Here is a 57,671-nt window from a genome sequence, read left to right on the forward strand (position 1 = left end):
CGCGACGAGGACAGGTCGAACGTGCCGCCGCGGTCGACCTCGATCCCGGTCCGCGTGGCGAGGACGTCGACTCCCTGCGCGGTGATCCTGCCGCGTTCACCGACCCAGATCCCGCGTGCCACGCCGGAGATCCGCAAGCCGGCCACGTGCCCGGCGCCGGGCAGGGCCGCGCCGACGGCCGCGTCGCGCACCGTGCCGGACCGCACGGTGAGCCCGGTGGACGCGAGCCGCAGGCCGGTGCCGCTGACGCCGGTCACGGTCGGGCCGGTCACCGTCAGCCCACGGGTGCCGTCGGTGGCGACGATGCCGTCCCGGCCGCCGGTCACCGTCACCTGGTCGAGCAACGCGCCGGCGGCCTGCCCGTAGACGCGGACGCCGACGCCGGCCTGGCTGACCTGGACACCGTGCAACGCGGCCCCGGAGCCACCGATCTCGACGCCGACCCGGGTCGCGCCGTTGACGGTCAGGCCGGTCAGCGTGACCTGGCCGGCCGTGGGCGCCAGCTGGACGCCGAACGCCGCCCCCCGCACCACGCCGCCGGTGACCCGGACCGGGCCGCTGGCGGCACCGATCCGCAGGCCGACCCGGCCGCCCTGGACGCCAGGATCGTCGAGGACGCAGGACCGGCACCCCACCAGCAGGAGCGCCCCCTCGGCGTCGTCGACCGAGCGCAGGCCGGTCAGCGCCAGGTCGCGCAGCCGGGCCGCGCGCACTCCGAACCGCTGGTTGCGCTCGGTGCGCAGGCCGCCGATCCGGCGGCCGTCGCCACCGAGGATGACGACGCCGTCGCGACCGTTGTCGGTGCTGGTCACCGAGGCCAGCGTCGTTCCGGCGTCGCCACGCAGCAGCAGTCCGTCGGTCGCCGAGCCGGTCACCGTGACCCCACTCAGGCTGACCGCCTGGGTCTGCGCCAGCGCCAGGCCGATCCCGTTGCCGGCGAAGGTCGACCGCAGCACCGATCCGGTCGCGCCCGGGCCGAGGAACAGCCCGGCCGACCGCGCCCCCGTCGTCCCGTCGCCCAGGCCGGTCACCCGGCTGTCGCGCAGGTCGACCCGGCCGCCGGCGCCGGCGGACAGCCACGGCCGGCCGGGCTGGCCAGCCGGAACCGGGCGGCCGGTCCGGGGGTCGACCGAGGCCACGGTCGTCCCCAGCAGTTGCAGGTTTCCGCCCTGGACGGAGATCCCGGAGCTGGCCCGCGGGTCGGCGCCACCGACCAGCTCGAGCCGGCTCGTGCGCGGCCCGACCTCGAGCGCGGCTCCCCGGCCGAGGCTGAGCTCGCCCTTCAGCCGGACCGTCCCGTCGCCGGCACCGGCGACCCAGTCGGCCGGCACCCGGCCGACCAGCCAGCTGATCTCCACGACTCCCGGCGGCCGCTCCACCCGGCCCACCAGCCGGCCGCCGAGCAGGACGTCCACCCGGCTCGCCCCGAGGATCAGCCGATGGTCCGGCGGGACGCGCGCCGGCGGGACATGCGGCGGCGCCCCCAGTGCCGCGGCCGCGGGGGCCAGCGCCAGGCCTGCCACGACGGCGGCGACGACCAGCGATCGGGCTTGGCCCGACGGGGACCGCCGGGTGCGGCGCACCCGTGGCCGTCGGGCCGGCGTCACGAGAGCGCCTCGACGGCCGCCCCGGCCGTGCGCACCACCACCCCGTTCTCGACCGCCACCTGCCGGGTGAGCCACTGCTGGCGTCGCACCGTCACCAGCGCGCCTATCTTGATCACTGACATCGCGAAGGAGACGAGAATCCAGCCGGGGATGAGGAAGAAGGACGACGGCTGCCGACGCAGGTGCGGCAGCGCCTTCGCGGCCCGGCTCAGCCACCACCAGCAGGCCAGGCAGCCGCAGAAGAACCAGTGGTGGCGCACGAGCGCGAGAGTCATGAACGTCGGCGAGACCAGCAGGGTGAAGCCGCTGACCGCCTTCTCGATCATCGAGAGCGCCAGGAACGGCCGGCGCCACACCCAGCGCCGCGACAGCGCGCGCAGGTCGGACCGCCAGGTGTTGCGGGCCCAACGCAGCCGTTGCCGGCAGAAGAGCCGCCAGGTGTCCGGGAAGCTGGACCAGACCCTGGCCGAGCGCTGGAGCACGGTCGCGTGGCCCCGCTCCAGCAGCAGCGTGGTCAGCCGCTTGTCGTCGCCGGACATGCACTGGACCCCGAGGAACTTCTCGGTCATGAACTCGTGGGTGACCTCGACGAGCAGCGCGCGCCGGTAGATCGCCGTGCGCCCCGACAGGCAGGACAGCGCGCGGCCCATCACCGACTGGGCCGCGTTCTCGTCGAAGTACCGGCAGTCGAGGAACAGGTCGGTGATCCGCTGCAGGAAACCCCGCGGGTTGTAGACGTTCTGCCGGGTGGCCACCCCACCGACGGCCGGGTCGGCGAACGGTTTGCAGACCTCGGCGGCGACGTCGTCCGCCCAGACCGTGTCGGAGTCGACGAGCGCGACCAGCTCGGTGCTCGCCGCCTCCCAGCCGCGGCGCAGCGCGTCACGTTTCCCCGGGACGTCGGTGACGAGAACGGTCACCGGGAAGTCGGCCGCGATCCGGCGGCACGCGGTGTCGGTGACGTCGATGACGAGGATGACCTCGTCGACGTCGTTCGCCAGCCAGGACGCGAGCGCCCGGGTGAAGACCTCCGGGTCCTCCTGGTAGACGGGCACGACGACGGTCAGCGGTAGCCGCAGGTCGCCGCCCACCGGTCGGTACAGCGCGGCCGGGATGCGGCGGGCCAGCCAGCACAGCCAACGCACGAGACCGATCGTCCCGAGCGGCAGATAGACGAGGTAGTAACCGATTTCACCCGGCATGATTCCTTGTCCGGAATATGGCCCGGTGATGCCGGGCACCCTGGGGGCGCCCTGATACTGCCATTTCTTCAGGCGTTTCCCAACTACCGGCGAGCCTGTTTTCCGCCGATAGTTGGAATCTTGCCGGTTATATACATCGCATTCGGCCGTGGCCTCCCGTCAGGGCCGGCCGGAAATAGACCGAAATCAGCTGGCCGGTCCGGGGGCCGGTTCCGGTTCCGTCGGCTCGGCGCCCTTCGTGCCGCGCATGGACGGGAAGAGGACGACGTCGCGCAATGTCGGAGCATCCGTGATCAGCGCGATGAACCGGTCGATACCGAGCCCCAGGCCGGACATGGGCGGCATGCCGTACTCCATCGCCTCGATGAAGTCCTCTTCGAGCATCATCGTCTCGTCGTCGCCGGCCGCGCGCAGGTCGGCCTGCTCCTCCAGCCGTTCGCGCTGGTCAACCGGGTCGACCAGCTCCGAGTACGCCTTGACGAGCTCCCAGCCGTTCGCGACGACCTGGAACATGTCGAGCCGGGTCGGGTCGTCGTCGCTGCGCCGCGCCAGCGGCACCAGCTCCACCGGGTGCCCGACCAGGAAGCACGGCTGGACCAGCTCGGGCCGCACTGTCTTCTTGTAGAGCAGGTCGACGAGCGCCGCGTACGAGGGCGCCTTGCTGACATCCAGGCCGAACTCGACGCACTTCGTCTTCAACGTCTCGAAGTCGCGCACGACCCGCAGGTCGATCTTGGTACGACTTTCGACGGCTTCCCGGTAGTCGATGACCGGCCAGTCCGTGCCGAAGTCGAGCTTGGTCCCTTCGTAGGTGACCGTCCGGGACCCGACCACGTCATCGAGGATCGCCAGGATCAGCTCACGGACGAAGCGCATGTTGTCGTGGTAGTCCCAGTACGCCGCGTACCACTCCAGCATCGTGAACTCCTGCAGATGCGAGGGGTCGATGCCCTCGTTGCGGAAGTTCCGGCCGATCTCGTAGACGCGGTCGAACGAGCCGGCGACGACCCGCTTGAGGTAGGTCTCCGGCGAGATGCGCAGGTAGAAGTCCTCGCCCAGCGCGTTGTGCCGGGTGATGAACGGGCGCGCCGCGGCGCCGGAGGCCGCCTCGGTGAGGACGGGCGTCTCGACCTCGAGGAAGTCGGCGTCGTCGAGGAAGCGCCGGATACGGCTGATCACCCGGGACCTGGTCTGGAACCGCTCCCGTGACACGGGGTTCGCCAGCAGGTCCAGGTAGCGGCGCCGGTAGCGGGTCTCCACGTCGGCGATGCCGTGCCACTTGTCCGGAAGCGCGCGCACTGCCTTGTTGAGCACCGCGAAGTCGGTGGCGCCGACGGTCCGCTCGCCCTTGCGCGTGGTGAAGACGATGCCGGTGACGCCGACGAAGTCGCCGACCTTCACCGAGCTGTGCCACTGCTTGAAGGTTTCCTCGCCGAGGTCGTTCTTCGCCAGCGAGATCTGCACCCGGCCGGCCCGGTCCTGGATGGTCCCGAAGACGAGGCCGCCGAACTTGCGCCACAGCATGAGGCGCCCGGCGACCCGGGCCGGCGTCCCGTCCGGCGCCGCCTGGACGTCCGCCGACGTCAGGTCCGTCTGATACCCGGACCTGGGCAGCCGTGCCGCCCCGTCGACCGTCGGCTCGTCGGCTGTCATCGAACCCGCACCTTCTTCACACCGCGCGACCGTCACTCACCGCGCCACCGTCGGAAGCCGGCCGGCGCCGAGATGGCACGGACGGGCAGCCCCTGGGTCGCGGCCTGGCGACTCCCGGGCGCACCGATGCGCCACGAGGCAACACCCAGCGTACCGATCTGTGGCTCGGGGCCCGTGCGCCGCCGGGCGGCGCGGAGGGATGCGGAAGCTGGCACCGCCTCGGCACCTGCAAGATCGCCGTTTCCGCCCTCGCATGGCTGTAATCGCCCGGCGTCTACGACCACTTGAGGGCCAAAACGGCGATCAAGTCACGGACCGACGATGATCACCAGGTCCCCGGCGATCATCGCTGCGTGCGGGGGCGTCAGTTCCTCGGGCCGGTCGGGTAGGTAGCCGCACGGGCGGGTAGGCCAGCCAGGTGAGCCTGGACCTTTCCGCTCTCGGCGGAACGCCATGCCGGAATCATGTCTGCTCGGTCACCGTTGCGATGGGCGTCGAGGAAGACGTCTGGACCCATCGGGGCACGACGGCGCTGTCGGCCCTGTCCGCGCCGAGGTGGCCGGGTTCTGACGGGTAGGTTTCTGTTCGATGCGTGAGGACATGCCTCGGCGGAGCTAGCATGCGGATACCGGCTGTCGTGTGGTCGGTCGCAGCTCGAAGGAGCGCACATGTTCGAGAGATTCACCGACCGGGCACGTCGGGTCGTCGTCCTGGCTCAAGAAGAAGCCAGGATGCTCAACCACAACTACATCGGCACCGAGCACATCCTTCTCGGCCTGATCCACGAGGGCGAGGGTGTCGCGGCGAAGGCGCTGGAGTCGCTGGGGATCTCGCTCGAGGGTGTGCGGTCGCAGGTTGAAGAGATCATCGGTCAGGGCCAGCAGGCCCCGAGCGGGCACATCCCCTTCACCCCGCGCGCGAAGAAGGTCCTCGAGCTCTCCCTGCGCGAGGCGCTGCAGCTCGGTCACAACTACATCGGCACCGAGCACATCCTCCTCGGCCTGATCCGCGAGGGTGAGGGCGTCGCCGCCCAGGTGCTGGTCAAGCTCGGCGCCGACCTCAACCGGGTCCGCCAGCAGGTCATCCAGCTGCTCTCCGGCTACCAGGGCAAGGGCGACCCGGCGACCGCCGGCGCTCCGTCCGAGGGCACGCCGTCGACGTCGCTGGTGCTCGACCAGTTCGGCCGCAACCTGACCGCGGCCGCCCGCGAGGCCAAACTCGACCCCGTCATCGGGCGCGAGAAGGAAATCGAGCGGGTCATGCAGGTCCTGTCCCGCCGGACCAAGAACAACCCGGTCCTGATCGGCGAGCCCGGCGTCGGCAAGACCGCCGTCGTCGAGGGCCTGGCGCAGGCGATCGTCAAGGGCGAGGTGCCCGAGACGCTCAAGGACAAGCAGCTCTACACGCTGGACCTGGGCGCTCTGGTCGCCGGCTCCCGCTACCGCGGTGACTTCGAGGAGCGCCTGAAGAAGGTCCTCAAGGAGATCCGCACCCGCGGCGACATCATCCTGTTCATCGACGAGCTGCACACGCTCGTCGGCGCGGGTGCCGCCGAGGGCGCGATCGACGCCGCGTCGATCCTCAAGCCGATGCTGGCCCGCGGCGAGCTGCAGACGATCGGTGCGACCACGCTCGACGAGTACCGCAAGCACCTGGAGAAGGACGCCGCGCTGGAGCGCCGCTTCCAGCCGATCCAGGTCGCGGAGCCGTCGGTGGCGCACACCATCGAGATCCTCAAGGGCCTGCGCGACCGGTACGAGGCACACCACCGTGTCTCGATCACCGACGCCGCCCTGGTCGCCGCCGCGTCGCTGGCCGACCGGTACATCTCGGACCGCTTCCTGCCGGACAAGGCGATCGACCTGATCGACGAGGCCGGCTCCCGGATGCGCATCCGCCGGATGACCGCGCCGCCGGACCTGCGCGAGTTCGACGAGCGCATCGCGAACGTCCGCCGGGACAAGGAGTCCGCGATCGACGCGCAGGACTTCGAGAAGGCGGCCTCGCTGCGCGACAAGGAAAAGAACCTGATCGCGGACAAGGCCAAGCGCGAGAAGGAGTGGAAGGCCGGCGACATGGACGTCGTCGCCGAGGTGGGCGACGAGGAGATCGCCGAGGTGCTCGCCATCTGGACGGGCATCCCGGTCTTCAAGCTCACCGAGGAGGAGACGGCCCGCCTCCTGCGCATGGAGGACGAGCTGCACCGGCGCGTCATCGGCCAGCAGCAGGCCATCAAGGCCGTCTCCCAGGCGATCCGGCGTACCCGTGCCGGCCTGAAGGACCCGAAGCGCCCAGGCGGCTCGTTCATCTTCGCCGGCCCGTCCGGTGTCGGTAAGACCGAGCTGTCCAAGACGCTGGCCGAGTTCCTGTTCGGGGACGAGGACGCGCTCATCCAGCTCGACATGTCCGAGTACATGGAGAAGCACACCGTCTCGCGGCTGGTGGGCTCCCCGCCCGGCTACGTCGGCTACGAGGAGGGCGGCCAGCTCACCGAGCGGGTGCGCCGCAAGCCGTTCTCCGTGGTCCTCTTCGACGAGGTCGAGAAGGCCCACCCGGACGTCTTCAACACGCTCCTGCAGATCCTGGAGGACGGTCGCCTGACCGACTCCCAGGGCCGGCTGGTCGACTTCAAGAACACCGTCCTGATCATGACGTCGAACCTGGGCACCCGCGACATCTCCAAGGGCCCGGGCATCGGCTTCGCGACCGGTCAGGGCGCGGTCGACTACGAGCGCATGAAGGCCAAGGTCCAGGACGAGCTCAAGCAGCACTTCCGGCCTGAGTTCCTGAACCGCATCGACGACATCATCGTCTTCCACCAGCTGTCCCAGGACGAGATCATCCAGATCGTCGACCTGATGCTGGCGCGGGTCGACTCGCAGCTGAAGAACAAGGACATGGCGCTGGAGCTCACGCCGGCCGCCAAGCAGCTGCTCGCCGTCCGTGGCTACGACCCCGTGCTGGGCGCCCGGCCGCTGCGCCGGACGATCCAGCGGGAGATCGAGGACGTGCTGTCCGAGAAGATCCTGTACGGCACCCTGAAGCCGGGCGAGATCGTGATCGGCGACGTCGAGGGCGACCCCACCGCCGAGGACGCGAAGTTCGTCTTCCGCGGCGAGACCAAGCCCAGCTCGGTCCCGGACACCCCCCCGATCGACCTCGCCAAGTCCGGCGAATAAGGGCAACTAGCACGACATAAACTGAACAGCAGGGCTCGGGAGGGGCGGTCACGGATTCGTGACCGCCCTTCCGCACGTCAGCGCACGAGCACTCGGACACGAACGGGGGGCAAACCGCGATGGCACGACAACCGTCGATGGGTAGCGGAGTTCATCTGACGTTCGGTCCCGATCCCGCCACGTCGATGGTCGTCTCCTGGCTGGCCGACGGCGAGCCGGCCGCCAAGGGAGCCGCCGCGGGTCCGGCCGGAGCCCTGTCGGCGCTGCGCCAGGGGCTGCGGCCACAGCGGCCGGCGGTCCGGTTCGCGCCGGCCGCGCCGGACAGCGCCCCGCTCGACCCGGTCCCCGACGACGACACGACCGAGCGGGCGCACGCGACGACGAGCACGTTCCGGGACGCGGCCCGCCGGCGCCACCACGTCCACCACGCCCGGCTCGACGGCCTGCGGCCCGGGACGCGCTACCGGTACACGATCGAGCCGGCGCCGTCGAACGAGCCCGCCACCGGCGAGTTCCGCACCGCCGCGGCGCCTGGTGACCCGGACGAGGCCTTCACCTTCACCTGTTTCGGTGACCACGGCACCGACGAGCCGGACGACCCGTACGGCACCGCCGCGTCCCGCGCGGTCGTCGGCGAGCTCGACCGGCACGACCCGTTGTTCAACCTGGTCATCGGCGACCTCACCTACGCGAGCCTGCGCCAGGACCCGGCCCAGGCCTGGGCCGACTGGTTCCGGATGATCGCGCCGTCGGCCCGGCGCCGCCCGTGGATGCCGGTCGCGGGCAACCACGAGAGCGAGCGCGGGATGGGCCGGTTCGGCCTGACGCCGTACCAGGCGTACTTCGCCTCACCGCCCAACGACGCCGGGCCCGACTACGAGGGCCTCTGGTACGCCTTCACCGTCGGCCGGGCCCGGTTCGTCATGCTCTTCGGCGAGGACGTCTGCTACCAGGACCACGGCGAGGTGTACCTGCACGGCTTCAGCGAGGGCCGGCAGACCGCCTGGCTGGAGCGCACCCTGCGCGACGCCCGCGCCGACGACGCGATCGACTGGGTGATCGTCGGCGTTCACCAGGTCGCGATGTCCACCGCCGCCTACCACAACGGCGGCGATCTCGGCCTGCGCGCGGCGTGGCTGCCGCTTTTCGACCGCTACCAGGTCGACCTGGTGCTCTGCGGCCACGAGCACCACTACGAGCGCACCCAGCCGGTTCGGGGTGTCGTGCCCGGTTCGACCGAGCTGACCCCGCTGCCGGCGGTGACGACCGAGCCCGCCATCGTGAGCGCCGCTCCCCTGGCGACCGCCCGGCCCGTCGTCGGGTCGCTCGCCGCACGGCCAGCTGGTGGCGAGCTGGAGCGCGCCGAGCTGGAGCGGATCGACGCGACCACCGGCACGGTGCACGTCACGATCGGGACGGGCGGCTCGTCGACGCCCAGCACCGAGGCGCTGTTCGACCCGCCCGCGGGCCGGGTGGTCGTCGAGGCGGAGAAGCGCCCCGGCGCCGGCCGGCGGCGCACCATCTACCGGCTTGAGGCCGCGCCGTGGCTAGCGGCCCGCTCGACCGAGCACCCGTACGCGTTCGCCGCCCTGCGCGTCGACCCGGGGGAGCCCGGCGGTACCACGACGATCCGCGTAACGGTCCACGACTCGCTCGCGCCCGACGAGCCACCGTTCGACGAGTTCATGCTGACCCGCCCGCGCGGGGAAGAGGCCGGCTCGGCCTGACGCCAGGGCGCCCGGAGATCGGCCGGCCACCGGCGTCAGTCGCCTGGTTCGGCCTCGGAATGGCTCCGGGTGGCGATGTGGTGGGCGGCGCGGTAGATCCGCCACGGAGTCCGGGTCCGACGCCGTAGCTGCATCACCGGGCTGTCCTGGCCTTCGGTGACGAGGCGGCGCATGTCGGCCGGCCGCGTGTCGCCGGTGACGATGAGCCTGCGCACCGCGAACGCATCGCCCGCTCGGGGATGCAGGCCGTAGCCCACCTCGCAGGCGGAAGCGAAGCCCGCCGCCGCGACCGCCGAGCGGACCGTCCGGGTGTGGTAGCCGAACGGGTAGCAGAAGCTGCGGACCGGGCGGCCCAGCCGATCCGACAGCAGCCGGCGACTCAACAGGATGTCCGCACGCATGAGATGCGCGGGCATGAGGTCCAGCTCCGCGTGCGCGTGCCCGTGCGACCCCACCTCGATCCCCGCCGCCGCGACCTCGGAGATCTCCGGCCAGTCCATGATCCGTAGCTCGGCCTCGCGGTAGCCCGCCATCCACCGAGCACGACGCGCGACGTGCGCGGTCGGCACATACAGCGTGGCACCGCAGCCGGCCGCCACCAGCAGCTCGGTCGCGCCGAGGAAGTCGACGAACCCGTCATCGAACGTGACGGCAATCGTGCGGTCGTCCGGCTCGTCCAAGGCCGCGGACAGCCCGACCAGCCGGTAGCCCGCGTCCACCAGCGCGCCAAGCTGCTCGGCGAACAGCCCCGGGTCGACCTGCCAGCGGCGAAACGCGCTGCTCGCCCCCCGCCCGACGCTGTGGTACATCAGCACCGGCAGGTGACCACGGTCAGGCCACGCGGTCACGGCCGGGCCAGCCACGGCTGGCCAGTCACGGCTGGGCCAGTCACGAGGGCTCCGGCTCCGGCACAATCGCTCCGCCACGACGGATGGACAGGAGAGCCGCCCCCGCGAAGCTGACCACGGTCGTCGCGGAACCCACGAGCAGCAGCAGCGCTCGGCCGGCCGCGGCCGGCCGGCCACGCACCGCCGCCCGAAGACCGCCGAACACGCCGGACGGGAGGACCCGCAGGAGAAAGTCCCGCTCAGGACCGAGCGACGACTTCCGCCGCTCCGGCTGCCCCACTCCGCGAGCGATCACCCTGAGGAGCGCCTTCGACCGCCCTTCCTCCCAGCAACGGCGCAGCACATAGCGGGGCGAGCTCCGTCCGCGTGGCACCCGGTGATGGATGACAGCGGCCGGCTCGTACAGGAAGGTGCCACCCGCGTGCAGACGCTGCGCGCGGATACAGAACTCGGTCTCCTCACACCCCGCGGCGCCCTTCGCCTTGCGGCCCAGCCGGTCGTCGAAACCACCGACCTCGTCGAAAAGCGGCCGTCGGAACAGGGCACACCCGCCGAACACGTTGCGGACCGGCTGGCGCGACGACGGCAGGCCCAGATGGCTGCACCCGACCGTCCACAACAGCTCGTCCGGAAACCAGGCCGGCTGTTTACTCTCCCACGCGGGCAGCGTTCGGCCGCCAACCCCGAGCACGTCCGCGGAACTCGACAAGGCCGCCACCAGCGACTCAAGCCAGCCGGGCTCCGCGGTCGCGTCATCGTCCAGGAACGCGACGAAATCCGTCGTCACCGCTCGCAACCCGGTATTGCGGGCATTGGACAGGCCCGTCCGGCCGCCGGTCGACAGAACCAGCTCGTCACCACCACGGTCGTGCAGCTTCTTCAGCAGCTCGTCATCACCGTCGACGACCACGACGACCTGGTCGGGCATCCGGGTCTGTGCGCGCAACGACTCGAGCGCGGCTACCAACAGCGTGAACCGCGCCACCAGATGACTACAGACGACGACACTCACCGTGCTCACGGCGTCTCCCCCGCAAGCCCGCGACGGCGCGTCGCCGCCGGCTCCCATCGCGCCAGGCCTGTTCCCGCACGTGCAGTCATGGCGCTGCCTACGCCCCCGTCGTGAATCCCCCGAGCCAGCTCCTCGCCACGACCCCGCGGACACCCAGCGGGGCATCTACGGCGTACGGCGGCGGTACCTGGCATTCCCGAGATGACCCTAGCAGCCGATCGCCGCAGCTCCGGGGCGACCGCGCCACCTGACGGCACCGATGAGCGCAGCCGCCGCGCGGCTTCCGGCGGCCGGAATCCCGCCGCCGGATGGGCGTCCGTGGTCGATTCCCCGGCCGCGCGGCCGGAGGCCGCTAACGCGGGGCGGGCTCCGGGACGAGGTCGGCGACGACGACCGTGGTGTCGTCACGGGCACCGGCGAGCAGGGCCGCCTCGACGAGCGCGTCGGCTGCGCGCTCCGGGGGGTCGTTCGCCAGCTGGTGCAGCAGGCCGTAGAGCTGCTCGGGCTTCATGACCTTGGTCATGCCGTCACTGGAGAGCACCACCCGGTCGCCGGCCTGGACCGCGACCTGGAAGAGGTCCATCTCGACCTCGTCGGCCAGGCCGATCGCGTTCAGCAACGGGCCTCCGGTGATCGCGTGCGGGGTGGTGAGCTGGCGCGGCTCACCCTTGCCCGCCTGCAGCCAGACGGTGCTGTCACCGACATGGGCGACGGTGATGGTCCTGCCCGTCTGCTCCTGTCGGCCGAGCACGACGACGTCGAGCGTGCAGGCCATGCCCCGCCAGCTCGGCTCGGCCTTCGGCCGCTCCCGGACCATCTTGTTCGCGCGCACGACCGCGGCGCGCAGGCCCTCGCTCGGGTCGTCCGCGTACTGCGGCCGGAAGCCGGCGACCGTGGTCACGGCCAGCGTGGAGGCGATCTGCCCGGCGGCCTCGCCACCGACTCCGTCGGCGACCGCGAGCAGCCCGTCCACGACCACGAAGGCGTCCTCGTTCGGGCCGCCGCGCTTTCCCCGCCGGGTCCGCCCGGCCGCGGCCAGCCGCAGCGGTGACGAGGAGAAGTGCTCGGGCTCGTCGGCGACGTAGGGGCCGGCCGTCGCGGTGACCGTCGCCGCGTCCGCCGGAGCGCTCGGTGCCGCGGCGGGCGCCAAGGGCGCGGCGGGCGGCGGCGCGGCATCCAGCCAGCTGGCCGGGGCGGCGGGCTGCTGGTGGCTGTCGCGGCCCGCGGGCAGGTTCCAGGCGTCGTCCTCGACCGTCGGCGCCGCGTCCTGGCCGCCGACCGGCGTCGGGCCGGTCCCGGCCGCCCGGGGGTGTGGCGCGCCGCTGGGCGGCGGAGCCCAGCCGGTGGCGTCCGGGTCACGGTCGTCGGCCGGCCAGCCGCCGTCCGTCGGAACCTGCGTCGTCACGTCATCTCTCCAGGCTTGGCCGAGGGCAGGGTCGACGCGGCGGGCGTCGACGTCGGGGGCAGGCGCGGCGGCCGGTCGCTGGCCGAGTCCGGGGACGAGGTCGCCCGGATCGGAGTACGCGACGTCCGGCGGGCCGAACGTGCTCCCGCCACCGCGTCGGATCGGTCGGCCGATGTCCCGCCGACTCCCGTCGTTGCGCCCACGGCGGCGGGCGCGCGACCCGTCCTGGGTGGGAGGTGGCTGCGCGCCGGGGCCGTACGTCGTCCGGCCTGCGCGGCTGGACAGCACGACGAAGACCGTGGCGCCCACAACCAGGACGACGATCAGCATGATCGGTAGCAGTGAGCTTTTCATGGCCTCCGTACCCCACCGCCGCGACGCGATCAGACCGACTTGGGAACCTTGCGTAGACGGCACTGATCGTGCCGGCCATGCTGCCAGATCACCGACCTGTCCGGCCGCCGGCACCTGCCCCCGCCAGTCCGAACAGCCCCGGCCATCCTTATCTCGATGTCCGTCCAAACAACGACATCAGCCCCGGGCCGAATGGCGAATTGTCGGAACGCCGACACGGTAGATCGGCGACACCCTGGACCCCCGACACCCCCATCCAGCCACGAGACAGACCTCCCGTCTGGCCAGATCATCCCGCGAGATGGCCGCGGGACGGGCCTGAAAGGCTATCTTCCACCCGAATCCCGCTGTCCTAGGCGCAACCCCGGGTTCCCAACCCGGTTTACGCCGTCGCGGCCAGTCCCCGACCGGGCGGATGGCCCGTCAGGGGGGCCCGCGGGCCGCGCCGCGAGAGACTCAGTGGACCCGTTGATCGGTGGGACAGTCCAGCTCGCTGGCATGAGTGAGGCCGTCGACCGACAGATGGGTTCCAAGGCGCACCGGGCCGGCCTCGCTCGCGAGGATCCCCGTCCAGTTGCCGGCTGCCTTGAAAACGCAGGCATTGCCCTCGGTGATCGACCAGAACGACGTGTAGTGCACCAGGACCGTGGCCAGGCCCGGTTTGTCGAAGTTGACCGCCATCGAGCTGACGCCCAGCTCGGTCAGCTGCGCCGGCCCCTGCACGAGGCCGGACGCGTCGGTCACGATCCAGATCTTCCAGTGCGCGTTGGACCAGCCGAGCTGGAGATACGGCAGGCCGGACCGCAACAGCGCCGCCTCCGCCTGCGCCGACGGATCCAGCGGGACGTCAGGCAGCGCCACGTAGGTGACCCCGCGCGCCAGCAGCCAGTCGTGGTAGGTCTTCGCGTTCAGCGTCCCGTCGTAGAACAGCGAGTTGTACTTGCTGTCCAGCTGACGCAGCCAGCCGCGGGCCATCGGCACCTTCGGCGCGACGTAGCGGGCCTCCCAGTGCGCCTGGGTGAACGGCACCTCCACCCGGCCGACCGGCACCGGGCCGCCTCGGTCCAGGTAGTCCAACATCCCGCTGTAGTAGCTGGACGCGGCAGAGGGATCACCCTGGGTGGCAAGTGCGCCCTGGACCGGCCCGATCGACCAGCCGATCAGCGGCACCGCCACGATCAGCAGGATCTTCGGCCGTTTGGAGAGCAGCACGGCGGCCATCGGCCCGGCGAGCAGCGTCGCCGGCCGAGTGATGTTCCCGCCGACCGTCGTCGGCAGCACGAAGAACACCGTGGCCGCCATGGCCCAGAGCAGCAGGCCACGGCGCACCGCCCGCTCCCGGCGCGGCACCACCAGCAGACCCGCGACGATCAGCGTCAGCAGCGACAGGTAGGTCAGCGCTGGAAAGGGCTGCGTGCCTTCCTCGGGGAAGATCAGCGAGACCAGGATCCCGCAGATCGCGCCTACCAGCGGCCAGATGCGCCGCCACGACAGGCTGCCGATGAGGGCGACGCCGACGAGCAGCACGAACGCGCCGGCCAGCGGCGAGGCGAGCGACGAGCAGACCGCGCCGGCCAGGGCGACCCACCAGCGGCGTTCCCGCACCCCGACCACGGCCAGCGCGCCGAACGCCAGTCCGAGCGCGAACGGCCCGCGGCCGACGATGAGGTCGGCGACCGTGACGACGGCGAACCAGATGACCGGGAGGTCGTGGCCCCGCCGGGCGCGCGGCCCGCGCAGCAGCCGCGCCACCAGCACCGTCGAGGCCACGCAGGACAGCGCGGCCAGCAGCTGGGCGCCGAACAGCGCCCCGAGCGGCGGGAACAGGACGCTGTAGCCCGGGATGGTGTGCCCGCCGTACCACTGGTCGTCCCACAGCCGGGCGCCCCCGTGCTCGAAGAGCCAGACGCGGTACTCCTGGGCCGGCGTGTCGGGGCCGGTCAGCCCGAGGCTCAGCGAGAGCGCGCACAGCGCCGCGGTCAGCAGCCAGGGCCGCGCCCGGACGAGGTGGCCAACCCTGCCCGCGACCAGCCACGGGAGTCGCCAGCGACCGCCGGCACGTCCGGCTCGCCCGGCAGGCAGGGCCCGATCATCGGCTGGCCCGACGGTTTCGCCCGCCCGCGTAGGGTCCTGGGGGGCGTGAGCGGTTCCGGCCGGTGGGCCGGGGACGATCCCCTGGATCGGGGGGTCGGCCACGACCTCGTCCGCGGGCGCGCCGGCCGGCCGAGGCAGCTCGATGGTCGAGGGACCGGTCGCGGCAGACGGCGCCGTGTCGACGAACGAGGAGGACGACGGGAGTGACCGACCCGGCTCATCGCCCAGAGCGGGACGGCTCGGCGCCGGGACCACCTCCGTGGCCGCGACCTGCGCCGGATCCGCCGGAGCCCCTGGTGCGCGCGGCCCCGGCGGCGGATCGCCCGGCCGTGGCACTGCCGGCGCGGGAACAGCCCCCGGGCGCGGGCCAGTCGGCGATCCGGGCACGGCCAGAGGTCCTGCCACCCGGTAATACCTCCCAGACATCTCCGACTCGTCGCCCACGCAGGGGCGCCGGCCGGTTGGTCATGGGCGAAGCCCGTGCGGCCAGCGGTCTGCCGGGCGTCTCGCGGTCGACCCAACGGGCAGGTTCAGCGACGGTGTGGCTGGTCGCGGCGGGCCTGATCGCCGCCGTCGCCGCCGTCACCGCCGAAGGCCGGCTCGGCCCCCGTGATCCGCGCGCAACCGATCCGACATCCTGGTGGGGCATTCTTCCACCAGTCCCGCCCACCAGCATCACACGGGGCACGCTCGCCGGGATCAGCGCGCTGTCCGTGATCGGGCTGTGCGTGTGCTGGATGGTGCTGGTCCGGCTGGCGCTGACCGACCGGCTCCGGCCCCGGGAGGCCCTGGCCGCGACGGTCGCCTGGGCCACCCCGTTCGCGTTCGGACCGCCGCTGTTCAGCCGGGACGCCTATGCCTACGCCGCCCAGGGCGAGCTGGCCAGGCGCGGCATCGACCCGGCCACCCACGGCGTCGCGGCCCTGGCCGGCGACTCGCGCGGGGCCGCGTTCATGGCCGCCGTCGACCCGCGCTGGCGCGACACCCACACCCCGTACGGCGGCGGCGCGGTCGCCGTCGAACGCCTCGCGGCGACGGTCGCCCAGCTGTTCGGCGCCGGCCCGACCCTCGCGCTGGTCACCCTGCGTATCCTCGCGGTCCTTGCCGTCGCGGCGCTGGTCGCCTGCACGTACCGCCTCGCGGCCGACCTGCCCGGCGCCGCTTCGGCCGGCGAGCCGTCGTCCCGCGGCGCGGCGGGCGAGGACGACAGGTCGCCCGGCCGGGCGGTCGCCGTCGCGGTCGCGCTCGTCGGCGCCAACCCGGTCACCGTGATCCACCTGATCGGCGGCATGCACCTCGACGCCCTGGTCACCGCGGCATTGGCAGGGGCCCTGCTGCTGGAACAGCGCCGGTTCGCCGCGCGGCCAGCGGACGCCCCCGGTGCCGTCCGGGCGACCGGTTCGGGTGTCTTCGGGGGCGGCGTCTCCCTCGCCGGGCTCGGGGCGGTCGCGCTGGCCTGCTTCGCCGGCACCGTCAAGGCGACGGCCTTCCTTGGGCTGGTCTGGCTGCTAGTGGCCCATGCCAGGGACGCCAGGGCCGCCGCCGGCCGGGGGGCGATGGCGCGTGCCCTCGTCGTCGACCTCGCCGCGGCGGTCGCCGTGCTCGGGCTGAGCATGCTCGGCAGCGGCTTCGGCCTGACCTGGCTGCACGCGTTGAGCACCTCCGGCGCGCTGACCACGGGGGTCGCGCCGGCGTCGGTGCTGGCCAGCCTCATCGCGGCGTTCGCCCGGCTCGGCGGGGTGCACGCGTCGACCGGGAGCGGGTCGGTCCTGCTGACGGGCGCCCGCGCCGCGGCCCTGGCCGTCGCCGGGCTGGTCTGTGCCCGCCTGCTGTGGCTGGCCTGGCGGCGGCCGCCCCGAACCGCGCGGGCCGCCGCGGGCGCCGCGGGGCCAGCCGGGAGCGCCTACTACGACGGGCTTCTGGTGCTCGGGATCGGCGGGCTCGCGGTGGCGCTCGGCAGCCCCGTGCTCTACCCGTGGTATCTCGCGCCGACGCTGCCGATGCTGGGCGTACTCGCCGCGGGCTGGCACCTCCAGCACCTGGCCGCCCGCTCGCCGGCCGCCGCGTTGCTCCCGCGCCGGCGCTGCCGCACCGTCGTCGGGGTGACCGTCGCCGGTTCGATCTGGCTGTGCGGGGCGACGCTGTCCCCGTTGGCACAGACCTGGCGGCTGCTGGCTCCGGACGGGCCGGCGGGGGTGCTGCCGCTGGTGGTCACAGCCGTCGCCTGCGCCGGCCTGCTGATCATCGCGGCGACCGTCGCCACCCGGACAGTCAGCTCGGCGGATCGCTCGGGGCGGCCGCGTCGGTCCGTGGCCGGCCCCGACGACGACGACCGGCAGGCCGCCACGCGATGACCCGGACCGCCCGCCAGCACGCCGCCAGCAGCAGCACGTTGCGCGCGACCAGCACCAGGCTGGTGACCGGCCGGCCCTCGATGATGTCGTTGTACCGCCACGGGTAGATCACCTGGCTGACGGCGGCCACCGCGAGCAGCAGGGCCAGGACGGCCCGCCGGTCCGCCGCGCGCCGCGCCTCGGCCGGGTCGGCGGCGAGATCACCGTCGGGCGGCTCGGTGGCGCCGAGGGCGACGACGGCCGCGACCACGGCCAGCACCCAGACCAGGTACTGCGGGCTGAGGACCCGCGAGGTGACCAGCACGACCAGCAGCAGGGCAAGCAGCCGGTCTCCCGTGGTCACCTCCGCGCCTCGGGCCGGCGCCGGGTCCGGGCGGGCGAGCCACCAGCGCAGCGCCACGACGGCGACGACCGCGATCTCCACGAGCGAGCAGGCGGTCGCGACGGTGCGCGCGGCCGGGTCGCCGAACTGCAGCGACCCGTACTCGTAGTGCGCGGTCTCGCCCACGCCGAACATCCGGATGACGACGAACACCGTCGCGGGTACGGCCTCCAGCTGTAGCCCTCTGGCCCGCTGCGCGCCGAGGAACCCGAACAGGTCCCCTCCGGCGCCGGCCGCCACCAGCAGCAGCCCGACCACCAGCGCCGCGCCGACGGCTCCCGCGCCGGCCCGGACCAGGGGCCGGCCCCACAGCCGTCGCCAGATCGACGACCCGACCGGCGCCCCGGGCGAGACCTGGGGGACGAGCGCGGCCCGGCCGAGCGCGATCAGCAGGAACGCCGGCCAGGCCTTGACCAGCGCTCCCACCGCCGCGGCGAAGCCCGCTCGGCCACAGCGCGGGCCCGAGATCCCGGCCGCGCCGCGCCTGGCGGGGACGAGCAGGAGCAGGCCGGCCACGGCGCAGGCCGCCGGAACCAGGTCGAAGCGGGCCAGCGTGACCGGCCCGAGCAGAGTGGTGCCCACCAGCCACACCCGCGCCCCCGGTCCCGGGAGGGCTGGCCCGGGGGTCACGGCCGGATCGGCGGGCAGCCGGGAGCGCGGCGACCCGGCGGGCAGGCCGCCCACCTCGGGCCTGCGCGCCCGCGCCAGGGCCGCGGTGACGCCGGCGTCGACGGCAAGCATGAGCAGCGGGAAGCCGACCCGGTACGGCAGCAGGACGAGCGCCCGCGCCAGCGCCGGGACCGCGAACACCAGCACCGCCCCCGGTGGGTACTGCCATTTCTGGTCGCCGACCGGCAGGCCGTGGCCGTGGATGAACGCCGTCCCCCAGCCGTCATAGAGCCGGACGTCGCCGAGCACGCCCTGCTGGGCGCCGAGCGGATGGCCGGCCCACACCAGCGCGAGCAGCAGCAGCCGGGTGACCGCCCAGAATCCCCAGAGCCGCGTGGCCGACCAGGGCGCCCGCCAGCGGGTCGCGGCCCGGCCGAGCCGGCTGGCGCCCGGTCGCCCGGCGGGCCCGGAACGGTCTTCGGCCACGCGGGCCGGGCGAGCGGCCGTTGTTCGTGCGTGGTCCGTCGTGGACCCGACGTCGTCACCGGCCGGCCCGCGCTGATTCGCCGCGCCGGACCCGGGATCCGACCCAATCGCGGGCGCGGCGGCCATCCTCGTTGTCGTTCGAAGACGCAGGGCCAAGTCCCTTACGGTCCGCGCGTTGTCTCGGCGAGGCGATTCGGACCGCATAACGCGGACCGTACCGGCCGACCACGTCGGGCCGCGTGGAGGGGACCGGTCACTGCGGGTACCGTGCGTGACCTAGTGCATCAACGGCGATGCGCTCGCGGGGACGGGACGTCGCCCGGCGGGTGGACCGCCCGGCCCCACGTGGCCCTGCTCCGACAGGCGCCAGCACCGCCGGGTGGCCCTCGCGGCGGGCCCGCGGACCCGTGGCCCGTGGGCCACATAGGAGGGCCAGTGAGCCTCGGGTCATCACCCTGGGACACCGCGTGCGTCCAGCTGGCGGACGCGGCTCGTCACCTCGGTCTCGACGAGGGAATGCACGACCTGCTGCGGATGCCGCGGCGGTCGGTAACCGTGAGCGTCCCACTGCGGCGCGACGACGGACAGCTGCTGGTGCTGACCGGGTATCGCGTGCAGCACAACCTGGCGCGCGGGCCAGCCAAGGGCGGCATCCGCTACCACCCGTCCACCGACCTCGACGAGGTCAAGGCGCTCGCGATGTGGATGACCTGGAAGTGCGCGCTGATGGGCATCCCGTACGGCGGCGCCAAGGGCGGCATCGCCGTGGAGCCGAAGATGCTCTCCGACCAGGAGCGCGAGCGGATGACCAGGCGCTACGCCGCGGAGCTGGTCCCGCTGATCGGCCCGGAGAAGGACATCCCGGCGCCGGACGTGGGCACCGACGAGCAGACCATGGCCTGGATCATGGACACCTACTCGACGCACACGGGCCACACCAGCCACGGGGTGGTCACCGGTAAGCCACTGTCGGTCGGGGGCTCGGCCGGCCGGGCCGGCGCCACGAGCCGGGGCGTCCAGCTGGCGATGTTCGCGGCGCTGCGCGAGCGCGGCCTCGACCCGGCCGACGTCTCCGTCGCCATCCAGGGCTTCGGCAAGGTGGGGGCGCTCGCCGCGCAGTACCTGCACGACGCAGGCTGCCGGGTGGTCGCCGTGTCGGACGTGAAGGGCGGCGTCTACAACCCCCGGGGCCTGAACCCCACGGCACTGATCCGCCACCTGGCCCGGGGCGCCGACACCGTCGTCGGCTTCCCCGGCACCGACACCCTGAGCAATTCCGAGCTGCTGGAGCTGGACGTCGACGTGCTGGTCCCGGCCGCGCTCGAGGGCGTGGTCACGGCCGAGAACGCCGGCCGGATCCGGGCCAGGATGATCGTCGAGGGTGCCAACGGCCCGGTTGCAGCCGAGGCGGACCCGATCCTCGCCGAGAAGGGCGTGGTCGTCGTTCCCGACATCCTCGCCAACGGCGGCGGCGTCGCGGTCTCTTACTTCGAATGGGTGCAGGACCTGCAGGCCTACTTCTGGACCGAGGACCAGGTGAACGAGCGGCTGGCCGAACTGATGGAACGCGCCTACGCGCAGGTCTCGCAGCTCTCCGCCGAACGCGGGCTGACGCTGCGGGAGGCGGCGCACGTCATCGGGGTCGGCCGGGTCGCCGAGGCGCACCGGACCCGGGGACTGTACCCGTGACAGCCGCGGGCTGACCGGCCGGGAAACCGGCTCGCCCAGCAATACCGATGGTCAACGCCGCCGGCGCCGCGTTCTGGCGCCGGCGGCGCTCGCCTGCGCGATGCCGCCCGCGACCGCGGCGTCGGCCGCCTCGGCGGCGACCCGCAGCAGAGCCGCCTCGTCATCGGCGGGCGCGGTGCGGTTGCGTCGCCGGTGCCCACAGCTTTCACAGGCGTGGGTGAGAACCACGTCGTGCGCGCGGGCCTCGATCGCGACCGGGCGCATCAGCCCGCCGCAGCCGGCCGCCCGGTCGCCCGGCGCGACGTCGACATGCCGCGACCACAGGCAACGGGGGCAGTGGTTCGTGTACCCGTCGCCGCGCACGGCCGCACCGCAGACGAGGCAGGAGAAGTCCTCGGTCGTGCGGGTGAACTGACGGGTCACCACGTCACGGTAACGCGACGTCCGGACTCACTGTGGATCACGTCGTGAGCGGCGGCAAGGCCGGTCCAGACCCGGCCCGAGCGCCAGCCAGCACCGATGCCGCCCGACCGTTTAATCGAGTCCATTCATCAATACCGGCGCACCAAAAGAGCCGCACTGCAACCAGTCGGACATCTGGCGATTCATAACACAACGGGTTATTGTCGCGCAAATCCGACCAGGAGGTGAACAGTGCCCGCACTGCGCCCGTCGCGAGTTTCCGCCCGTGCTGCCCGGTCACGTCGCATGGTTTTGGTCGCCGCGGCCGCCGCCCTGGCGACCGCCGCGACGGCCTGCGGCACGACGACAAAACCCGGAGGCAGCGGCATCGCCTGCGACTCGCCCGGATTCACCTCGAACACCGTCAAGATCGGTTACTTATATCCGGACACCGGGCCATTCGCTCAGGCGCTGCTCGCCACTCGGTCCGGATTCATCGCCAGAGTCGAGCAGCAGAACGCCGCCGGCGGGGTGCACGGCCGTAAGATCATCACCGCGACGGGTGATGATCAGGGCGACAACGGCACGAACCTGCAGGCCGCCCGCCAGCTCGTCGACGTCGACCAGGTCTTCGGGATCGTCGAGGGGACCGTCGCGGCCTCCGGCGGCGCCGACCTGCTGCGTCAGCAGAACGTCCCGGTGGTAGGGCTGCCGGCCGAGAGCATCTGGGCGGACCACAGCTACCCCAACATGTTCGCGCACGCCTACGTCTACGCGGGCGCCAACGCCGGCTCCGTCGACACGTTCGGCCAGTTTGTGAAGGCCCAGGGCGGCAGGAAGGTCGCGGTCATCGGCACCGACGTCTCGGCGGCCTCCAACCAGCTCGACGGGGAGATCGTGGACAGCCTGCGGGCCGTCGGCGTCGAGATCTCCACCCAGACGTTCATCTACAACGCGGTGCACACCGACCCGGTCGCGCTCGGCCGCCAGCTGATGGCGGCCGGCGTGGACACGGCCGTCGGTTCGCTGTCCGCCCAGGACTTCAGCCACATCATGATGGGCGCGAAGACAGCCGGCGCGAACATCAGGATCTACCTGTCAGCCAGCGGATACGACCACAGCGTTCTCGCGCAGGACGGCCGTCAGCTCGCCGGCCTTTATACCTGGTTGAACTATCTGCCGTTCGAGGCGAACACTCCGGCGGACCAGACGTTCTTCAAGGCGATGAGCGACTACGCGCCCGAGCTTCAGCCGCCGGACCAGGAGCTCGCGCTCATCGAGTACATCCTCACCGACATGTTCATCACGGGCCTCGAACATGCACCGGCCTGCCCGACACGAGCCGACTTCATCTCGACGCTGCGGAACCTGACCGGCTACACGGCTGACGGCCTGCTGCCCGGCCCGGTCGACTTCAAGAACTGGGGCCGCCTGAGCCTGTGCTACACGTTCGTCCGGGTCAACGACGCGGGCACCGGCTACGACATCGTCAAGGACCCGGCCGGCAAGCCGGAGTGGTGCGGCAACTCGATTCGATGAGCCGTCACGGCTCGAGTCTGTCCGACCCGGGCGGCGGTGGCCCCCTCCGCTTTTCGCCGAGGCCTGGGCGACAGGTCCGCCCGGCCGCACCGTGCCCCGACGGCCGAATCCCGGCCGGCCGGGCGCTTCCGGCCCAGGGCCCACGGGTGGGGGCGGTCTGGAGTGTCGGACCCGCGGGGTGAAATAGTGGACGTCAAAGCACATAGCTGTGGTTCGCGGATATCGGTCGGCTGGCCCCCCGCCCGTCGGTGCCGGTCGCCGCCGGGCCTGCCGAGGGGGTGACGCCGTGGATGACGCGCAGCCGCACGAGCCGACGGCGCCCCAGGCGGGCCAGCCGGCTGACGCCGGAAAGCTGTCGGACCGGGACGACCGGGTGCTGCGGTTCGAGCGGCGGACCTGGCGGTATCCGGCGGCCAAGGACGAGGCGATCCGCACGGAGTTCGGCTTCTCTCCCGCGCGCTATTACCAGCTGTTGAACGCGCTGATCGAGTCCCCGGCCGCGCTGGCCGCCGAGCCCGTGCTGGTCGGTCGGCTCTCGCGGCTGCGGGCGGCGCGCCGCCAGGGCTGGTCCCCGGCCGCGAGCGTCTCCGTCGGCTCGGGTCGCGCTCCGTCCGGCGGCGCTCTTACCCCGTCCAGCCCGTCCCCCGACGGGGACCGGGCCGCGACGATCACGACTACCTCCGTCAGAGCCAGCCAGGCCGCGGCCAGCCCTGCGGCCCAGGACGACGAGCCGAACGACGACACCGGGACCGACGTCGTCGAGCCCTACCCGACGGACCCGGCATGAGCGGGCCCGGCTCCACCACCACCGCGGCCCGCTCCCCCGCCTCGCCGTCGCCTCGCCGCCCGACCGGCAACAGCAGGCTGCGGGCCCTGGGCGCCGCGCTGATCGCCGTGCTCGCCGTCGGCGTCGGCATTCTGCTGGTCAACCTGCTGCACAACCCGAAGTCGGGGGCACAGCCGCCCACCGCGAGCCGCGTCTCGACCGCCGCGCCGGTCACGTCCTCGGCGCCTCGACCCACGGCGGGCGCCCACCCAACCAGCGCGACGTCGTCGGCCCGGCCCAGCTCGCCCGCGTCCTCGCCGCGCGCGACCACCCAGCCGCCGGCCGGCGCCGGCGCCGTGGCCCCGGTCGTGATCCTCAACGACTCCAAGGTCGACGGTCTCGCTGACGCCGCCAGCGGCCCGGTGAAGGCCGCGGGCTTCACGGTCGACCGGGTCGGGGGCTACGTCAGCACCTACAACGTGCCGGTCACCACCGTCTTCTACGAGGACGACCTCAAGGCCGCGGCCCAGAACCTCCAGCAGCGGGTTACCGGCATCGTCAAGATCGAGCCGATCACCGGCACCGACATCAAGCTCTACGAACCGGGCAAGCTGATCCTCGTCGTCACCCGCGACTTCCCCACCCCGGCTCCGTAGCGCGCCTCCGGTGGATCCAGGCCGTGGCGAGTCATACCTGGCGGCCGGAAACCGCCGGGATTCCGAACCGCGGCGCAAGACGCGACGCGCGTGCCGCCAGAAGGCTCGGCATGGGCTCCGGGACAGGTCCGGCCGGGGTGGGGTGTGGGTCGGCCGCGACGCACCGTCAGCGGACCGCGCCGCGGCGCGGTCCGGTGGTCGCCGGATCCGAGGCCACCGGCACACTGGACCCATGGACGCCTGCCTGTTGGCCGCCGAGGCCGCGTCGTGACGGCCAGCCCTGCCCCCGCCCCACGAATCCCACCCGCCTCCGCGCCGGCCCTCGGCGCCACAGACCCGCCCGATTCGGCCCCCACTCCGGGATTCGGCCTGCCGGGCGGCGCAGCCCTCGCGGCGCTGATCACGGCGCCCGGGCACGCCCTCGTCGCGCTGGACTACGACGGGACGCTCGCGCCGATCATGCCCAGGCCGATGGACGCCGCGCCCGCTCCCGGCGCGGTCGACGCGCTGCGCGCGCTCGCCAGCCGGGTCGGCACCCTCGCGATCATCACCGGCCGGCCGGTGGACGCACTGCTGGAGCTGACCGGTCTCCCGACCGCCGGCGCGGGCGAGGACGGGTTGGCGAACCTCACGATCCTCGGCCAGTACGGGCTGCAACGCTGGGAAGGCGCGACCGGCGACACGGTCAGCCCCGAGCCCCTGCCCGGCGTCGCCGCGGTCCGGGCCCGGCTGCCCGAGGTGCTGCGCGACGCCCCGCCCGGCGTCACGGTCGAGGACAAGGGCCAGGCCCTGGTGATCCACGTCCGGCGCGCCGCCGACCCCGACGCGGCGCTCGGCGCGCTGGCCCCCGCGCTGCGCCGGCTCGCCGAGGAGCACGGCCTGGAGGCGGCGCCCGGCAAGAAGGTCCTGGAGCTGCGCCCGCCGAACCACGACAAGGGCCGGGCCCTGCTCGAACTGGTCGACGAGCGCTCCGCCCGGTCGGTGCTGATGGCCGGCGACGATCTCGGCGACCTGCCCGCCTTCGACGCCGTCGAGGCGCTGCGGTCCACCGGCATCGCCGGCCTCACGGTCTGCAGCGACGGCCCCGAGGTTCCCCCGGCGCTGCGGGAGCGCGCGGACCTGGTCGTCGACGGCCCAGCCGGCATCGTCGCCCTGCTCCAGGTCCTCGCCGCGCGCATCGGCTGACCACGCCGACAGCGCAGGGCCAGCCTCCGACGACGGGTGCCCCCAGCCGGGCGATCAGGACGGACCGGTCGCCCGGCGGGCGGTCCGTCAACCGTCCGCCTGGCGGGGATCGTCAGCTGTGCAGCACGACCTCGGCCGGTGGCGCGGGCAGGGCGGCGAGCTGCTCGCGAAACCAGTCGCCGGGTGGCAGCCGGCCGGCCAGCGCGGCGATCCGGTCGGCCCGCCGGCGGCGCTCGGCCGGCGGCATCCGCAGGGCCGCGTCCATCGCCTCGGCGGTCTCCGTGACGTCATACGGGTTGACGACCAGCGCGTCCGCGCCCAGCTCGGCGTAGGCGCCGGCCTCCCGGGACAGGATCAGGGCCACGTCCCGGTCGGAGACCGTCGGGCCCTCCTTGGCGATCAGGTTCATCCCGTCGCGGATCGGGTTGACCACCAGCACGTCGGCCAGCGTCAGCGCGGCCAGCGAGCGCGGGTAGTCGTCCGTCACCTCCAGGCGCAGCGGCAGCCAGCCGTCGGTGGCGAACTCGTCCTCGATCTCGGTGGCGATTCGCTGCACCGCGGCGGTGTACTCCCGGTACTCGGGCAGATCGTGCCGGGACGGGTAGGCGCAGACCAGGTGCATGACCCGGCCGCGCCAGTCCGGATGGTTGCGCAGCAGCTCCCGGTAGGCGTCCAGGCCGCGGACGATGTTCTTCGACAGCTCGGTGCGGTCGACGCGAACGATCAGGCGCCGGTCGCCGACCTCCTCGCGCAGCTCGGCGGCGCGCGCCGCCACGTCCTTCGCCGCGGCCCGCGCCCGCAGCGCCGGGGCGTCGACCCCGAGCGGGTGGACGCCGATCCGGACCCGGTGACCCTGCTGGTCCGGGTCACCGACGGGCAGCGGCCGCTCGTCAAAGGACTGGCCGAGCGCCAACCCGCCTGTCAGGGCCGTCGGCGGGGCCATCGGTCCCGGGGTGGGCACCAGGTCGAGACCGCCGTCCAGCACGCAGGTCTCGACACCGTCGATCTCGACCTCGTCGCCGAGGAGGACACGAGCACAGTCCCGGAACGCCGTCGCCCAGCGAGCGGTGAGGAAGCCGAGCCGGTCGGCCCCGAGCATGCCGCCGATCACGGCCCGGGACACCCGGTCCGGCAGGATCCGGAAGTAGTCCGGCGGCGCCCAAGGCGTGTGGGTGAAGTGCGAGATCCGCAGGTCCGGGCGCAGCTTGCGCAGCAGGCCCGGGACCAGCGTCAGGTGATAGTCCTGGATCAGGACGGCAGCGCCGTGGGCCGCGTCGAGGGCCAACGCCTCGGCGAACATCGCGTTGTAGGCCTCGTAGGCCTCCCAGTCGCGCCAGAACGCGGCCCCGAAGCTCGGCTCGCTGGCCGGGGCGAACAGCAGGTGCAGCACGAACCACAACGTGCGGTTGGCGACCCCGTTGTAGGCGCGGTCGAAGACGACCCGGTCCACGTCGAGCATCCGGATCGCGGCGCCGCCGGTGTCGAAACCGGCCCGATCGAGCCGGCCGGCCGGTGCCACCCGGACCGCCCGCCGGTCCGCGTCCGACAGCGCCGCGCACACCCAGACGATGCCGGACGGCGGATCTTCGGGGTCGGTCTCACCGCCGTCGGCGGCGTCCCCCTGCCCGGCCGCGGCCGCCGCCGCCGCGTCCCGGATCACCTCCTGCATTCCGCTCACCAGGCCGCCGCTGCCCCGCCGGGCCAGCAGCGCGCCGGAATCGGAAAGGGAGAACGCGACCGGGCCTCGGTTCGAGGCGACCAGCACCCGTGCGGTGCCGGCGGCCGCCGGATCGGGCCCCGCCAGCACGGCTCGGGTCAGGTTTGGCACACAGGGCAGAGTAGACCTGTTGACCGCGTCACATGACCAGGTCGGCGCCGATCGGCCCGGGCAAAAATCCGACTCCGGTCGCCGACCGACCGAGGCCGGTCAACCGCCGCGGGCAACATCCAGACCACGGCCCCGGCGGACCGTCAGGACGTAGCCGCCGCAGGCGCCCGGCCGGCCACGGCGGCGCGGATGGCACTGGCCCAGCCGAGGGTGACCGCCTCCTTCTCTACGACGACGTTGTCGTAGGAAGTGAGCAGGGTGGGGATGTCCGGGTGCCGCAGGGCGTTGGCGACCAGGTGCATCCGGCCGACGAAGCGGGCCATCGTCAGGTCGCTCGCCGAGTCGCCGATCGCGATCGCGTCCGCCGGGTCGATGCGGCGCCGCTTGAGGTCCCAGGCGACGGCCTCGCCCTTGCCGACCCCCTCGGGTACCAGGTGGTAGACGTGCGGGTTCACGCCCAGGTTCGGCATGTGCTGGGGAGCGATCAGCCCGTTGTCGCGCATCGAGAGCCAGTCGAAGCCGGCGTCGCGCAGCCAGGCGTCGGCGGTCGCTACGTCGATCTTGCCGCGCAGCATCACGTCGAGCTCGCGGCCGGTGTGCCACGGGGTGTGCAGTTCGAGCCGGCCGGGGTTGGCGGCGATCAGCTCGTGCAGCAGCTCCTCGGGCACCTGCGCGTAGCTCTCCGGCATCGCGCCGCGCAGGATCTCGCTGCTGCGGCCGTGGTCCCAGCCGACGATCGCGCCGAGCTCGCCGATGAAGCCGTCGGCCCCGAAGATCGCCGCCGCCTCGACCAGCTGCGGCCTGGTCCGGCCGCTGACCAGCACGAGTGTCAGGCCGGCGGCATGCAGGTCGACGAGCGCCTGCGCGGCCTCGAGGGTGTGAGAGCCGTCCTCCGCGACGAAGAACGAGCCTTTCGGGCCGACCATGGTTCCGTCGAGATCGGTGTAGACGGCACGGATGCTCACGCGCGTGGCTCCTCCTGGCGGCCGGGTGCCGCGCGATCAGCTCATCCGCCGCGCGGTGTCCGGCCTGGTCCCTGCAACGTTCCAGCGACCCCGAGTCTTTCCGAAGTCGGGTCCCGGGGGACTCCATCATCGGGTCCTGAGCCACCTCGAACGCCGCCCGGACGGGCAGTGGGACGCAAGCCGCATCACACCCTGTGCGCCCAAAAGGACGATGCGCGGGGGGGTGGCGGCGGTCTACAGTACGGACACACAACTGAACATGGCTCATCCAGAGGGGCAGAGGGAACGGCCCAGTGAAGCCCCGGCAACCGAGCGGATGAGCCTGCTCGCTGATCCCTTCGGGAATCAGCTTCGCCACAGCCGCGATGCCTGCCCGGGGGCGACCCCCGGACCCCCGGTGTCGCGCTTCGCGCGACCTAGGTGGTTCTGACCGATGTGGTCAGTTGCGTCCGACCAAGCTGGTCAGACGATCATCTCCTAGGCGCGGCCCAGTCTTTGGGGGGCGGTTGACGGCAGGCTCCCCGCGGCAGGTGCCAATTCCGACCCGAGGTGCCACCGCCGGCCCCGGGAAAGATGAGGAGATCAGCGATGACTCTTGCGCCCGAGCGCGCCGCCCAGTCGGGCTCTACGACCGATGACGCGAACCCTGCGGTCTCGCTTTCCTGTCGCCACTGCGGCGCGATCTACCCGCTTGGCCCGCAACACGTGTGTTTCGAGTGTTTCGCACCGCTGGAAATCGCCTACGACGAGGACCGGCTGCGCCGGGTGACCCGCGCGTCCATCGAGGCCGGTCCGCAGAACCTCTGGCGCTACGTCGGCCTGCTGCCCGCCGGCCACGACCCGGCCCGTCGGGTATCCCTCGGCGCCGGCTTCACCCCGCTGCGTCCGGCGCCCCGGCTGGCCGCCGAGCTGGGCATGAAGACCCTCTGGGTCAAGGATGACAGCGCGAACCCGACGCACTCGTTCAAGGACAGGGTCGTCTCCGTCGCGCTGTCCGCCGCCCGCGACCTGGGCTTCACCACCGTCGCGTGTGCTTCTACCGGCAACCTCGCGCATTCGGTCGCCGCGCACTCCGCCCACGCGGGCCTGCGCTCGATCGTCCTCGTCCCGCACGACCTGGAGGACGGCAAGACCGTCTCCACCGCCGTCTACGGTGGCACCCTGGTCGCGATCAAGGGCAACTACGACGACGTCAACAAGCTGTGCAGCCAGCTGGCCGACGAGTACGAGTGGGCGTTCGTCAACGTCAACGTCCGCCCGTTCTACGCCGAGGGCTCGAAGACGCTCGGCTACGAGGTCGCCGAGCAGCTCGGCTGGCGCCTGCCCGCGCAGGTGGTCATCCCGATCGCGTCCGGCTCGCTGCTGACCAAGGTCGACAAGGCGTTCCGCGAGCTGGGCAAGCTCGGCCTGGTCGAGCCGACGCCGTACAAGGTCTTCGGCGCCCAGGCCGCCGGCTGCAACCCGGTCGCGGCGGCCTTCGAGCGCGGCGTCGACACGGTCTCCCCCGTCCGCCCGTCGACGATCGCCAAGTCGCTCTCGATCGGCAACCCGGCCGACGGCCCGTACGCGCTCGACGTCGCCCGCCGCACCGGCGGCGCGATCACCGACGTCACCGACGACGAGATCATCGAGGGCATGCGCCTGCTCGCCCGCACCGAGGGCATCTTCGGCGAGACCGCCGGCGGCGTGACCGTCGCGAACCTGCGCCGCCAGCTGCGCGAGGGCCTGCTCGACCCCGACGCCGAGACCGTCATCTACAACACAGGCGACGGCCTGAAGACCCTCGACCCCCTGGTCGGCATCGCCGGCCCCACCGCGACGATCCCCCCCACGTTGTCCGCCTTCGAGGCCGCGGGCCTCGGGGACGACTGAGACCAGATCGCTGTACGGCCTCGCGGCGGTCGTGGGAACGCCCAATCGCGACCGTCCGCCGGCCGAGACAACGATCAAGGATCGGCCAAGGGGCCTGCTCCAATATCGATCGGATGCTGACCAGCCCTCGCCTGTCCCCAGGTTCCCCTGCGCAACGAGTGATCAAGGCGGCCTGGCTCCCCATCGGGACGCCTTGATCACTCGTTGCGCAGCCAAAACGGCGCCGCATGCCCCAATTTGTCCTCTCTTTATTCCTGCGCAGTTCTCGATCAAGGCGTCGCAGCCTGCCCAGCCGGCCGGATGATCAGCGTCTGCGCAGGCAAGTCGGCGCCTCGAATCGGCCGGGACCGCGCCGGTGAGCCAGCGGGGTCTGGTCAAGCCGGGAGACCGGGCGGTGTCCCGTGGTCAAGACGTACCGGCTGAGAAGCTCGCGGGAGGAGTCGCCAACAGGGCAGCCAGCTGGGCGACGATCCAGCCGGGCCGGTGCTCCACATAAGCGCGGCCGGGGGAAACTGAGCGCGTACAAGGGAATCTGGCCGACGAGTCCGGTGACCTGGGCGACGGGCTCACCCGGGCTGAGTCCGAAGAAGCTCGGCGAGCCCCTCACGGGCTACGAAGGTCCGTTGAGACGGCGGTCTTCACCGCGGACGGCGCTGCCCTGGCCACCGCGGGCGACGACAGGAAGATCCGCCTTTGGGACCTGTCCACGAGATCGCACCCGCGAGCGACCCGGTGAAGGCTGCCTGCGCACGCGCCGGTGGCGGGCTCGATCAGGCGGCATGGTCGCGGTATGCGCCGGGCATCCCCTATCGGCCCACCTGCCACTGACTCGCCGGTCTTCGGCAGACTCTCGTTCCCCGCGTCGGCATCGCCGGCGCCACCGCGATGATGCCGGCGCGGCGGCCTCGCGACCGTCTCAGCGCAGAAGCTGCGATCCGCGGCCGGCACGGCGAACACGCCAGTCGACGTGATCGCTGATTTCGCCCTCCAGTGGTCGCTACCCAGGCCTGATCACAACCACCAGAGGGCCAAACTCGCGATCATGGGCCCCTCGACGCCTACCCCTACGAGGCTTTGACTGCGGTAGGCGGGTCGACATCCCCAATCAACCGAGGTGCCCCCGGCGCGCCGGGCGAGGGCGGCGATCGCGGCGTCCGGAGATCCTGGCCAACTGGTCGACGGCCCAGGTTGCGGGACGGCAAACGCCTGGCAACCAGCGGCCGGGGCCAGCGGGCGGGACGGTCCCGGGGCTCGCCTGCACGGGGAGCGAGCTTGCACTCACCCATGCCGAGTGCTAAACAGGGGACTGGCACTCAGGTAAGCTGAGTGCCAGCAGGCTGAAACGACGAGGTCACGATCAGGGACGCCTTGCTCGTTGCCCCCAGGGGCAATTTCGCAGGGTTCCCGCGTCATGCCGACCCAGGGGGGCGACCCCCTGGAACCCACGGTGCGCTCGCTTGCGCGAGCGCCGGGGGTTCCCCAGGGATGCCTGGGAGGTCTGTGCGCCCGCTTGCGCGGGTGCTCGTGCGCGGGTCGTGGCGTGATCGTCCGTCGCGGGCGTCGTTGTGGCCAGGCCATCACACTGCCATATCCCTGTGGGAGGACTCCGACACCATGCCGAAGATCATTGCCTTCGATGAGGAGGCGCGGCGCGGCCTGGAGCGCGGCATGAACCAGCTGGCCGACGCCGTCAAGGTCACGCTTGGTCCGAAGGGCCGCAACGTCGTTCTGGAGAAGAAGTGGGGCGTACCCACGATCACCAACGACGGTGTCTCCATCGCCAAGGAGATCGAGCTCGAGGACCCGTTCGAGAAGATCGGTGCCGAGCTCGTCAAGGAAGTCGCCAAGAAGACCAACGACGTCGCGGGTGACGGCACCACCACCGCGACGATCCTGGCTCAGGCTCTGGTCCGCGAGGGGCTGCGCAACGTCGCCGCCGGCGCGAACCCGCTCGGCCTGAAGAAGGGCATCGAGATCGCCGTCGAGAGCGTCTCCGAGGAGCTCTCGAAGCAGGCGAAGGAGATCGAGACCAAGGAGCAGATCGCCTCCACGGCGTCGATCTCCGCGGGCGACCCGGCCATCGGCGCGCTGATCGCCGAGGCGCTCGACAAGGTCGGCAAGGAAGGCGTCGTCACCGTCGAGGAGAGCAACACCTTCGGCCTGGAGCTTGAGCTCACCGAGGGCATGCGCTTCGACAAGGGCTACATCTCGCCGTACTTCGTCACGGACGCCGACCGTCAGGAGGCCGTCCTCGACGACCCGTACATCCTGATCGTCAACTCCAAGATCGCGGCGGTCAAGGACCTGCTCCCGCTGCTGGAGAAGGTCATGCAGGCCAGCAAGCCGCTGGTCATCATCTCCGAGGACGTGGAGGGCGAGGCCCTCGCCACCCTCGTCGTCAACAAGATCCGTGGCACCTTCAAGTCCGTCGCCGTCAAGGCCCCGGGCTTCGGTGACCGTCGCAAGGCCATGCTGGGCGACATCGCGATCCTGACCGGCGGCCAGGTCATCTCCGAGGACGTCGGCCTCAAGCTGGAGTCGACCTCGATCGACCTGCTCGGCAAGGCCCGCAAGGTCGTCGTCACCAAGGACGAGACGACGATCGTCGAGGGCTCTGGCGACCCGGACCAGATCGCCGGCCGCGTCTCGCAGATCCGCAACGAGATCGACAAGTCCGACTCGGACTACGACCGCGAGAAGCTCCAGGAGCGCCTCGCCAAGCTCGCCGGCGGCGTCGCCGTCGTCAAGGTGGGCGCGGCGACCGAGGTCGAGCTCAAGGAGAAGAAGCACCGCATCGAGGACGCCGTCTCCAACGCGAAGGCGGCCGTCGAAGAGGGCATCGTCGCCGGCGGTGGCGTGGCCCTGCTTCAGGCCTCGGTCAGCGCGTTCGACAAGCTCGACCTGACCGGCGACGAGGCCACCGGGGCGAACATCGTCCGGCTCGCGCTCGAGGCGCCGATCAAGCAGATCGCGTTCAACAGCGGTCTCGAGGGCGGTGTCGTGGTCGACAAGGTGCGCAACCTGCCGATCGGTCACGGCCTGAACGCGGCCACCGGTGAGTACGTCGACATGCTGGCCACCGGCATCATCGACCCGGCGAAGGTCACCCGCTCGGCGCTGCAGAACGCCGCGTCGATCGCCGGCCTCTTCCTCACCACCGAGGCCGTCATCGCCGACAAGCCCGAGAAGAACCCGGCCCCGGCCATGCCGGGCGGCGGGGACATGGACTTCTGACAGGGGCTCACCCTGCTCAGTGGCCTTCGGCCACTTTCGCCACGGCCTGTCAGACGATATCTGCTCCGGGGGGCGCCCCCCGGAGACCCCCGAATCCGAATGTCTCGCTTCGCGCGACGAAGGGGTAGCTGCCCAACAGCGGTAGACGTCGGAGTGGGCTAGGCGTAGGAGTTCGTTGCACGTCAGGAGGGGCGGTCCCGAATCGGGGCCGCCCCTTCGTGCTGCCCGGCACCCAGCGCCCGTAGCCCGGGGCGGGCCGGGGAAGCCCGAAGGCCGCCGCTCGAAAGGCTAGCTAGGCCCCATCGTTAGAAGTAGCAGCGTGTGAGGGCCACCGGCGCAGTCGCGCCAGCAGCGGTCGAACGGAACTGGATGGTCCAGACCGGTCCGGAACGGTCCGGGAACCCGAAAGCCTCGCCGTGCGGGCAGGTGTAGGTCGGCACCTGCGCCGAACCGTCGTCCGGAGACCGCGAGTCGGCGAGGCACAGATCGCCGGTCGCGAGCTGGATCGAGGCCGGCGCCGGGTCCCGCGCGGTCGGGCCGTGGTCCGGCGGTGCAGGCGGCGTGTCCGTCCGCCGCAACGGTGTCACCAGATCGATCCGAGTCAGCTCTCGCTCGCCCGGATATCCGCACAGCACAGAGTCAATGGGTTCGGCGGTCGGGACGGCCGGCACCCAGCAGGGGTCGTGCACCTGTGCGCTCTGATCGAGGCACCGGATCGCGTCAGCTCGCCCCGTCGTCCAGGCCGGCGGGGTGCACGCGCCGTGCAGCCCATGGCCCGGCGCGGTCGCCGTCAGACCGGGGGCCGGCGACTCCGCCTCTAGCGCGGTCAGGCCACCGCCCGTCAGGTAGGCGGACCACGTCTGCGCGACGGTGGGGCTGGAGGCGTCGGGATTCGATGATTCCGGCGGCCCGTCAGGGATTTTGCCGCCGCCGGGAGTGGTAGGACCGCCTGGGCCCGCGAGCCCGGGGGCGGCCGAGCCGTCGGAGGTCGGGATCTGGGACGTCCCCGACCGGTGCGACCACACGGGGATCATCAGCACGCTGGCCAAGGCGACGACCGAGATGCCGAGAAGGGCGAGCAGGCCCCGCACCCCATCCCGGGTCAGGCGCGGCCAGGACATCCGCCAGCGCCAGGAGCGAGCCGGTGGTTCCACCTGACGAAGCTCAGGAAGGGGCCAATGCTCGGTGGCCAGGGGCGCGAGCGCATCGGCCGGGCCGCCAGCCACCAGGCCTTGGAAATCCTGGAGGCCGACCAGGGTGCGCACGAGGTCACGGGCCAGCGGGCGGCGGTCCGCGTCTCGATGCAACGCGTGCTCGACGAGCGGCCGGATAGCCGCGGGAACTCCGGTCAGCCGCGGCGAGGCGTCCTTCGAGCGATGCCAGTCCGCGTCGAACGGCGCCTTTCCCACCGCCGCGTAGACGACCGTGCAGGCCCAGGCATACACGTCCATCGCCTCGGTCGGCCGGCCGCCGCGCAGCGCCTCCGGGCTCATGTACGCAGGAGCGCCCATCCAACCGTCGCCGCGCGCTGCCGGGCCGAGGTCCGGAGCGTAGCCGATGCCGAAGTCGACGAGCTTCACGCCGCCACGGGTCAGCATCACGTTGGACGGCTTGACGTCCCGGTGACAGACGCCCACTTCGTGGATGGCGTCCAAGGCCTGGGCCAGTAGCGCTGCCAGGACCAGCACGGCCGGCCGGGACAGGCGGCTCGTGCGTCGTACGTAGTCGCGGAGGTTCTCGCCCACCACATACTCGGTGGCGAGATAGAGCTCCTCATGCCGGGTCGGCGTGGCGACCAGCGACGCCACATAGCGGCTACTGATCCGCCCAGCCAGGTCGATCTCAGCCCGGAACCGCTCCTGGAACCGCCGGTCCCGGGCGTACTCCTCGTTGATCACCTTGACCGCCGCGAAGCTGCGCCCACGCCGGCCGAGGTAGACGACCCCCATTCCGCCTTGACCGATCAGATCGACCACGCGGAACGGACCAATCCGCGGCGGCATCGCCGCCCGGCGGTCCTGTACCATCCGTCAGCCCCCGTAGCTCCGGATCAGGTAAAGGCCACGACTCCGATGACGAAACCGACGACCACGCCGATCGATATTAGGAAAACGGCCACGTTGGGTAGCCCGCCGAGAGTCTCGCTTGCCCATTCGAGTGCTCTCTGGCCACCGGGAGCCGTAAAAATCTGTCGCAGGCGGCGCTCGGCGACCGCGATATCCCTCTCGATAGCTGGGGAAACCATGCTCTCGCTTTCGAGTACCTGGTACAGCGCGTTCAACAGCTGACTGGTGACCATGAAGGCGACCAGAGAGGAGTCCGCGCCCGTCCGTGCTCGCCCGGTAGGATGCTGGCCGAGCAGGATGAGCCGCGTCCCATTCAGGATGTCACCCAGCAGACCTCTCATGCGTGCTTGAAACTCGTTAATCAGTTTTTCCAGGACGAAAGTGCTGACGGCCTCGGTCACTCGATTTCGGGCCAGCTCGGTCAGGGCGGAGCGCACCGCCTGGTCCAGCACCGCCGTGTGGTCCTCCATCCCGGTCGCCCGGGGAAGCTCGGGCAGCGCACCGCCGAAAAGCTGCGTGTTCGTGACCGCGAGAAGATCACCGACATCCGCGCGGGTTAGGAACAGACTGCGCCGCACCGTGTCGATAACGGCAATATACGCGTCCCAAGGCGACACACGGTCATGCAGCCTTCTCTCCACCAACTCGCGGAGATGGGCGTCACAGGAGGCCTGAAAGGCGGGCGCGACGCCGTACCTGAGTCCGTCCCGGAGCTGTTTCCGCTCATTTTCTCCGGGTCGCGCCACACTGGTCTGAACCTCTGGTCTTACGGTCGTTATCTTCTCCGCCAGATCGCCGTAAGTGGACTTGAACTCGCCCTCGACGTCCCTGATGAGGTTCCGAGCCTCATCCTGGGTCTGGTCAATCTTCGCGACGATCTGGAGGCGAAACGTGCTGACCTCGCCGGCAAGGACCTGCGTGGCGTTCTCGCCGTCCGCCAGCTGCTGGTGCACGTTCTGCAGCAGTTCGTGGGTCGCCGCAGTCTGCTGTTTCAGGTCGTCCAGCGCCGCGACCGCTGCCGGTGACACGTCGTTCGGCGCGGCCAGCTCCGTGGCGCGCAGGTCGACGGCCTTCTGCAGCTCGACGGCGGTCTTGTAGGCCCTGTTGTTGCGGCTCGACAGCTCCAGGCAGAACTCCCGCCAGACTGCGGCGCGCATCGACGCAGTCCGCGGGCACTCCCGAAAGGCCCGCTCGAATCTCACCCTGACGTTGTCCAGCTCGCCCCGCTCATCCGGCGCCCGCAGCTCTACCGGCCACGGCGGGAGGGCGGTCTCCAACGCGCTCAGAAGGAGCGTGGGCGAGGGCGTACTTCCCGCCGAACCGTCATCGTGACTGGCTGGCGCGGCGAGGTTCAGCATTGCTCGGCTCGCGGCCCAGATCAGATCATCAAGATCGTCCGTGTTCGCCGCGTTGCGGACGAGGCCGGTCACCGACGGATTCACCGCAGCGATGTACTCCACCAGGGAGCTGATTGGGATCTTCGGCGACCCCTTTGGGCCGGCCGGCGTCGGCAGCTCCTTCGGAGTCATCGCCGGCGGCAGGACATCGTCGTCGTCAGGCAACGCGGCACCGACCTGCTTGACCAGGTTGGCGAGCTCCTGTTTGGCCGCCTCGGGCTTGGACCCCTGGTAAAGCTCGACGAGCCGTCGCGCCAGAACCTTGAGGTCCTCGCTCTGCGTGTCGAACCAGGCGGCGTCCAGCCGGGTGACCGCGCCGGTTGAGGGGCTGTCGACGACGGCGAAGTAGTCGGTGCTGAAGACGAAACGCGGCGCGGTGTCGAACGGCGCGGAGCCGGTCAGGTCCGCCGCGAAGCTCCAGTCTCCGTACACGTCCCGGGCCCGTTCCCCGCTGGCCGGGTCCGCATCCGATGCGCCGGGCGCCCCAGCGCCGCCGGAATCCGGCGCGGCACTGGCATCGTGGATATCGCCGGCGGCGGTGATGTCGCCAGCAATCGCGTGCAGGTCCCGCATCAGCGCGTAGCTCTGGAGCGCGTAGACGTCGGGGACGATCGCGACCCGCCGGGCCGGGTCCGGCCCCCGCAGCAGCAGCCACCCGAGCAGGCGCTCCAACGCCACGGTCCACTCGGCGGTTGACCAACGGAACTGCTCCGCCGTCGACGGGGGCAAGCTGACGCCGGCGAGCCGGCTGAGTGGCACTGTCTCCCGGTCCCAGCCCTTCGCGACCCGCGGATCGCTGAACGAACCGTCAATCCACCAGCGCCAGTTCACCAGCGACAGCGCCCGGTCGAGCGTTAGGACATCGACCGGGCCGATCAGCAGGTGACCGATTGCGGACTGATGGTTGTCGTTGCGCATCCAACGCGCGGCCACAGCCGCCATGCCGGGCGCGTCCACCGGGCGCAGGTAGCAGAGGCTCAGGTGCCGCCCGGACGACTTGGGGTCAGCCCAGGCACCGGCCCGCCTGACCCAGGCGTTCAGCCCGGACGAGATGCCGAGGTCCGGGTTGGTCACCGGCAGGGAGGTCGCGACCGGCCCGAAGTCATACCCGTACTTCAGGTTCGTCTCGCCGCCGGTCGGGAGCCAGCGATAGATCACCTGGTGCAACTCGGGATCAGAAATAACCATGTCAGCTGCCCACCTTGGCCTGGCTGTTGTCCCCCAGCATTCCCGCCATCGCGAATACGGCCAGCAACGGGTCGAGGACCCGGACTGGCCGAACGCCCCGGCGGAACGCCGCGTCGGCCGGTTCCACCAGCGCGGAGCCGGCGGCCGACGCGAAGTGCAGCGTGATCCGGTCGAAGTAGTCTACAGGGTCGAGCGAGCCCAAGAAGCCATGCGCATACAGGTAGGAGTAAGCATCCGTCGACTCCGCCTCGATCGCGTCCGTGTCGACACTGTCAAAGGGCCGGAACGCGGCCAGGTCCTCGCGGCGCATCCAGCGCATCACCGGCTCGTCGAACCGACGCTCGTCCGCCTTCGCTAGCACGACGGCCGCCGGCAGCTCGGGCCCTGGACTCAGCTTGCTGCCACTGCGTACGTCCAGCCTGGCCAAACTGACCTGGAACGTGTCGTCATCGCCGGGCGGCGCATCACTCGAGCGGCCAATATCGACGACGAACAGGAGCGCATCGACCGCGAACATGAAGTCGACCGCCTTCATGTTCTCGTCACGCAGGCTGTTTCCGTTCACGTCATAAAAGACAACCGTCCGCCTGCTGTTTCCCCGTCGCACCTGAAAGACATCGACGTGGTCGACCGGCTGGCCATCTCGCGTCACTGTGCCAACCAGACGCTTGCCGTCCCGGAGCAGCGGTTTCACCGATGCCTCCATGAGCCGGCGGTGGCGTTGTGGCTCCAGCCATTTGATTTCGATGCCGAGTGGCTGTAGCTGCTTGCTGTCGAGCGCGCCAATCATGGCCGAGAGCAGGTGGGTCTTACCTTTCTGCGTGCCTCCGACAAATCCGATGACCAGCGGCGGGCCGTACGTCGAATACTCGCTCGGCCAGTAATGCGGCCAGCTAGCACCGGGGCACTTCTTCCAGGAGAAGCGGGCGTCGAAGTCCTGGCGGAGCTTCGGTACGCCGGGTTGGTCCGCGATGAGTTGGTAGTCCCCGTTCTCGTCGATGTAGTACTGATCGGTCTCGTTTTCCAGGTCGACCATGGATAGACATTTCGGACACATCACCGTCGTCACGGCAGGCCTCCCGTCGACGTCGGGCGGCGTTTGGCGGCCCGGATCGCTCTGAAACGCACCGCGCCCTCGTCAAGACGGTCGTCGGCCAGGGAAGGCCGGGGCAGGTCGCGACGGTCGAAGAAGTCATAGTCGATAGTCAGGTCCTGCATGATCCGTCTGATCTCCGGACGATCCTTCGGGCGGTCGCGGAAAACGCCGTCGAGTGTGTCGGCGAGCCCAGCCCGCAGCAGCCGCGGGTCCGGCGCGCCCGGCCGCCCGGCCAGGCGCTGCGGGTCGAAGACGTGCACCAGCACCCGGCCGGCGCTCCACAGGTCCTCGGCCGGGTCGGCGATGTATCGCGGAGCCCGCGCCTCCGGTGCGGCCCATTCCGAGTCGGGCGCGGCCAGCGCCGGCTCCCCGGTGAGGCGGCCGAACCTGAAGTTGACCAGCTGAACGGTCGAGCCGTTCCACAGCACCCGGCGCGGGGCGATGGCCCGGTGCACCACGTCGGCCGCCTCTAGCACGCTGAGACAGCGGAGCAGGTTCTGCTGAAACGGCCGGATCTCCTCGAGCAGCTGCTGGCTGGCCGGCTTGACAACGTTGCTTCCCCGCAGCTGGCGCACCAGGAGGAAGGGCGCCTCGCTTTCGACGTCGTATCCCACCAGCTCGCTCAGCTGCGGAGGGTAGGCGCCCCGAAGGACGCGCGCCAGGTGCAGCCCGATCTGCAGCTCGTTGAACAGCGGAGCGCAGGCGTCGAGCGTCGCCGCGGGCGCCGGCACCATCTTCTGGATCAACCGGTCGTGATTCGGGTCGAACCGATCCAACGGGTCGAGCGGCGCGAGGACCCGCGCGACGTCCGCCGCACCCGCCGAGGCCGGTACCGCACGCTCGACGCGCGCGCTGAGGGTTTCGCGTCCACCGGACGGCGTCCGGTAACTGATCTTGACGGGCGGTCCCGATGCCGCGAACGACGACGGAGCATTGCGGTTGGGGTCACGCAGGCCGGCGGTGTAGGAAGGGTGCGCGCCGGTCCCTCGGGAGGAGTCGCGGCCGGGCCGGCCACCGTCCGTGGGGACGTCGTAGCCCGAGCTGGTCTGCCCGTAGCCCGGATCCGGTGGGCCGTAGCCGGGGTCGTCGAGCCCGGTCACGACGTCCTGCCCACCGACGAGCGCACCGTTCCGCTGGTCATCCGGACCAGCCGCAGCACCCCGGCGACCTGACCGCCGTCGGTCCAGGCCAGGTCGGCAGGTCCCTTCCGAGGGCCAGTCCGCGAGCCAAGCCGCTGTAACGCGGGACGGGCCGCACGCGGGGCGAAGCGGATGAGTTCACCGCGCTCCGGATCGGCGTCCACGAAGCGGAGATCTCTGATCGTGTTCAGCTGCAAGATGTTCCCATCGTCGACCCCGGCGCTCATGACATCCACGAACTGGCGGGACTCCAGCCAGACCGACTCGAGCAGGGCGGCCCGGTCGGCGGTGTCCCGGCCGAAGGCCGGCGTCTGGTGCACACCGAGCCGGCGCAGGTGGAAGTAGTAGCTGTCGAAGGTCCGCTCAGTGCGCCGCCCGGCCGACCGGGTCGGCGCGTCCAGGAAGTCCCGGCCGAGCTCCTTCCAACAGGGGTCGAGCACGCTCACAGCCAGCTCGACCAGGTCGGTGTGGATGACGCCGACGACCTCGCCGGCCGCGTCGCGCAGCCGCTCGGCGACCTCGCCCTCGATCCCCGGGACCGGGGGCGCCTCGGGGGACTCCTCAGCGACGAGCGCCTGCGCCGCGTCGTACAGGGTGGTGGCGATCTCCCGCAACACCGTGACCGTGGTGTCGGCGATGCCGTAGGCGGCCAGCCGCCGGTCGGCGAGGATCCACTCGGTGAAGGCGACCTCCTGCACCAGCTCGCCAACGACGGCCAACATCGCGTAGGCCTCGTCGAAGTCCGGCACCCAGCGGCGGATCGCGCGCCGCCAGGCCACGAACGGCCACAGCAGCACGATGACGACGCCGATCACCAGCGCGGCCAGGCTGTACCCGCCCGACAGCCAGTCGAACGTATGAGCAGCCTCCCACCCACCGGCAGCGCCGAGCAGGGCCGCGAAGATCAGAACCAGCAGGTCGGGCATGCCGCTGCCGTCCCGGTCGACCCGACGGGCGAGACCGAGGACGATCCCGCCAATGGTCACCGCCACAACGGCGGCCAGCGCGACACCGATCTCGACGACCGCCCCGAGCAGCCCGGGCAGCGGCCGCCACTGGCCTACGAACGCGGCGCCGAGAAGGCCAGGCGCCACCGCGCTCAGCCCATACAGCGGCAGGTGCACGTCGGCACTGACGTCGAGGCGGTCCAGCGCGTCGTCCGAGCAGGCGGCGCGCAGGTCCTCGACTCGGGCCGCGCTGCCGCGCGGCAGCAGCCCCTCCGCCACCGCCTCGACCCAGCCGGCGATCTGCCCCAGCGGGAAGCCGCGGCGCAGGCCGGTCTCGACCATCGTCCGCAGCGCGGCCGACACCTTCGGTGAGTCCAGGCCCGTCGGAGGCGCCGGCGAAATGCCCAGCTCGGCGAGCCGGCGCTTCTCCTCGACGTCGAGGCCGTGGCTGCCGTCAACGGCCTCGAACTCCTCGGTGAGGCTGCCGCGTAGCTCGGCCAACGTCACGGCCGCCTCATGGGCCCGGTCGCCGACGACCCGGCCGAGGCGTCGCGAGCGCAGCAGCGTGCGCGGCGCGAGCATCCCGGAGACGGTCGAGGCCGCCTCGTCGATCGCCGCCCGGACCTCCCGCAGCGCGACGCCGATGGACCCGTCGGCCGCCGGCACGCCGACGTCGGCCGGCCGCGCGGCCGGGATGCCGAGCAGCATCGGCAACGGCTCGCGCAGCAGGTCAGCCGGCCCGTATGGGCTGGTCACGAGGGCCGCCGCCTGGCTGGCCTCCACCGTCGGATCACCGGCCGCGCTGGCCAGACCATTGGAATCGACGATCGATGGCCTGGCCTGGGGGCGGCCCCGGGACTCGTCGCGCTCGGCACTGGTCAACAGCCCGGCAGCCGTGCGCAGCGCCTCGACGTACAGGGCGTCGGCGATCCGGCCGGTCACGACCCGCAGGCCGGGAGCGGCCGTGGCCTCTCCCATCCCCGCGACGCGGCGCGCGACCTGGTCGAAGACCTCCGGCTGGCGCAAGGCGTCCAGCAGCGCGCTGAGCAGGCCGCGCTCGACCAGTGACTCGTCGTCCGGGTCGAGCGCGACGACCTCGCCCGGGCGACGGTCGCCCATCATCCAGGGAACGCCGATCAGGCTGCTAACCCACAGCGTCACGACCGGTGCCCGCAGCTCGTAGGGCTTCACGAGCACGACCCCGTCCGGCAGCTGCCGGACCCGCCGCGGCGGTCGCGGCGCATTGGCGGGGTCGTCGGGGTCGTCGGCGCGGGCGGTGGGCGGGACGTAGCCGTCTCGGCCGGGCCGGGTGCCCTGGTACGGAGTCGCTGCCGCATCGGGCTCCCGCTCCAACCCCACCGCCGAGCCGGCGATTCTCGCGCGGAAGGCGGCTCCGCCCCGGCCTTCCCTGCCGGAGCCCGCACCGGCGCCGCCGGTATCGCCGGCGTCGCCGTCACTGGCGACGTAGCCCGCGAGCCCATCGGCGTCGTCCAGGTCGGAGCTGTCCACATCGCCGAGGCCCGCGTCTTCGCCGGTGCTCTCGCCGCCACGGCGGTCGAAGCCGGGGACGTCAGCGGGGCGAAGGCTGTGGCCGCCGCGAGCCGGGCCCGAGCCGTAGGCGGCTGCTGGACCATAGCTGGACCATGGCCCCTTGTCGCGTGGCCCTTTGTCGAGCGTGACGACGCGTCCCGCCGACGCGTCGTCACCCTCGTCATCCAGCCCAAGATCGTAATCGGGCGGCTCGGCGGCAGCGTCACGGCCGGCGGCCGGCATGCCCAGCCGGCCGGGAGGCCGGACCTCTCCCGGGCCCCGGGCCGGCCGGCTTCCCCAGGAGCCATCTGGCCCGCGCGGGGAATCGGCGTTCGCGCGCTCGTCAGGCGATGCCGAACGTCCAGGCGCCGCCGTGCCCCACCCTTGGCCGCTGCGGGTCGCCCCGGTCCTGGAACCGGTCGCGCGCCAGCCGGTGCCATCTTTGCCTGCCTCGCGCCAGCCGGCGTCGTCCCGCCCGGACCTCGTCGCGTGGTCGGCGCCGGGGCCAGCCGGCGGAGCGGTGTAGTCGACGTGGCCCGGCGAATCCGGAGCTGGCTCCGCCTCGGCCAGTACGAGGCAGACCACGGTCGGGTTCGCGTCGGCGTTGATAATTTTCGCCAGGCCCTCGGCGTGCGTGATCAGGTCCTCGCCGCGGTCGATGACGAGAACCCGGCTGACCTCGCCCCGCGAGACGTCAAGGCCACGCAACAGCTCTCGGCGCAGCGCGTCGAAGTCCGAGCCCATGACCCGCTCGTAGTGCTCGCGCAGGTCGATCTCGAGCACCGTGGGGAAGGCCCGCCGCTCGCTCACGCGCCCAGGTCCTGTGGGTCGTATCCTTCCCCGCCGGCAAGGTCCGTCGACGCCCTCTCATGAGGGTTGAACATCTGGTAGAGCTGGCGCAATGAGTCGCGAGCCGGCCGCCGCGCCGTCTCGAACCGCATGTCGAGCGCTGCCGGCATCGTCCGAGTCCAGAACTGGTCGGACTCGCCTGCCCACTGCGCCCTCCCGTTCGGGCCCTCGAGCTTGCCGATCAGCGCCTTCTCGGTGCCCGCGAGGCGGAAGAGCTCTTCGAACAGCGCGGCGGGGCGGCGCGGCGTCCCCAGGATGTCGGTCGGCACCATGCGCATCAGGTGGCCGCAGAAGTCCCGGCGGTTGTCGTCGTCGTCCTCGAAGACCCACTGCTCGTAGGCCCGCGGGAGGCTGGCCCACGAGGACATCGCCTGCAGCGGCTGGAGCGGCAGCGTCATCGAGCTCATGTGCCGGTCGGGGCCGAGGGTCACGACCAGCCGGCTGGGCGACTTGGCGCCGCCACTGGTCGTGATCTGCCCGTTCCAGGCGGCGCAGAGGAAGTGGTGCAGGATGCGGACTCGGTCGGCTTCCGTCGTCGCGAGCCAGGTGAAGTCGTAGCCCAACCGCTGCCGCCACCGCAGGAAGTCCTCCCGCTGCTCGTTCCCGACCGCGTCGGACCAGTGCCGGAGCACCTCCCGGACTTCGGGCACCTCGTTGATGCTCATCGAGGTGCGCAGCTGGGTGACGGTAATCGCCTCCGCGGCGACCGCCCGAAAGTCGGCCGACATGTTCGTCTCCGCGGGCAGCCGCATCCGGTCGCGCAGGAACCGTTCGATCGTCGGGTCCTTCGCCTTCGCGGGGTAGGAGATGAGTACCCGCAGGTTCCCCGAGCCCTGCGGGGTGAAGCCCTGCGGAATGAGCCCGTGAATCTTAGCCTCGAACTGCCGGACCTCGGGCAGCTGCGCGTTGCCGGGGCCGCGCCCCGCCGCGTTCGCGAGCAGGCTCGCCATGGACGGCAGCAGCGGGTTCGCGCCGCGGGCGCTGGTGTCGGTGAACAGGCCCTTCACCGCCTCCTTGAGGCGTTCCCGGGCCACGGAGACCGCAGCCTTCATACCGTCCCGCTGAGCCGCCTCCCAGACCCGGCGCCAGCCGTCCGGGCCAATCAGCCACAGGACCACGTCTCCCTCGGTCGCACGCGCGTTGCTCGCCAGCTGCCGGACCAGCCGGTCAAGCGTCGCCTGGTAGAACGCATCGAGGTCCCGTTGGCTCGGCAGGAGGTAGGTGACTCCGGCACGGGGCCGGTACAGCTCGGCCCGGCGCGCCTCGAACGCATCCTGCTCGTCACGCGCGTGCTCGTCGAACGCGTTGACCACCGTGGCGACCTGGCCGACGGTCGCCTCGAGGGCCTGCCGCCACTGGCTGGCCGACTCCGCCCAGGCCGCCTGCCAGGCCGACCGGGTGCGCCACTCGTACCAGGCATCCTGGTCGGCAATGAGGTTCTGCACCGGACCGTCGGCCCAGCGCATCTTGCCCATGCCGAAGCGACGGTCCCGCAGGTGGGCCAGCGCCGGCGGCCCGACGGTGATCCCGGCGGGCCGGATCGGCTCCTGCTGCCGCGACTCCAGGTCTGCGACAACCCCGCCCCGGTCGATCTCGTCATCGATGTAGCGGCTGCCGGCGAGCACCCGGTAGAGGCGGAAGATATCGATCTCGCCGAGCAGGCTCTGCACGGCGCGCCAAGGGTCGAACCGGCCGACCAGGACCGGCATCTGGCGGCGCAGCCGCTCCTCCAGGGCCATGACCTTGTTCTCCAGGGTCTGACTGCGGGCGCTCAGCTCGTGCGAGATGGCGTCCGCACCGCGGGCTGGCTCGGCCTCGTCGAACGGCAGCGGCCGGCTCGTCCGCAGCTCCTCCAGGTTCGCCGCGCCGAGGAATGCATCGATCAGATGCTCGTTGCCTTCGGCGTTGTCCCGGGTCGGCTGGTTGAGCTCCCGGAAGGCGCGGCCCAGCAGGCGATGGGCAATGATGTCCGCGAGGTCATCGACCGGCACCGACATGGCCGCGACCAAGCTGGTCGACACGCCGCGCAGGCCGATCCCGGACTCGGCCCGGGTGCCCCGGACCACGCCATGGTTGATGAAGTCCTCGGCGAAGGACATGTTCAGCCGCTCGCCGACCTCGCCGCCGGTGTCGGTGCCGGTGCTGACCAGCGACAGGACGAACGACGAGACCGAGCGGTGCAGGTCGTCCCGGTCAATCGCCGCGCTGCCACTGAACAGGAACGCGGTCTGGATCGTCAGCGGGTCGAGGATGAGGGCCTGCCCGCGCCCCGGGTAGCGGATCCCGTCGCCGCGCGGCCCGAGGCCGAGCTCGGGGTCCTCGGACGCCCCGTTCTGGGCGTCGATCAGGCGGAACAGGTCCAGCAGCGCGGGCGCCGCGTTGAGCTTCGCCCGCCGGCCGCCGCCCTTGTCCTCCTGGAAGGCGGACGGCATGACGACCAGCGGGTAGATGTGAGCTCGATACCCTTGCCGGTACAGCGCGTCCCCTACGAGGCAGAGATAGTCGTAGAAGATGCCGGCGCCGGTGCCGCCGGCGACCGAGAACGCGACGAAGACGTCGCAGTCGTTGCTGAGCCGCCCGCCGAGCTCGGACAGCTCGTCACCGGAGTTGCTGATGGCGCGGATCGCGTCGGTCAGCGGTTCCTCGGCCGGCGCCAGGCCATGCCGGAAGGTCTCGAACAGTGCCGCGCGCCCGACTGTCGGCAGCTGGCCCGCGCCCCGCACCAGCGGCGCGATGTGCGGCTCACCCGACGGGGGGGGCAGCCAGTCGCGGACCTGGTCGGTCGCGTTGGTGCGCAGGCTCTGCGCGACCCGCTGGTAGGTGTTGAAGCGCGGCACCAGGTCGCGGGTCAACCGCTGGGTTCGGCTGACTGCGATCTCATGTTCCTTCGACGGCACGACGGCCGTCCGCAGCCGGCTCAGCTCGCTTGCGTTCAGGTCCGCGTAGACGAACTGAGTGCACGCCGGCAGCTGGTACGGAAGATAGCCACGGCCAGACAAGCGCGAGATCAGCGCGCGGCCGTCCGGCCCGCAGAACTCCTCGCGCAGCCGCCGCTCCAGTTCGGTGCCCACCATGCAGCCGGTGCCACCCAGCCCGACGAACATCATCGGCTGGTAGATGTCCATCAACGGTCGCTCGCTTCCTCAAAGAATGATGGCCGGCCGCCCCGCCGTGCCACGTCAGACTTGGCTTGTGCCAGGGCACCGAGTCGGGTCCGCCGACTGGACACCGCTGGTCGTCGACGGCTGCCCGCGAGGGCACGCACGTCAGATGTCCGGGTCGACGTCGCCGTATCCAGGCGGATCGCCGCCGTAGCGTCTGGGCACGGTGCCGTCGTCTTCCCGGCTGGCCGGCCCGTAGTTGTCGTCAGGCTCGCCGCGTCCCGGCCTGCCGGCTGGCCGGGACCGCGCGGTGCCTGCCGTCTCCCCGCGGCCGGGGCGGCCATACCCGCCGGGCTCGCCGTCGCGGGGCGGCGCCACCGCCGAGCGGTCCGCGGCCGCCCCACTGGCCGTTGCCGACGGCTCGGGTTCGGCGTCTGATGTGGACCCGGCCCGACCCGGAGCATCGAGCCAGGACGGTCGGGCCTCGCCGCGCCGGCCGTCACGGCGCTGGGCCCTTGCGCCGTCCGGCGTGCGCGTCGTCGTCTCGTGGATGTCGAGCGTCTTGGCGGTCGCGTCGGTGCCGGGCCTCGCCGCGGCGGCACGCTGGGCGGCGGCGGCTCGGCGTTCCTGACGTGCCCGGTCGCCGCCAGTCGAGGACCGCTCAGTACCGGTCGAGGCCCGGTCGGTACCGGCGCGCCAACCGCTGCGCCGCCGGTCCTCCCACCGGCCGGCCTGGCCGGAGCCGCCCGACCTCTCGCCATCGTTCGTGCCGCCGCCCTTGGCCCTGCGGCGCACGGCGGCGCCGGACGGCCGGGACTCGGTGTACTGCAACTCCAGGCCCTCCTCAATGGGGACCCATTTGTCCTGAGGCAGCCGGAGGGTACGGCCCTGCGGTGTCGTCAGCTCGAGGCCGCCAGAGGGTGAGCGGCGCGCGACGTACGCTTTCGCGCCCGGACTGACGATGCCGTTCAGGGACGGATTGTTCTTGGCCTGCGTGATCGTGAAGGACAGGGTGTCAGCGCCGGAGCCCGACGCCTTGACGAACTGGTTGGGCTTTCCTGTGCGGCGCGAGAGGCCGGTCTTGGCGCGGCGCATGCTAATCACGACGCCGCCCAGATCCCGGGCCTTGCGCCGGGCGTTCCACCTGACTATCAGGATGACGAGAAGCAAGATCAACAGGGCACCAGTGACCAGCCATGCCCACCAGTACCGTTCGGCCCACGGTTTCGGATAGCCAACTCGGATCGTCAGGAAGCTCTGGGCGTAGGTGACGCCGGGATTGTCCGCGTCGACCAGCCGCAGCCGGCCCGAGGTGGTGCCGATGCCAGTCCGCGGCGATAGGTGAATGCGTGCTGGGTAGGACGCTCGGCCGGAGGAGACCGTTCGGATGAGGGCTGGGTCGCCTACCGTCGCCTGGGTCCGCGAGTCAAGCTCGTCCAGGACGAGGCGGGCGTTGTGCGGCAGGCCGTCATTGTTAACCAGCTGGACGGAGCCAGTCACGATCGCGCCGGGACGGAACCTGCCGGTCGGCAGGCTGATATTCGCCGTGAGCGGCGGCGGGCCGGCCGCGACCTGGGTGCTGTACTGCAAGGAGACCGGCGCGATGCCCGGTCCGTCCACGTTGCCAGTGAAGACCAGCGTTCCACTGGCGTCGCTCGGGATGGTGACCGAGCCGGAGTACTCGCCGTCCCCGGCCTTGAGATCGGCACCCTTCCCGTCGTCGGCGAGCGGGATGTCCACCCGCGGGACGTCCGGGCCCGCCAGGGCGGCACGGAAGGTGAGTTGGCGCAGCGCCTCCGTGTCGGTGATCGGGCCCTCGCGGTTGCGCACCCGGACCCGCACGGCGACCGACTTGCCGGCGCTCGGCGTGGGTGGGTCAACGACGATCAGCGACTGTACGACGCCTTGCCAGACCACCGCGGCGGCTACCTGCGCCGATGGGACGTCAGACCCGGCCGTCAGCCGCACCGTCCACCGCCCGGGCTTCGGGTTGAGGATGTGCAGCGACTCGGCACCGCCGTTCCCGGCGCTGGCCTCAAAGGTCGAGTCGCCGAGCGGGCCCTGACGGGGCACCACCGTGCCGTCGGGGTCAAGGTAGCTGACCTGCACCTTCGGGTTGCCTTTGAGAACGACGATCGAGCCGTCTGTGCTGATGTCGGGGATCGTCACCGGGATGTCGACTGTGGACCCGCTGTTGAGCTGGGCCGAACCAAACGGGGTGACCTGGGCGCACCGAGCGAGCGCGAAGATCTGCACCAGCGACTGGATGATGTCAGAGGTGCTGGTGACGATGCGGGCCGTCGGCCGGGACGCGGGCTGGTCGCTGCAGGCGACCTGCGCGCCGCCGGCCGCGAAGGTATCCAGGTCGGCCTGCTGCGCGCTGCCGAAACCAAGCGGCCAGATCGGAACCTGCTGCGCCTTCGCCTGAGGAAAAGTCGAGTCGGTCAGCTGTGCCCGGGCGTTGGCGGTACGTTGGCTCAGATCCGGTCCATATTGAGGACTATTGCCCACGTCGAGCACGCCGTCCGTCAGCAAAATGATGACAGGAGGCCGCTGCCGGCTGTCCGGCTGTCTGAGAATATCGAGGGCCTCGTTGATCGCGGCGACGTGGTCGGTGTTGTTGCCCTCGGTGTCGGAGCGCCGGTGCAGCTTGGTGATGCAGTCGAGCAGGAACTGCTGGTTGGCCGCCGAGCTGCGCTCCGTCAGTGGGCAAACCGGGTCGGTCGGGCTCTGTCCTGGCTGGTCAGAGCTGCCGAAACCCACTACGGCGACCTGGGACTCGGTCGAGAGCTCGCCGACCGCGAGCAGCTCTGCGGCCTGCTGCTCCTTGACCACGTCCTGCTGGGTAAGACTGCCGGACTCGTCCACCAGGATCACGGCCCGCAGCGGCTTGACGTCGAGCGATCCGTTGGCCAGCTGCCCCGCCGGGCTCGGCGAGGCCGCCGGTGCGGTCGGCTGCGCCTGCGCCTGCGATGCGGCGCTGCCGATGAGTACCAACGCCAGAACAGCGAAAACGCAGGTCAGCGCATTGAATGTGCGCCACCCGGACCGTGTATTGCGTGTCCTCGAGCATCCGACCACCATGCCGCCCCCCGTGCATGTTGCCTCTGAGACAACCATACCGAGCGGCTCGCCGCGTTAGTAGCCCCAGGTCAGCGGCCACCCAGATCCGCTGCACTCCGCCCATCCCGAGTATCGACGGATGGTCATCGGGCCGCGCAAGCTATCGGAATTTCCCGCGACGCATCTGTTGATTGCAGGGCTGGCTGATGTACCGTGTCGATTCTCGACGAAGGACACGGGGGGCCTGTGCTTCGAGCGTCGCGGACTCATGCCCGCAGATCACCGGCGTGGCGTCGACCGGCGCCGCGATCAGGATTGCGTGAGCGCCGTCTGCCGCGCCTCGGCGCGGCACTCACCGTGTTGTTTGCTCTCCAACAACAGACCGCATTAGCCGGCGTGCCGAAGAGCCCGGATCCGGCGGACCGCTCGAAGGCGCCTGCGGCGATCGTCATTCTCGCGGACGAGGCGACCGGACTGAGCCCAGCTCAGATCGACGCCGAAAAACAGGCTGTCAGAGATGCTGTGGCTTACGAGCCGAACCCGGGGAGCAGCATCATCGTTCTCGGCTTCGGCAGCGCCACCCCAACCGGGGAACCGGCCGTTGACGTCGTCTGCTCGGCCTCCGGCGGGTTCGGGCCGATCGGCAGCGCCGGCTCGGGGGCGCGGTCAGACCTGAGCCGCTGCGCGGACGCGATACGGGCGCGGCCCGCGGCGCCGGATTCGACCTCCGACCCCGTCGATGCGCTCGACGTCGCGCGCCAGCTGCTTCTCAAGGCTCCGCCCAGCCGGCCACGCATCCTGTTTCTGCTGTCCGGTTCCGTCGGCGCGCTGGCGCTCGTCCACCCGGACCCTGGCGAGCCTCACGACACCGCCACGGAACGATTGAACCGGTCCCGGGACCTACTGATCTCGCGAGTGCCCAACCAGCTCAAGGCCGCGGGAATCGAGGTCTGGCCGATCGGCTTCGGCGCCGCGGACACCCCCGTTCTGCACGATCTCGCCACCAACGCGGCGGCCCGCCCCGGCTCCTGCCCCTCCACCGAACAGTCGGGCCGCCAGCCACCGCCCGTCTACTTGGCGGGCGGCGACGACGAAATCGTCCCCGCGATGATCTCCGCGTTCGGGGCGGCCCGTTGCACGTCACCGCTCGACGGCTCGGCGGGCGACCCCACTCCGAACGGCGGGTCTGGTGGCGGCGGGGTCAGCACGCCAACCTTCATCTTGGCGGTCAGCCTCTTGGCCGCCGCCATCGTCGGGCTGGCTGCTGCCTGGGTCGTCACCTCCCTTCGAGCTCTTCAGAAGATCGCGAACACCCGGCGCGGATCGGTGGCGGGCCTGGTGATCTACCTGTTCGAGGCCGGGGCGAAGGTCGCCGTCTTCGTCACCACAAAGAGACACGGCCAGGTTCTCCGGCTCAAGGTCGGCCGCGACACGTCGAACCCCGCCGAGCCGTACACGCTCACCGCCGTCGCGGATCAGGCCGACTATGACGTGGCGATCCGACGGACGGGTGAACAGGTGGAGGTAAGACGGCTCACCGACACCGACTGGACCACGATCACCCCCGTGCGTGACGTCGTGTTCACCGTCAACACCAGCCTGGACGTACAAATTCTGGACAGTCTCGAGGCGGAGGGACGATCCGCGCCATGGAAGAAGTTCGCATCTTTGTCAGCTACACGACTAGGAATAACGAGGTCCATGGGCTCGAGCTCGGACAGGCTTTCGCGGAGTACCTCGAGGACGCGATAAAGAAATCCGACCAGCTGCGGAACACCACGTTCACCATCTTCAGATCGATGGACATACCGGCCGGCAGGACGTGGAGCAAGGACCTCGTCGAATATCTCAACAGGTGTAATGTATTTGTCGCCCTGTGCTCGCCCGAGTACTTCAGAGAGCGATGGCCGGGCCTGGAGTGGAGTTTTTTCCAGCACCGCCTCAGGTCTGGGAAAACCTTTTTCCCGGCGACCCTTCCCGAGCTCGTAATTCCAGTCATCTGGACATCCCTTGATGATTACAAGCCGCAGATCCTGAAGAATCTGCAGATCGTCAAGCTCACCGAAAGAAGTCCAGACGCCACCCCGCTCCGAGGCTACTACCTTGATTTGGATCCGTACGGTCGGCGGTTGCGCGGCGCCATGGAAAAGATAGCTGTAAGGATCGTGCAGGCGGTCAGGGCGGCGCAACAACTAGCGACGACCAACAAGATGAAGATCGATGATATGGTGCCGGAGCTCGACGAAAGCCAGGTGTCCAAGGTGGCACCCGCTTTCGGCGGTTCCAATCATTTCATAGGACCACCAAAACCGTGTTCCGTTGTCCCTGCGGTGCCAGGTGTCTTGGGTAGCTGGGCTCCCTTCGGTCTTCCGGCAAACAGCTCGGCCATGACCTGGGCGATGGCCGAGCAGCACATACCGTACCTCCGCGCGGACAAAGAGATACAGCGTTACAACTTCAGGACCGGGGGCGACGAGACCTCGTTCGAGTCGCCGCCCGACATGACCGACAGCGAGGTGACCGGCTTGTTCCTGGCCGACAGCGCGCACCTGACGACCGTGCCGGCGGCGGGGGTTGCCCTCAAAACCACCTTCGACGGGTGGGGTAACGGGTCGGGTAAGCGACGTGTGCTCATCGTCAGCCCAAGCCAAACAGCCCTGGACAAACATTTCGATGATGCGGCGAAGAGCAACGAGCGCACTGTCGTCAACCTGGGCAAGGATAATATCGACGCTTTCACCCGCAGCCTGGCGGATGGCCTGGAGGCGCAATGGAAGGATCTGACCACACAGGAACAGGCCAGATCAGCGTCAGTGCTACCATCTTCCCCGCCGGTGCGCGAGGAGCCGAACGATGGAGCTTGACCTGGACGAGGAGCCGAGCCTGGACGAGGAGCCGGCCGACGAAAACGGGAGGATCGTCACCTTCTATTCCTTCAAAGGCGGCGTGGGGCGGACCATGTCGCTCGCGCACGTGGCCTGGATACTCGCGTCGTCTGGATACAAGGTTCTCGTCGTCGACTGGGACCTGGAGGCGCCGGGCCTCGCCGAGTACCTTTTCCCGCTGGTCCGGCGAGACAGCCAGCTCCACCGCGGGGTGGTCGAGCTGGTCAAGAGGTACGCCGACGCGGCCGAGTCCTACCTCCTTACCCGGGCGGCGCCTGAGTCGACGCCACCCGCGGCCGAGGATCGCCGCAGTGCACGGCGCGGTCTCATCAGCACTCTGCCGGCCGAGCAGAAGGCAGCCTGGCTAAGCATCTTTCACGAGGCCAACCTGGCCGACCTGACCACATTTCGGGCAAACTATACAACAAGAACGGGTTCCGGTGGCGTGCAGATCGACTTCATGCCGGCCGGAATGAGCGACGCATTCAGCTACTCGCAGGATCTTTACGGAATCGACTGGAAGTATATTCGCGACCATCTCGGCGGCGACGGTTTTTTGAACGCTCTGCGCGCCGAGATGAAGCGCCATTACAACTTCGTTCTGATCGACAGCCGCACCGGCATGACCGAAAGCGCTCTCGTCACCACCACCTGGCTGGCCGACGCGGTCGCGCTGCTCTTCTCGTCGAACAGCCAGAACATCGAGCGAACGACCAATATTGCGGGCTGGATTCGCGGCCTCAGCGCCAACATACCCAGAGAGATCGACATACTGCCGGTCCCGTCCCGCCTCGAGACCGGAAACCTCGCGGCGTTGGAACGGTTTCGGCGACAGTACGAGTCGGCCTTCCGCGAGTACACGGACCCGGGGCCCGCCTTCTCGAGGCCGGAGTACTGGCGCAAGGTCCCGGTCATGTACGACCAGGATTTCTCCTATTTTGAGAGCCCGCCAAGTCGCCAACCGAGCCAGGTCCTGGATTCGCTACAGTTCCTCGCTGGAGTGATCGCACAACACCGTGACGTGAAGCTCGCTGCCCCACCGGGCTGGGACGATTTTCTCGCGCGGTTCCGGCAGCAGCCGCCGGTCGCCTACGACATCGTCGTCATCAGCTATGCGAAGTCAGACGAAAATTATGCTGACTGGATACGCTGGCTGCTGCGAGAGCATGGAATCGGTGTTCTGTTCCACCCGGCCGACGCCCACAACGAAGTTGAGCTACAGCGACAGCTCCGGGCCGAGGACGGTAAAATTGGGGATGAGGCCGGGCCATCCTGGTGTGTACTGCCGCTACTGAGTCCCGGGTATCTTAATTCCGAGTTCGGCGCCCGGGTCTGGTCCTGGGCCCGGCGCCAGCCCCGGGGGAAGGATGACAGGACCGTTCTGTCACCTGTGCTGATATCCGAGATCACCAATGGAATGGTTTTTCGTATCCCATCGCCGACGCGCGGGGCATCGGACTCCTCGGAGGTGATCTCCACCAAAGGCGTTCCGTACGTCTACCTCGTCGGCAAGGAGAGGGAGGCGGCGCGAAACGCGATCCTCGCAGCGGTCGGAGCCCGGCACGACCCGGATGGCACTTACACGGAGCTGATTTCCGAGCGAGAGCTGGCGCACCAGCCGGAGCCACCCTATCCCAGTTCTACGCCGTGGTCTGACCAGGAGCGACCTTCGGACGGGTACAGCGCGGAGAGGTTCTGGTGGCTGTTGACGCAGGCGGCGAAGTCGCCCGCGAACCGCGCGGACGACCTGCGAAACGCGAGGATGATCGGAGAGAAACGGGGCGACGTGCTGGCGTCCGCGCTCGCAAAGTTTCGGCAGGTCACCTGGGTGAGCAGTCAGGCAGTGTCGGACATCAACGATCTGGCCGCGGATGCTGCCGACGAGACACTGCGGCTCGCCGAGATCGACCTGCCGCTCCTCGGCGGGAACGTGCGCGGCGGCCCAGTCGAGCCTGCTCTCAGGATCTCCGCGTTTGACTCCGGTCGGCGGACGCTGAGATCCCTGGTCGACGCGATCCAGGACGCGCGCCAGACGGCCGGTATCCGAGCAAAGCTTGCGGAAGCGGCCGTCCGGCGCAGTCAGGGTGCCTACGAACTGGCGGGAAATCTCTGCCGAGACGCGCACTTCGACGCGTCGGCAGAGAAGTCGGCGGAGCGGAGTCGTTGTGATCTAGAACTGGCGCTACTCAGTCTCCATGCCGGTACCGCCCAGCTCGACCGTGACCGCCTGGATCCGCTCAAAGCGCGATTCCAGCGGGTACGCGACCAGACCCAGGACCCCGAAATCCTCTTCCTTGCCTTTCTGTACGAGGGTGTAGCCAACGCGTCGGCCGGCAAGATCGTCACATCGGCTCCACGGAGCGCGGCCGACTGCTACGAAAAGGCGTTGGTCGCGCTTGGTCCCGCGCCCTTGATGGATGCCTCTGCTGCGGCGGAGGACATGCAGCGCCGACGGCGGCGGACGTACTGGTCACGGCATTCGCTGGTTCTGACCTATATGGCCGAGCTGGGACGGACCGCTGAGGTCTGGGCAGACTCACTCACGGTCGGCGGTTTCGACAAGGCCGACCCCGACTCGCACTTCGCCGCGGCGCTCGCGCACGTCGCCGACTTCTGGCCGCTCTGTTCGCTTCCCCTTGCCTACGCACTCGTCAACGGCTCCAAGGAACCCGGCGTCGAACCCGGGGCGCATCGCGCGCGCATCCTGGCCGCTCTCTGGATCTACACCTCCTATGGCAGAGCAGGGCGACAGCCTGCGGGCGGGAATGTTCTCATCAAGCATTGTTTCGATCGCGCCAGGGAGCTGGACGCGAACCCGTCTGTGGACGACTCGCTCCTGCCGCTCCCCGACGCGGCTCAGGTGGCGCGAGCACTGGACCACTACGAGTCGTCAGCCTAGGCCGAAGGCACGGAGGACCGGCGGAAGACCGAGGTAGGCCGCTCCCGTCGGTGTCCGTCGTGTCGGCTGGCGAGGTTGACTGGTGCAGCTGTGCGGGGCGGTCCCGCCGGGCTGGCCTGGCCACCGTGGGTGGGGCGTGGAAAGGTGAACGTATGTCGCAGAACTCCCCCGTGCCGGGTTGGTACCCGGACCCGTCCGGGGCGCCGGGTACCAGGTGGTGGGACGGCGTTCAGTGGACCGGGCACACCCAGGCTCCGCAGAGCCAGCCGCCGGCCGCCCCCGTGCCGCAGCAGCAGCCGACGCCGGCGCCGGCGCCGCAGCAGGCCGCGGCGCCGGTGTATCAGAAGCCACCACAGCCGCAGGGGGCCTTCCAGCCGGCGGGCGCCCCGCCCCAGCAGCAGCCGGGCGGCTTCCCGCCCGGGCCGGGGCAGCAGGGTCCGGGGTGGCAGCAGGGGCCACAGGGCCATCCGGGCGTACAGGGCCAGCCCGGTGCGCAGGGCTGGGGAACGGCGCAGGGCAACTTCCCGCCCGCCCCGGTGCACACCGGGTTCACCCCGGACAAGATCCAGGAGCAGGTCCAGCAGCGGGCCGGTATCGCGCCGGGCGGGCCGGGCGGTGGCTCGATCTTCACCGAGCCGGTGCTGGTGGTGAACCAGAAGACCCAGTTCATCGAGGTCACGAACCAGTACGCGATCTTCGACCAGGGGGGCCGGCAGATCGGCTCGGTGGTCGAGGTCGGGCAGAGCACCGCGAAGAAGGTCGCCCGGGTACTCACCTCGCTCGACCAGTACATGACGCACAAGTTGGAGGTCCGCGACCCGGCGGGCAACGTCATGCTGGTGCTCACCAGGCCGGCGAAGCTGGTCAAGTCGAAGGTCATCGTCACCCGGCCGGACGGGTCGGAGATCGGCCAGATCGTCCAGCAGAACTCGCTCGGGAAGATCCGGTTCGGCCTGATGGTCGGCGGCCAGCAGATCGGCCTGATCAAGGCGGAGAACTGGCGGGCCTGGAACTTCTCGATCGTCGATCACGCCGAGGTCGAGGTCGCCCGGATCACCAAGACCTGGGAGGGCCTGCTCAAGACGATGTTCACGACGGCCGACAACTACGTCGTCCAGCTGCACTTCCAGCTGCCGGATCCGCTGCTCAGCCTGGTCATCGCCTCGGCGCTGACCGTCGACACCGCGCTGAAGCAGGACTCTCGAGGCTGGAACTGAGCCGGCGGGGCGGCAGGCCCGGCCCGCTCGCCCTGGAGCGGCCGGATCCGTAGCTGCGAATCCCGACAACGGCCGCCACGGCGCAGTTCGTCAACAAGTTCTTAGACATAACGCTGGGTGGCGGGCAGGATGGCCGGGTGACTCCGACATCAGGACCTCCGGAGGCGCGAAAGAAGAACCTTTTCGCGCCTCCTCCGGCCGGGGCAGTCACGCAGACCTCGCGCCGGCGACTCCCGACGGTGGCGCTGCCCGCGCCGCCGGTCACGGTAGCCGCGCTGGACGCGATCGACGCGGACGACGGTCGGGTGGAGCTGCTCGACGGGCTGTGCGTGCTACGCCCGTGGCCCACGCCACTGCGCACCCGGGTGACCCAACGCCTGGCCGAGCTGCTCACCGCGGCCGCCCCGTCCGGGGCTCACGTCTTCCCGCACGGCCTGCGCGTCGAGATCTCCGCCCGGACGTTGGTGATCCCGGATCTGGTGGTCGGCCCCGTGCCCACCCCGGCCGGGCCGCCCACCGACGCCGACCCGAGCGCGACACCGCCACCGGCGACCACGGCACCGGCCCGGATCACCGAGCCGCCGTTCCTGGTCATCGAGGTGGCCGACGAGCACACCCGCCGCTACAACCGCACGCTGAAGCTCGACCTCTACCGTGACCGCGGGATTCCATCCTGCTGGCTGGTCGATCCAGATCCGGCGGGGCGCAGCGTGACCATCGAGATCTACGACCTCGTCGACGGCGGCTACGTCCGTGCCGGCCGGGCCATCGATGACACCCCGCTCAGCGTCACCCGCCCGTTCCCGGTCAGGTTCATCCCGGCCGACCTAGTCGACCCCGGCGACTAGGCGACCGCCGGGCCGGGGCAGGGGCTACCGGAACTGGGACTACCGGGGCCGCCGCTGGATCGGCGTGAGGCGCAGCGTGGTCTCGACGTTCGCCTCGATCGCCGCCGGGCGCCGTAGTCCGGGCGGCGTGTCGACCCGCTCGGACTGCTCCTCGCGGCGTTCGGCGACGAGCACGCCGAGGGCGACGACGCTCTGGGCCACCGACCAGGCGATACCGACGCCGACCAGGCCCCACCAGCGCCCGAGGACCAGGGCGCCGATCGGGACCATCACCGCGATGGCGCCGTGAATCCCGATCAGGGGAGCCAGCCGGCGCCGAGCCAGCGCGGCGCACAACGCGAGGCTGTTCACGGCCCGGCCGACCGAGCCGATCAGGAGCAGTTGCAGGATGGTCGTCG

At 70.9% G+C, this 57,671-nt stretch carries 34 protein-coding genes and 1 riboswitch (2 of these 35 cut by a window edge); of the genes, 15 read left to right on the forward strand and 19 right to left on the reverse strand.

Features of this window, described 5'->3' with window-relative positions; translation table 11 throughout:
* The 3 genes from I6A60_RS03635 to lysS all read right to left on the reverse strand — a co-directional run.
* Nucleotides 1–1,607, reverse strand: partial view of a right-handed parallel beta-helix repeat-containing protein gene (locus I6A60_RS03635; RefSeq protein ID WP_203055555.1) — the 5' portion only. 199 nt of this gene lie to the left of the window's left edge; the window shows 1,607 of its 1,806 coding nt (coding positions 1–1,607); its start codon is at nucleotides 1,605–1,607; its stop codon lies beyond the left edge, outside the window.
* Nucleotides 1,604–2,809, reverse strand: coding sequence for a glycosyltransferase (locus tag I6A60_RS03640; protein WP_203022473.1), 1,206 nt, complete (start codon nucleotides 2,807–2,809; stop codon nucleotides 1,604–1,606). The genes I6A60_RS03635 and I6A60_RS03640 overlap by 4 nt, the downstream gene beginning before the upstream one ends.
* Before the next feature lie 186 nt (nucleotides 2,810–2,995).
* Nucleotides 2,996–4,462 carry a lysine--tRNA ligase gene (gene lysS, locus I6A60_RS03645; protein ID WP_203022474.1) on the reverse strand — a complete coding sequence of 489 codons (1,467 nt, stop codon included), beginning with the start codon at nucleotides 4,460–4,462 and terminating at the stop codon, nucleotides 2,996–2,998.
* A gap of 668 nt (nucleotides 4,463–5,130) precedes the next feature.
* On the opposite strand from lysS, the gene I6A60_RS03650 reads away from it, so the two are divergent.
* Together I6A60_RS03650 and I6A60_RS03655 are read left to right on the forward strand one after the other, a co-directional pair.
* On the forward strand, nucleotides 5,131–7,641 hold the full coding sequence (locus I6A60_RS03650) for an ATP-dependent Clp protease ATP-binding subunit (RefSeq protein ID WP_203022475.1): 2,511 nt from the start codon (nucleotides 5,131–5,133) through the stop codon (nucleotides 7,639–7,641).
* Nucleotides 7,642–7,778: 137 nt separating this feature from the next.
* Entirely contained in the window at nucleotides 7,779–9,368 is a 1,590-nt protein-coding gene (locus tag I6A60_RS03655) for a metallophosphoesterase family protein (protein WP_203022866.1), read from the forward strand.
* Between the two features lie 35 nt (nucleotides 9,369–9,403).
* Here the strand turns inward: I6A60_RS03655 and I6A60_RS03660 are convergent, their stop codons facing one another.
* The 4 genes from I6A60_RS03660 to I6A60_RS03675 form a co-directional block, all read right to left on the reverse strand.
* On the reverse strand, nucleotides 9,404–10,216 hold the full coding sequence (locus I6A60_RS03660; protein WP_307873508.1) for a polysaccharide deacetylase family protein: 813 nt from the start codon (nucleotides 10,214–10,216) through the stop codon (nucleotides 9,404–9,406).
* A gap of 40 nt (nucleotides 10,217–10,256) precedes the next feature.
* Nucleotides 10,257–11,237: a glycosyltransferase family 2 protein gene (locus tag I6A60_RS03665; protein ID WP_203022865.1), complete on the reverse strand. Its 981-nt coding sequence runs from the start codon at nucleotides 11,235–11,237 to the stop codon at nucleotides 10,257–10,259.
* Between the two features lie 343 nt (nucleotides 11,238–11,580).
* Nucleotides 11,581–12,987: a PP2C family serine/threonine-protein phosphatase gene (locus tag I6A60_RS03670; protein WP_203022864.1), complete on the reverse strand. Its 1,407-nt coding sequence runs from the start codon at nucleotides 12,985–12,987 to the stop codon at nucleotides 11,581–11,583.
* Between the two features lie 456 nt (nucleotides 12,988–13,443).
* Entirely contained in the window at nucleotides 13,444–15,018 is a 1,575-nt protein-coding gene (locus I6A60_RS03675; RefSeq protein ID WP_238434707.1) for a hypothetical protein, read from the reverse strand.
* 602 nt (nucleotides 15,019–15,620) lie between these two features.
* On the opposite strand from I6A60_RS03675, the gene mptB reads away from it, so the two are divergent.
* Nucleotides 15,621–17,435, forward strand: a complete 1,815-nt coding sequence (gene mptB / locus I6A60_RS03680; RefSeq protein WP_203022863.1) for a polyprenol phosphomannose-dependent alpha 1,6 mannosyltransferase MptB — start codon at nucleotides 15,621–15,623, stop codon at nucleotides 17,433–17,435.
* On the opposite strand, the gene I6A60_RS03685 is transcribed toward mptB, so the two are convergent.
* The gene (locus I6A60_RS03685) at nucleotides 17,353–18,912 is read right to left on the reverse strand and encodes a hypothetical protein (RefSeq protein WP_307873510.1); all 1,560 of its coding nucleotides are present in this window, start codon (nucleotides 18,910–18,912) and stop codon (nucleotides 17,353–17,355) included. The two genes, mptB and I6A60_RS03685, sit on opposite strands and share 83 nt — an antisense overlap.
* A gap of 435 nt (nucleotides 18,913–19,347) precedes the next feature.
* On the opposite strand from I6A60_RS03685, the gene I6A60_RS03690 reads away from it, so the two are divergent.
* Nucleotides 19,348–20,601, forward strand: coding sequence for a Glu/Leu/Phe/Val dehydrogenase (locus tag I6A60_RS03690; protein ID WP_203022861.1), 1,254 nt, complete (start codon nucleotides 19,348–19,350; stop codon nucleotides 20,599–20,601).
* A 51-nt stretch (nucleotides 20,602–20,652) separates the two neighbouring features.
* Here I6A60_RS03690 and I6A60_RS03695 read toward each other — a convergent pair whose 3' ends face one another.
* Nucleotides 20,653–21,024, reverse strand: coding sequence for an RNHCP domain-containing protein (locus I6A60_RS03695; RefSeq protein WP_203022860.1), 372 nt, complete (start codon nucleotides 21,022–21,024; stop codon nucleotides 20,653–20,655).
* A gap of 285 nt (nucleotides 21,025–21,309) precedes the next feature.
* Here I6A60_RS03695 and I6A60_RS03700 point away from each other — a divergent pair, with 285 nt between their 5' ends.
* The 4 genes from I6A60_RS03700 to otsB all read left to right on the forward strand — a co-directional run bounded on the left by I6A60_RS03700 (nucleotide 21,310) and on the right by otsB (nucleotide 25,149).
* Nucleotides 21,310–22,542 carry an ABC transporter substrate-binding protein gene (locus I6A60_RS03700; RefSeq protein WP_238434696.1) on the forward strand — a complete coding sequence of 411 codons (1,233 nt, stop codon included), beginning with the start codon at nucleotides 21,310–21,312 and terminating at the stop codon, nucleotides 22,540–22,542.
* A 286-nt stretch (nucleotides 22,543–22,828) separates the two neighbouring features.
* On the forward strand, nucleotides 22,829–23,329 hold the full coding sequence (locus tag I6A60_RS41240) for a DUF3263 domain-containing protein (protein ID WP_307873511.1): 501 nt from the start codon (nucleotides 22,829–22,831) through the stop codon (nucleotides 23,327–23,329).
* Nucleotides 23,326–23,964 carry a LytR C-terminal domain-containing protein gene (locus tag I6A60_RS03710; RefSeq protein ID WP_203022858.1) on the forward strand — a complete coding sequence of 213 codons (639 nt, stop codon included), beginning with the start codon at nucleotides 23,326–23,328 and terminating at the stop codon, nucleotides 23,962–23,964. Before I6A60_RS41240 ends, I6A60_RS03710 begins: the two co-directional genes overlap by 4 nt.
* A 267-nt stretch (nucleotides 23,965–24,231) precedes the next feature.
* Complete coding sequence (gene otsB / locus I6A60_RS03715; RefSeq protein WP_203022857.1) at nucleotides 24,232–25,149, forward strand: trehalose-phosphatase; 918 nt, start codon at nucleotides 24,232–24,234, stop codon at nucleotides 25,147–25,149.
* 112 nt (nucleotides 25,150–25,261) lie between these two features.
* On the opposite strand, the gene I6A60_RS03720 is transcribed toward otsB, so the two are convergent.
* Together I6A60_RS03720 and I6A60_RS03725 are read right to left on the reverse strand one after the other, a co-directional pair.
* Nucleotides 25,262–26,914: a trehalose-6-phosphate synthase gene (locus I6A60_RS03720; protein ID WP_203022867.1), complete on the reverse strand. Its 1,653-nt coding sequence runs from the start codon at nucleotides 26,912–26,914 to the stop codon at nucleotides 25,262–25,264.
* A 206-nt stretch (nucleotides 26,915–27,120) separates the two neighbouring features.
* Nucleotides 27,121–27,942, reverse strand: a complete 822-nt coding sequence (locus I6A60_RS03725) for an HAD-IIB family hydrolase (protein WP_203022856.1) — start codon at nucleotides 27,940–27,942, stop codon at nucleotides 27,121–27,123.
* A 261-nt stretch (nucleotides 27,943–28,203) separates the two neighbouring features.
* Nucleotides 28,204–28,265: riboswitch (SAM riboswitch) on the forward strand.
* Nucleotides 28,266–28,530: 265 nt separating this feature from the next.
* Between I6A60_RS03725 and thrC the strand changes: the two genes are divergently transcribed.
* Nucleotides 28,531–29,814 carry a threonine synthase gene (thrC, locus tag I6A60_RS03730; protein ID WP_203022855.1) on the forward strand — a complete coding sequence of 428 codons (1,284 nt, stop codon included), beginning with the start codon at nucleotides 28,531–28,533 and terminating at the stop codon, nucleotides 29,812–29,814.
* A 1,614-nt stretch (nucleotides 29,815–31,428) separates the two neighbouring features.
* Nucleotides 31,429–33,048 (forward strand): chaperonin GroEL, encoded by a 1,620-nt coding sequence (gene groL / locus I6A60_RS03735; protein ID WP_203022854.1) that lies wholly within the window; start codon nucleotides 31,429–31,431, stop codon nucleotides 33,046–33,048.
* 305 nt (nucleotides 33,049–33,353) lie between these two features.
* Here groL and I6A60_RS03740 read toward each other — a convergent pair whose 3' ends face one another.
* The 7 genes from I6A60_RS03740 to I6A60_RS03770 form a co-directional block, all read right to left on the reverse strand.
* Entirely contained in the window at nucleotides 33,354–35,075 is a 1,722-nt protein-coding gene (locus tag I6A60_RS03740; RefSeq protein ID WP_307873512.1) for a serine/threonine-protein kinase, read from the reverse strand.
* Between the two features lie 23 nt (nucleotides 35,076–35,098).
* Entirely contained in the window at nucleotides 35,099–37,699 is a 2,601-nt protein-coding gene (locus I6A60_RS03745; protein ID WP_203055556.1) for a hypothetical protein, read from the reverse strand.
* A 1-nt stretch (nucleotide 37,700) separates the two neighbouring features.
* Nucleotides 37,701–38,768, reverse strand: a complete 1,068-nt coding sequence (locus tag I6A60_RS03750) for a hypothetical protein (RefSeq protein WP_203022851.1) — start codon at nucleotides 38,766–38,768, stop codon at nucleotides 37,701–37,703.
* Entirely contained in the window at nucleotides 38,765–39,895 is a 1,131-nt protein-coding gene (locus tag I6A60_RS03755; RefSeq protein ID WP_203022850.1) for a hypothetical protein, read from the reverse strand. The genes I6A60_RS03750 and I6A60_RS03755 overlap by 4 nt, the downstream gene beginning before the upstream one ends.
* Nucleotides 39,892–43,221 (reverse strand): hypothetical protein, encoded by a 3,330-nt coding sequence (locus I6A60_RS03760; RefSeq protein WP_203022849.1) that lies wholly within the window; start codon nucleotides 43,219–43,221, stop codon nucleotides 39,892–39,894. Before I6A60_RS03760 ends, I6A60_RS03755 begins: the two co-directional genes overlap by 4 nt.
* A complete protein-coding gene (locus tag I6A60_RS03765) occupies nucleotides 43,218–46,385 on the reverse strand; it encodes a tubulin-like doman-containing protein (RefSeq protein WP_203022848.1) in 3,168 nt (1,055 codons plus the stop codon). Before I6A60_RS03765 ends, I6A60_RS03760 begins: the two co-directional genes overlap by 4 nt.
* Nucleotides 46,386–46,526: 141 nt before the next feature.
* Nucleotides 46,527–49,358 (reverse strand): vWA domain-containing protein, encoded by a 2,832-nt coding sequence (locus I6A60_RS03770; protein ID WP_203022847.1) that lies wholly within the window; start codon nucleotides 49,356–49,358, stop codon nucleotides 46,527–46,529.
* A gap of 279 nt (nucleotides 49,359–49,637) precedes the next feature.
* Here I6A60_RS03770 and I6A60_RS03775 point away from each other — a divergent pair, with 279 nt between their 5' ends.
* The 5 genes from I6A60_RS03775 (at nucleotide 49,638) to I6A60_RS03795 (ending at nucleotide 57,273) form a co-directional block, all read left to right on the forward strand.
* Nucleotides 49,638–51,176 (forward strand): VWA domain-containing protein, encoded by a 1,539-nt coding sequence (locus I6A60_RS03775; RefSeq protein ID WP_203055557.1) that lies wholly within the window; start codon nucleotides 49,638–49,640, stop codon nucleotides 51,174–51,176.
* A complete protein-coding gene (locus tag I6A60_RS03780; RefSeq protein ID WP_203022845.1) occupies nucleotides 51,074–52,288 on the forward strand; it encodes a toll/interleukin-1 receptor domain-containing protein in 1,215 nt (404 codons plus the stop codon). The genes I6A60_RS03775 and I6A60_RS03780 overlap by 103 nt, the downstream gene beginning before the upstream one ends.
* On the forward strand, nucleotides 52,278–55,208 hold the full coding sequence (locus tag I6A60_RS03785) for a KGGVGR-motif variant AAA ATPase (protein ID WP_203022844.1): 2,931 nt from the start codon (nucleotides 52,278–52,280) through the stop codon (nucleotides 55,206–55,208). The genes I6A60_RS03780 and I6A60_RS03785 overlap by 11 nt, the downstream gene beginning before the upstream one ends.
* Before the next feature lie 152 nt (nucleotides 55,209–55,360).
* Nucleotides 55,361–56,425: a phospholipid scramblase-related protein gene (locus tag I6A60_RS03790; protein ID WP_203022843.1), complete on the forward strand. Its 1,065-nt coding sequence runs from the start codon at nucleotides 55,361–55,363 to the stop codon at nucleotides 56,423–56,425.
* Nucleotides 56,426–56,664: 239 nt separating this feature from the next.
* Nucleotides 56,665–57,273, forward strand: a complete 609-nt coding sequence (locus tag I6A60_RS03795; RefSeq protein WP_203022842.1) for a Uma2 family endonuclease — start codon at nucleotides 56,665–56,667, stop codon at nucleotides 57,271–57,273.
* 39 nt (nucleotides 57,274–57,312) lie between these two features.
* Here I6A60_RS03795 and I6A60_RS03800 read toward each other — a convergent pair whose 3' ends face one another.
* A protein-coding gene (locus I6A60_RS03800) for a lipopolysaccharide biosynthesis protein (RefSeq protein WP_203055558.1) crosses the window boundary here: on the reverse strand, nucleotides 57,313–57,671 show its 3' portion. 1,039 nt of this gene lie beyond the right edge of the window; only the last 359 of its 1,398 coding nucleotides appear in the window; the start codon falls outside the window, past its right edge; it ends in the stop codon at nucleotides 57,313–57,315.

This window comes from Frankia sp. AgB1.9 (assembly GCF_016786355.1).
Classification (GTDB): Bacteria; Actinomycetota; Actinomycetes; order Frankiales; family Frankiaceae; genus Pseudofrankia.

Coding starts and splice junctions, on each gene's coding strand:
- I6A60_RS03650 (WP_203022475.1), top strand. CDS start 5,131: ATGTTCGAGAGATTCACCGACCGGGCACGTCGGGTCGTCGTCCTGGCT.
- I6A60_RS03655 (WP_203022866.1), top strand. CDS start 7,779: ATGGGTAGCGGAGTTCATCTGACGTTCGGTCCCGATCCCGCCACGTCG.
- I6A60_RS03710 (WP_203022858.1), top strand. CDS start 23,326: ATGAGCGGGCCCGGCTCCACCACCACCGCGGCCCGCTCCCCCGCCTCG.
- thrC (WP_203022855.1), top strand. CDS start 28,531: ATGACTCTTGCGCCCGAGCGCGCCGCCCAGTCGGGCTCTACGACCGAT.
- I6A60_RS03670 (WP_203022864.1), bottom strand. CDS start 12,987: ATGAAAAGCTCACTGCTACCGATCATGCTGATCGTCGTCCTGGTTGTG.
- I6A60_RS03640 (WP_203022473.1), bottom strand. CDS start 2,809: ATGCCGGGTGAAATCGGTTACTACCTCGTCTATCTGCCGCTCGGGACG.
- I6A60_RS03740 (WP_307873512.1), bottom strand. CDS start 35,075: ATGGTACAGGACCGCCGGGCGGCGATGCCGCCGCGGATTGGTCCGTTC.
- lysS (WP_203022474.1), bottom strand. CDS start 4,462: ATGACAGCCGACGAGCCGACGGTCGACGGGGCGGCACGGCTGCCCAGG.
- I6A60_RS03700 (WP_238434696.1), top strand. CDS start 21,310: ATGGTTTTGGTCGCCGCGGCCGCCGCCCTGGCGACCGCCGCGACGGCC.
- I6A60_RS03790 (WP_203022843.1), top strand. CDS start 55,361: ATGTCGCAGAACTCCCCCGTGCCGGGTTGGTACCCGGACCCGTCCGGG.
- groL (WP_203022854.1), top strand. CDS start 31,429: ATGCCGAAGATCATTGCCTTCGATGAGGAGGCGCGGCGCGGCCTGGAG.
- I6A60_RS03765 (WP_203022848.1), bottom strand. CDS start 46,385: ATGGACATCTACCAGCCGATGATGTTCGTCGGGCTGGGTGGCACCGGC.
- I6A60_RS03785 (WP_203022844.1), top strand. CDS start 52,278: ATGGAGCTTGACCTGGACGAGGAGCCGAGCCTGGACGAGGAGCCGGCC.
- I6A60_RS03745 (WP_203055556.1), bottom strand. CDS start 37,699: ATGGTTATTTCTGATCCCGAGTTGCACCAGGTGATCTATCGCTGGCTC.
- I6A60_RS03780 (WP_203022845.1), top strand. CDS start 51,074: ATGGAAGAAGTTCGCATCTTTGTCAGCTACACGACTAGGAATAACGAG.